Here is a 57242-nt window from a genome sequence, read left to right as displayed (position 1 = left end):
TCTGTTTCCTGCCGGGTACGGGCGAGATCGCGCGGACGGCCGGGATGCTGGCCGACGTCGACGCGGAGGTGCTCCAGCTGCACGGGCGGGCACCGGCGGCGGTGCAGGACGCGGTGCTGCGCGGTACGGAGCCCGGCGGGCGGCGCCGGGTGGTCCTCGCGACCTCGGTGGCGGAGTCCAGTCTGACGGTGCCGGGGGTGCGGATCGTCGTGGACTCGGGGCTCGCGCGTGAGCCGCGCACGGACCACGCGCGGGGGCTGGGCTCCCTCGCGACGGTGACGGTCTCGGAGGCGACGGCGACCCAGCGTCTCGGCCGGGCGGGCCGAGAGGCCTTCGGGTTCGTGTACCGCTGCTGGGCGGAGGCGAGCGACGGGGGCAGGCCCCGCTTCCCGTCCCCTGAGATCAGGGTCGCCGACCTGGCGGACTTCGCGCTGCGGGCCGCCTGCTGGGGCGACCCGACGGCGGAGGGGCTCGCGCTGCTGGACCCGCCGCCCGCCGGGGCGATGACCGCGGCCCGCGCGGTCCTGGGCTCGATCGGGGCGGTGGACGCGGCCGGCCGGGCCACCGCCCGGGGGGTACGGATGTCCCGGCTCGGGCTCCACCCCCGGCTCGGCCGGGCCCTTCTGGACGGTGCGCCGGAGGTGGGGGTGCGGCGGGCGGCGGAGGTGGTGGCGCTGCTCAGTGAGGAGCCGCCGCGCGACTACGGGGACGACCTGGCGGCGGCCTGGCGCGCGGCGCGCCGGGGCACCGACGGGTACGGAGCCCGATGGAAGGCGGAGGCGCGGCGCCTTGAGCGCTCGGCCGCCGGGGCGGCGGGCGGGGACACCTCGGGCGCGGCGGCCGGGGACCCGGGAAGCGCCGGGGCTGCCGGGGAGTCCAAGGCCTCTGCGGCCTCCCCCCCCTCCGGAGTCTCCGCGGCCTCCGGGCAGGGCGGGGCTCTCCGGGTCTCCGGGGCCCCCGTCACCGGTGATGACGCCGTGGCCGGGCTTGTCACGGCCCTGGCGTTTCCCGAGCGGGTGGCGCGGAGCCGGGAGCAGGGGGGATATCTGATGGTGTCGGGGAGCGGGGCCCGGCTCGCCGAGGGGTCCGCGCTGCGGGCCGCCCCGTGGCTGGCGGTGGCGGTGGCGGATCGGACGGCTCGGGACGCCACGGCCCGGGTGCGGCTGGCCGCCGTGGTGGACGAGGAGGTGGCGCGGCGGGCGGCCGGGCATCTGCGGTCCACCGGCGAGGAGGTCCACTGGGAGGACGGGGACGTCGTGGCGCGTTCGGTGGACCGGCTCGGAGCGGTCGAGCTGACGGTCCGGCCGCTCGGGGCGAAGGCGGAGCCGGCGCTCGTGCGGGAGGCGCTGCTCGACGGGTTGCGGCGCGAGGGGCTCGGGCTGCTGCGGTGGAGCCGGGAAGCCGGGGAGCTGCGCGAGCGGCTCGCCTTCCTGCACCGGGAGGTGGGGGAACCCTGGCCGGACGTGGCGGACGGGCCCCTGGTCGACCGGGCCGGGGAGTGGCTGGAGCCCGAGCTGTCCCGGGCCGCGCGCCGCGCCGATCTGGGGCGGATCGACGCCGGTGACGCCCTGCGGCGGCTGCTGCCGTGGGCGTCGGGCGAGGCGGGCCGGCTGGGGGAGCTGGCGCCGGAGCGGATCGAGGTGCCGAGCGGTTCGCGGATCCGGGTGGAGTACGGGGGTGAGCGGCCGGTGCTCGCGGTGAAGCTCCAGGAGATGTTCGGGCTGGCCGAGACGCCTCGGGTGGCGGGGGTCCCGGTGCTCGTGCATCTCCTCTCCCCCGCCGGGCGGCCGGCGGCCGTCACCGCCGATCTGGCGTCGTTCTGGCGGGACGGCTACCGCTCCGTGCGCGCGGAGTTGAGGGGGCGGTACCCGAAGCACCCGTGGCCGGAGGACCCGTCCGCGGCGGAGCCGACCCGGTTCACCAGCGCGCGGCTCAGACGGGAAGGGTGAGCGGGGCCGCGGCGGGTCCGGGTGCCGGGCGGCGGGAGCGGGCCTCCAGCCAGAGGGCGAGGGCGAGCAGGAGCAGCGCGAGGACGGTGAAGCTCCAGGGGAGGTAGGAGACGAGCATGAGGACCATGAGGCGGTTGGAGGAGACCATCTCGCCGATGCTCTCGACGTAGTCCTCGCGCATCTTCAGGTGCCCCTCGAAGACGGTGAGGGTGTCCCGGCCCATCAGCGCCTTGGCGTTGCGGAGCTCCTCCTTGTGGATCTCCTCGCCGTTGACGGGGGCGCCGGTGACCGGCTCGACCCAGAACATCCGCTTGGTCGTGTACCAGCGGGTGAGACCGGAGTCGGCGAGGAGCTTCGGGGTGATCCCCTTGACCGGCATGGTCTTGGGCATGGGGACCTTGGTCCAGGGGATGGTCTGCTCGAAGTAGTAGACCTCGGTGCCCCGGAAGGTGCGGGTGCCCTTGTAGTGGATGGGGGCGGAAGTACGAGTCTGGGCGTCGAAGTACTGGTAGTCGCGCTTCTCGGTGAGGAAGGGCCACTTGAACTCGATGCCCTCGCGCCGGACCGGGTCGCCGTCGACGGACTCGCCGGTGGCGTGGACGGGGTCCTGGGTGTGGGCGTCGAAGATGTACCGCTCGGGGACCTTGGAGACCATCGTGCCGTCGGGGCCCGTGACGTAGGCGAGGGCGTCCCAGACGACGACGTCGCGGCCGGCGTCGCGTTCGATGCGCCGCGACTCCTCCACGTTGCCCTTGAGGGTCTGGATGATCGTGATCTTGTCGACCTTCTCCGCCCGGAGCGTCGAGTAGTTGAGGAGGGTCGCGGGCTTCGCCTCCAGGACGGTCTCCTGGTACTGGTTCGGCGGGATCTTCGCCAGGCGGGGGAAGGCGTACCAGCGCAGGGTCGGGGCCATCGCGGCGCAGAAGACGGCGAGGGCGAGGAGGACGAGGCTGGCTCGGCGGCGCACGGCGGCCCTCTACTTCTTGGGGCCGGGGTCGGCGGTGAGCAGGGGCTTGGGCGAGGTGGGGCCGTCGGGCGGCAGATCGACCACGGAGACGAGGAGGACGAAGAGGAGGACTGGGGCGAGTCCGATGGCGGCGGCGACGAGGGCACGCATGGTCGGCCTCCCGGGATGCGATCTGATAGGTCGTCAGGGCGGGGGCACCGTAGCAACGCGACCGCGAGATGAGAACACGTTGCACCGCCGCACCGCCGGGAGGGGGAAGCGCGAAGCGCCGCTCCTCCGCCCGGTGTGGACGGAGGAGCGGCGCGGGGGGGGCGCGAAGGGAAGCGCCCCGGGGTGCGGGCGGGTCAGGCCGAGGGCGAGGGGGAGGTCTCGGGCGTGCCGGTGGCGGAGGGCGCCGGATCCGGGGTCGGCGTCGGATCGGGCGCGGTGACCGTCAGCGTGATCTCCGTGCTGCCGCCACCGGGCGCGGTCAGACGCAGCACGTACGTGCCGGCCTTGTCGCCCGCGAAGAGCTCCGGCAGCGAGATCAGGCCGTTGGCGTCGGCCTTCAGGACGAGCGTCCGGACGCTCTCGCCCGCCGCGTCCTTCTTGAAGTACGGCCCCTCGGCGCCCTGTTCGGTGGCCGTCGCGGAGGCGACGACCACGGCGGTGACGAGGACGCCGGGGGCGAGGGCCCCCTTGTCGGTGGCCTTCACCTGCACCTGCTGGGCGAAGGCGGTGCCGGCGGTGGCCGACAGGGGGTCACCGGCGACGCGGGCGAGGGTGTCCGCCCGCCGCTCGGTGACGGTCGCGGCGAACTCGGTCCCGCTCAGGGTGCTGCCGACGACGGTGGCCCTGACCGTGAAGGAGCCGGTCTTCTCGCCCGCCCGCAGCGCGGGGGCGGCGGCGAGACCGGCCGAACCGGTGGTGACGGTGGCGGTCGTCGCGCCGCCGGCGAAGCGGGTGCCGGTGGTGCCCGTGATCTCGAAGCGGATGCTCACCCCGGTGACCGACGTCCCCGTGGCGTCGAGCGCGGCGACCGTCGGGGACTTGGCGAAGGCGCTCTCGGTCGGCGCGGTCAGCTGCCCGGTGGCGACGGGCGCGAGCTTCGTGACCCGGGCGGCGGGCGGCACGGTGGGCGGCTTCGTCGGCGGGGTGACCGGCGGCTTGGGCGGAGTGGTCGGCTTCGTCGGCGGGGTGACCTCCCCGCCCGGCGGCGTCGGCGTGGGCTTCGGGGTGCCCGTCTCGGACGGCTTCGGAGCGGGCGGCGTCGGGGAGGGGAGGAGCGGCGGGGTGGGACGGTTGCCCTGGCCGCGGTTGTCGCTGCGGTCGACCGGCAGCACGCCCGTGCCGTCCGGGACCTGGTGGGTGCCGCGCTTGTAGTACTCGAACCAGGAGAGGACCGTGTTCAGGTACTCCCTCGACCGGTTGTAGCTGAGGATCGCCCGGTCGAGGTCCGCCGTGAGCGCGAGGTTCCGGTCGTTGGCGCAGAGATAGAGACCGGCGGCCTGCGCGGCGTCGTAGATGTTGTTCGGGTCCTTCTTCCCGTCGCTGTTCGCGTCCTGGCCCCAGGTGGCCCAGGTCGACGGGATGAACTGCATCGGGCCTACGGCGCGGTCGTGGGTGGCGTCGCCGTCGAAGGCGCCGCGGTCGGTGTCGGAGATGTTGGCGAATCCGACGCCGTTGAGGACCGGGCCGAGGATCGGCGAGAGGGTCGTGCCGTTGGCGTCGACCCGTCCTCCGCGCGCCTGCCCGGACTCGACCTTGCCGATGCCGGCGAGCAGTTGCCAGGGCAGGTTGCAGCCGGGGGCGGTCGAGCGGATCGACTGTTCGGCGCGCTTGTAGGCGGAGAGCACGGACGCGGGTATGCCGGCTTCGGCGGGGCCGGTGATCACCGGCAGGTTGATGCTCGCCCCGGGCTTGTTCGGCGTGTTCAGCGGCGGCAGGTCGGTGTAGTACGGCGAGTCACCCGTCGCGGAACCGTCACCGGACGGCGAGGCGGTGTCCCCGGCGCCGATGGCACGGTCCCCACCGGCGTTGTCCGCCGGCGGCGAGGTCATCTCCGGCGCCTGCGAGGCGGCGAGCGCGGCGACCGCCGCCGCCACCACCGCGCCGCTGGTGGCCCCCTTGCGCAGCCTGCGGCTCAAGTGCGCTGACATGTCCGTGTCCCTTCCCCCTCGACGGAGGTCCCGCGCTCCCCGCGCGAGACCTCCGGCGACCCTATGCCAACTCCCGTCCACCGGGCACCGGCGCCTGACCGCCTTTCACGCTTTCGTCACCTCTCGGCCGCTTCCGGACCGGGGGTGGTCGCCTACGGGCGGAGCCCGGCCGGCTCCGGCCGGGACGCGGTCCGCCCTGCCTCCCGGCCCCGTTCCTCCCGAGCCGCCAGACCGCCCTGCCTCCCGGCCCCGCTCCCGCCCGAGCCGCCCGGCCCTCCCGAGCCGCCCTGCCCCACCCCTCCCGCGCCGCCCGGCCAACCCTGCCTCCCCGCTCCCTCCCCGCCTTCCTGCCCCCTCCCCGCCTCCCCGCCTCCCCGCCTCCCGGCCTCTTCTCGCCACCCCGGCCCGTACTCGGCCACCCCCGAACCGGCGTGGACGGGAACCGGGCGGAGGCTCCGGGCTCTCTTGCACTGCGGCCGACCACGGACGTCGGCCGTCACCACCGGATCCTGGGGGAACTCCCGTTGCCGTTCACGCTGAGCCATGCCGCTGCCGTGCTGCCCGGGCTGCGCAGGGACGGGACCGCGCGCGGGCCGCTCGTCGCGTCCGCTCTCGTCGCGGGCTCCTTCGCGCCCGACATGACCTACTTCGCCGCCACGGCGTTCCCCGGGGCGATGGTCCTCGGTGACGTCACCCACTCCCCCCTCGGGATCGTCACGGCCGACGTCCTGATCACCGTCGCGCTCGTGGCCCTCTGGCTGACCGTGCGCGAGCCGCTCGTGGCGCTGCTGCCCACCCGGTGGCGCGGCCGGGTGTACGGGCTCGTCCGGGGCAGCGCCTGGCGCGACCGTCACCCGGCCGTGCTCGCCGGGTGGTTCGGCGTCTCCGCGGTCATCGGTGCGACGACCCATGTCGTGTGGGACTCCTTCACCCACCTCGACCGCTGGGGCACCCGGGCGATCCCGTTCCTCGGGGATGTCGTGGCCGGCTTCCCGGTCTATCTCTACGCGCAGTACGGGGGTTCTGCGCTGGCCCTCGGACTCCTGGCGTGGTGCGTCACACGGGCGCTGCGCTCGGCCGGTCCCGGGGTGGAGCTGCCGGCCCACGTGACGGTCCCGGGCCGGCGCGGCCGACTCCTCGCGGCCGGGCTGATCGGCGGCTGCGCCCTCGCCGGAGTCGTCCACCGGGTGCTGCGCTGGGCCTCGTACTGGGGGTGGGGCCGGATCGAGACGCCCCTGGACGTCATTCCGACGGCGTGCTTCGGGGCCGGTGCGGGGCTCGCCGTCGGGCTCGTGCTGTACGGGGCGGGGGCGCGGCTGTGGGGAGCGTCGTCCCCTCCGGCTCCTGAGGCTCCGGCCACCCCTCCCACGGCGGCGGAGGAGGACCGGGCAACTCGGGCGGAGCGCTCCCGTCAGGGATCTCGCTGATCCGCTCCGGCGCGGTGAGGCCACGGGCGCGCGCCCGCGGTGACGCCCCCGGCGCGCGCGGCTGTTCCGCCGGGGCGGAACGACCGCCCGCCACGGGGGCGTCGGCGGGTGGTGTCAGTGTGCCGCCGAGTCCCAGTTCGGGCCCACGCCCACCGAGACGTCGAGCGGGGCACGCAGCTCGGCCGCGGCGGACATCTGCTCGCGGACGAGGGCCTCGACCCGCTCGCGCTCGCCGGGGGCGAGTTCGAGGACGATTTCGTCGTGGACCTGGAGGAGCATCCGGGAGGCGAGGCCCGCCTCGGTCAGCGCCCGGTCGACGCCCAGCATGGCGACCTTCACGATGTCGGCGGCCGTGCCCTGGATGGGCGCGTTGAGCGCCATCCGCTCGGCGGCCTCGCGGCGCTGGCGGTTGTCGCTGTTGAGGTCGGGCAGGTAGCGGCGGCGGCCCAGCATCGTCTCGGTGTACCCGGTGGCGCGCGCCTCGTCGACGACCCGGCGCAGGTAGTCCCGCACCCCGCCGAAGCGCTCGAAGTAGGTGTCCATCAGGCCGCGGGCCTCGCCTGGGTCGATGTTCAGCTGCTGCGAGAGGCCGAAGGCGGAGAGCCCGTAGGCCAGGCCGTACGACATGGCCTTGATCTTGCGGCGCATCTCGGCGTCGACGGCGGACCGCTCGACGCCGAAGACCTGGGAGGCGACGGTGGTGTGGAGGTCCTCGCCGGAGGCGAAGGCCTCGATGAGGCCCGCGTCCTCGGAGAGGTGGGCCATGACGCGCAGCTCGATCTGGCTGTAGTCGGCGGTCATGAGGGCGTCGAAGCCCTCGCCGACGACGAAGCCGTGCCGGATGGCCCGGCCCTCGTCCGTCCGCACCGGAACGTTCTGCAGGTTCGGGTCGGTGGAGGAGAGACGTCCGGTGGCGGCGACGGTCTGGCTGAAGGTGGTGTGGATCCGGCCGTCGGCGGCGACGGTCTTGATCAGCCCTTCGACGGTGGAGCGCAGCCGGGCCTGCTCGCGGTGGCGGAGCATGAGGACGGGCAGCTCGTGCTCGGTCTGGCCGGCCAGCCAGGCGAGCGCGTCGGCGTCGGTGGTGTAGCCGGTCTTGGTCTTCTTGGTCTTCGGCAGGTTCAGCTCGCCGAAGAAGACCTCCTGGAGCTGCTTGGGAGAGCCGAGGTTGAACTCGTGGCCGACGGAGGCGTGTGCCTCCTTCACGGCCTGCTGCACGGCCCCGGCGAACTGCTGCTCCATCGCCTCCAGGTGGTCGCGGTCGGCGGCGATGCCGTGTCGCTCCAGCCGGGCGAGGAGGGCGGAGGTGGGCAGCTCGACGTCGTGGAGGAGTTCGCGGGCGCCGACCTCGGCGAGTCGCTCGTCGAAGGCGGCCCCGAGGTCGAGGACGGCCCGCGCCTGGGTCATGAGGGCCTCGGCCTCGGCGGTGTCGTCGGCGCCGAAGGCGAGCTGCCCGTCGGCGGCGGCCGCCGGGGCCAGCTCGCGGTGGAGGTACTCGACGGAGAGCGCGTCGAGCGCGAACGAACGGCGGCCTGGCTTGACCAGGTAGGCGGCGAGCGCGGTGTCCATGGTGACGCCCGCGATGCTCCAGCCGTGCTCGGGGAAGACCCGCATGGCGCCCTTGGCGTTGTGCAGGACCTTGGGGCGGGCGGGGTCGGAGATCCAGGCGGCCCAGGCCCGCTCGTCGGCCTCGTCGAGCGTGCTGGGCTCGAACCAGGCGGCGGCGCCGCCGGCGGCGGCGAGCGCGATCTCGCTCACGTTCCCCGTGCCGAGGGCCCAGCTGTCGACGGTGGCGACGCCGAGGGGTTCGGTGCCGTGCTCGGCGAGCCAGGGGGCCAGCTCGCCGGCGCCGAGGACGGTGCCGTCGAGCTCGACACCCGCGGCGGGCGCCGGGGCGGCCTCCTCCGTGGCACCCGGGTCCACGGCGAGGAGTCGCTCGCGCAGCGAGGGGTTGCGGATCTCCAGGGTGTCCAGGACGAGGGCCACGGCCCCGCGGTCGTACGGCTCGCGGGCGAGGTCCGTGACGCCCTTCGGCAGCTCGACGTCCTTGGACATCTCGGTGAGGCGGCGGTTGAGCTTGACGGCTTCCAGGTGGTCCCGGAAGTTCTGCCCTGCCTTGCCCTTGACCTCGTCGGCGCGCTCGACGAGCTCGGCGAAGGAGCCGAACTGGTTGATCCACTTGGCGGCGGTCTTCTCGCCGACGCCGGGGATGCCGGGCAGGTTGTCCGACGGGTCGCCGCGCAGCGCCGCGAAGTCCGGGTACTGCGACGGCGTGAGGCCGTACTTCTCCTGGACCTTCTCCGGAGTGAAGTGGGTGACCTCCGAGACGCCCTTGGTCGGGTAGATCACCGTGGTGCGGTCGGAGACCAGCTGGAAGGAGTCCCGGTCGCCGGTGAAGATCCGGACGTCGAAGCCCTCGGCCTCGGCCTGGACGGTCAGGGTCGCGATGACGTCGTCGGCCTCGAAACCGTCGACGGCGAAACGCGGCACGTTCATCGCGTCGAGGAGCTCGCCGATCAGCTCGACCTGCCCCTTGAACTCGTCGGGGGTCTTCGAACGGTTCGCCTTGTACTCCGGGAACTCCTCGGACCGCCAGGTCTTGCGGGAGACGTCGAACGCGACCGCGAAGTGCGTGGGCGCCTCGTCGCGGAGCGTGTTCGCCAGCATCGAGGCGAACCCGTAGATCGCGTTCGTCGGCTGCCCCGTCGCGGTCGTGAAGTTCTCCGCGGGCAGCGCGAAGAACGCCCGGTACGCGAGCGAGTGCCCGTCCATGAGGAGCAGGCGGGGGCGGGTGTCTGCGGGGTTCTTCGATGCTGTCTCGGCCACACCACGATCCTGCCACGGCCCACCGACAATCCCGCCCACACCTGCGGGGTGCCGGTCTGTCCGTGCCCCGTGACAGGATCGGAGACGTACGCCGCAGGATGATCGCTCAAGGGAGAGCGCGATGGTCAGCAAGCCGCCGGTCGGCGACCCGGTTCAGGACGCGCCGCAGGTCACACCGCCACAGCACGCCGCGGCGGGGCTGCCCGCCATCGGACACACCCTGCGGATCGCGCGGGAACAGATGGGCCTGCGCCGCACCGCGCGGACCCTGCTCAAGGTCAACCAGAAGGACGGCTTCGACTGCCCCGGCTGCGCCTGGCCCGAGGAGGCCGAGCGCCATGTCGCGGAGTTCTGCGAGAACGGCGCGAAGGCGGTCGCCGAGGAGGCGACGCTGCGCCGGGTGACCCCGGAGTTCTTCGCCGCGCACCCGTTGGCGGACCTGGCGGCCCGCAGCGGCTACTGGCTGGGGCAGCAGGGCCGGATCACCCAGCCGATGCTCCTGGAGAAGGGGAGCGCGCCCGAGGGCCAGGAGCGGTACGAGCCGGTGACCTGGGAGCGGGCCTTCGCGATCCTCGCGGAGGAGCTGCGGGCCCTGGACTCCCCCGACGAGGCGCTCTTCTACACCTCGGGGCGGACGAGCAACGAGGCGGCGTTCCTGCTCCAGCTGTTCGCGCGCGAGTTCGGCACGAACAACCTGCCGGACTGCTCCAACATGTGCCACGAGTCCTCGGGTTCGGCGCTGACGGAGACCATCGGCATCGGCAAGGGCAGCGTCTCCCTGGAGGACCTCCACCAGGCCGACCTGATCGTGGTGGCCGGCCAGAACCCGGGCACGAACCACCCCCGCATGCTCTCCGCGCTGGAGAAGGCCAAGGCGGCCGGCGCGAAGATCATCTCGGTGAATCCGCTGCCCGAGGCCGGCCTGGAGAGGTTCAGGAACCCGCAGACCCCACAGGGCATGCTCCGGGGCGCCGCGCTCACCGACCTCTTCCTCCAGATCAGGATCGGCGGCGACCAGGCCCTCTTCCGGCTGCTCAACAAACTGGTCCTGGAGACGGCGGGCGCGGTCGACGAGGAGTTCGTACGGGAACACACCCACGGGTACGAGGAGTTCGTGGCGGCGGCCCGGCAGGCCGACTGGGACGAGACGCTCGCCGCGACCGGGCTCGACCGCGCCGAGATCGAGCGGGCCCTGGAGATGGTGCTCGCCTCGGAGCGGACCGTCGTCTGCTGGGCGATGGGACTGACCCAGCACAAGCACTCCGTGCCGACGATCCGCGAGGTGGTCAACTTCCTTCTGCTTCGCGGCAACATCGGCCGGCCGGGCGCCGGGGTGTGCCCGGTGCGCGGCCATTCGAACGTGCAGGGCGACCGCACGATGGGGATCTTCGAGCGGCCCGCGCCCGCCTTCCTCGACGCCCTGGACAAGGAGTTCGGGATCGTCTCGCCGCGCCACCACGGCTACGACGTGGTCCGTTCCATCCAGGCGCTGCGCGACGGCGAGGCGAAGGTGTTCTTCGCGATGGGCGGCAACTTCGTGGGGGCGACCCCCGACACGGAGGTGACGGAGACGGCGATGCGCCGGGCCCGGCTGACCGTCCACGTCTCGACGAAGCTGAACCGCTCGCACGCCGTCACGGGCGCCCGCGCGCTCATCCTCCCCACCCTCGGCCGCACCGACAAGGACGTGCAGAGGAGCGGCAAGCAGTTCGTGACCGTCGAGGACTCGATGAGTCTGGTGCACGCCTCGCGCGGCAACCTGCCCCCCGCGAGCCCGCACCTGCTCTCCGAGCCGGCGATCGTGGCACGCATGGCCCGCGCCGTACTCGGCGACGGCTCGGCCACCCCGTGGGAGCGGTTCGAGGAGGACTACGCCACGATCCGCGACCGCATCGCGCGCGTGGTGCCCGGTTTCGAGGACTTCAACGCGCGACTCGCGGCCGACCCCGGCGGCTTCCGGTTGCCGCACGGCCCGCGCGACGAGCGCCGCTTCCCCACCAGGACCGGCAAGGCGAACTTCACCGCGGCGCCCGTCGAGTACCCCAGGGTCCCGGAGGGCCGGCTGCTGCTCCAGACCCTGCGCTCGCACGACCAGTACAACACCACGATCTACGGCCTGGACGACCGCTACCGGGGCATCAAGGGCGGCCGCCGGGTCGTCCTCGTCCACCCCGAGGACGCGGCGGCGCTCGGTCTCGCCGACGGGGCGTACACGGATCTGGTGAGCGAGTGGACGGACGGCAGCGAGCGGCGGGCGCCCGGCTTCCGGGTGGTCCACTACCCGACCTCCCGGGGGTGCGCGGCCGCCTACTACCCGGAGACGAACGTCCTGGTGCCGCTGGAGTCCACGGCGGACGTCAGCAACACCCCCGCGAGCAAGTCCGTGATCGTCCGTCTGGAACAATCGCACTCCGCCTAAGCGTTTGCTCAGGCGGTCCAGAGAGTGATGAGCGCGGTCGGCGCGCGATCCGCGCACCGACCGGCGCACTGATCGGCGCACACGATCAGCAGCAGCCGTACGAAGACGAACGGAGCCGGGCCATGGGTGAACAGCAGCACGTGAAGTTCCCGCAGGAGGTCATCGACGAGTACGCGGCGCTGGGTGTGGATCTCCCGGCACTCTTCTCGGCCGGACACCTGGGGAACCGGATGGGCGTCCAGATCCTCGAGGCCTCCGCCGAGCGGGTCGTCGGCACGATGCCGGTGGAGGGCAACACCCAGCCGTACGGCCTGCTGCACGGCGGCGCCTCCGCGGTGCTCGCCGAGACACTGGGCTCCATCGGCTCGATGCTGCACGGCGGGGTCTCCCGGATCGCCGTGGGCGTCGACCTGAACTGCACCCACCACCGCGGGGTGCGCAGCGGCCTGGTGACCGGCGTGGCCACCCCGGTGCACCGCGGACGGTCGACCGCCACGTACGAGATCGTGATCACCGACGAGCAGGACAAGCGGGTCTGCTCGGCGCGGCTGACCTGTCTGCTGCGCGAGGTGACCGCCAAGGACGCCTCGAACGTCCCCGGCGCGGGTACGGACCCCGGGGCGACCCAGGGCGCCTGACCAGCGAGGAACCAGGGAGGGGGCGACACCTGTCGGTGTCGCCCCCTCCGGCGTTCCCCCACCGCCCCGCACCGCCGCTTTCGTCACGCTGTGTCACATGCACAAGGGGAGTCGGAGGCCGAAGCGGAGGGGCCGGTTCGTCCGCTCAGGTTTCTGCCGTTGTCCGATATCCGGAGAGTCCACTGAGCGGACCGTCAGTACCAAGAATCGCTCAAGCCCCTTAGCGGAACTGCGCGTTCTCACTATGTGAACACCGCATTACCGACCCCTATGCCCCGGTTTTCCCATCCGACGCGCACACTCTTCCCCCCTCGCGATAACAAGACAGTCACATCCTGACCTCGGCGCTCCCCGACCCTCCCCACCTGCGCTTAGAGTCACCGCCAGTCACCGCGCCGCCGGGCGCGTTCTACTGCACGGCCCTGTACCACCTCCAGTACGGCCCGGCGTTCAAAAACGGCACCCCTCGCTCAGCAGCTTCACGGCACCGCCTCATCCGAGGGGGCCGCGCCAGGGAAAGGACCCTTCGTGCGAAACCGTTCGTTGCTCATACTCACCACCGCTGTCACCGCGGGAGCGCTCACCCTCACCGCCTGTGGTTCGCGCGACGACAAGGGCGGCGCCGCCGAGAACGGTGACGGCGGCAACGTCACCGTGACCATCGGACTCGACGCGCCCCTCACGGGTGAGCTGTCCGCCCTCGGCCTCGGCATCAAGAACTCCGCCGACCTCGCGGTCAAGACGGCCAACGAGAAGGCCTACGTCAAGGGCGTGACCTTCAAGCTGGAGTCCCTGGACGACCAGGCGCAGCCCTCCGCCGGCCAGCAGAACGCGACCAAGTTCGTCGCCGACAAGGCCGTCCTCGGCGTCGTCGGCCCGCTGAACTCCTCCGTCGCCGAGTCGATGCAGAAGGTCTTCGACGACGCGAAGCTGGTGCAGGTCTCCCCGGCCAACACCAACCCGGCGCTGAGCCAGGGCATCAACTGGAGCACCGGCGAGAAGAAGCGCACCTACAAGTCGTACTTCCGCACGGCCACCACGGACGCCATCCAGGGCCCGTTCGCCGCGCAGTACGTCTTCAACGAGGCCAAGAAGACCAAGGCCTTCATCATCGACGACAAGAAGACCTACGGCGCCGGCCTCGCGGGCACCTTCAAGGGCGAGTTCGAGAAGCTCGGCGGCAAGGTCCTCGGCACCGAGCACATCAACCCCGAGACCAAGGACTTCTCCGCGGTCGCGACCAAGGTGAAGAGCTCCGGCGCCGACGTCGTCTACTACGGTGGCGAGTACCCCGCCGCCGGCCCGCTGGCCAAGCAGATCAAGGAAGCCGGCGCGAAGGTCGTCGTCGTCGGTGGCGACGCGATCTACAGCCCCGAGTACGTGAAGCTCGGCGGCGCGGCCGCGACCAACGGCGACATCGCCACCTCCGTCGGCGCCCCGATCGAGTCCCTCGCCTCCGCCAAGGACTTCCTGGCCAACTACAAGGCCAAGGGCTACAAGGAGGCCTACGAGGCCTACGGCGGCTACGCGTACGACTCCACCTGGGCGATCATCGAGGCCGTCAAGAAGGCCGTCGACGGCAACAGCGGCAAGCTCCCCACCGACGCCCGCGCCAAGGTCGTCGAGGCCATGCAGGGTGTCTCCTTCGAGGGCGTGACCGGCAAGGTCTCCTTCGACGAGTTCGGTGACACCACCAACAAGCAGCTGACGGTCTACAAGGTCGAGGGCGGCGCGTTCAAGCCGGTCAAGTCCGACACCTTCGGCGGCTGATCAACCCCGCACCACTCAGCACCACCTTCACCGCGCGGGGGGCCGCACCTGGCTCCCCGCGCGGTGTCACATCCGTCGAAAGTCTCGGAGGACAATGCGGTGAACGAACTGCCGCAGCAGCTGGTCAACGGCCTGCTACTGGGATCCATGTACGGGCTCGTCGCCGTCGGCTACACGATGGTCTACGGCATCGTCCAGCTCATCAACTTCGCCCATGGCGAGATCTTCATGACCGGCGGCTTCGGGGCGCTCACGGTCTGGCTCATCCTGCCCGGCGGCACCAGCATGTGGGTCGCGCTGCCCGTCATGATCATCGGTGCCGTGATCGTCGCGACCACCATAGCCGTCGGAGCGGAACGATTCGCCTACCGACCGCTACGCGGTGGTCCACGCCTCGCCCCCCTCATCACGGCCATCGGTCTCTCGCTCGCCCTGCAGTACGCGGTGTGGGTGTGGTACCCCGAGGCGAAGTCCGCCCGAACCTTCCCGCAGATCCCCGGCGGCCCCATCGAACTCGGCCCGGTCACCATCCAGACCGGCGACGTCTTCCTCCTGATCGCCGCCCCGATCTGCATGGCCGTCCTCGCCTTCTTCGTCATGCGCACCCGCGTCGGCCGCGGCATGCAGGCCACGGCGCAGGACCCGGACACCGCGAAGCTCATGGGCGTGAACACGGACCGCATCATCGTGATCGCGTTCGCCCTCGGCGCCGCGATGGCCGCCGTCGGCGCCGTCGCCTACGGCCTCAAGTACGGCGTCGTCGACTACAAGATGGGCTTCCTCCTCGGACTCAAGGCCTTCACGGCCGCCGTCCTCGGCGGTATCGGCAACATCTACGGAGCCATGATCGGCGGAGTCGTCCTCGGTATCGCCGAGACCATGGCGACGGCGTACATCAGCCACATCCCCGGTATGGAGCAGCTCGGCGGCCAGTCCTGGGCCGACGTCTGGGCCTTCGTACTCCTCATCGTCGTACTCCTCGCCCGGCCACAAGGCCTCCTGGGCGAGCGCGTCGCGGACAGGGCGTGAGCACCATGACCACCATTTCCGAGAACCCCCAGGCGGCCACGGCCTCCGAGCCCACCGCGGCCACCGGCCTCATCGGCTTCGTGCCGGCGAAGGCCGCCCGCGCCCTCACCCTGGGCGGCGCGGTCCTCACCGTCGCCGGCTGCTTCCTCTCCTGGACCTGGACATCCACGTTCCCCGGGGACCTCACGTACTACGGCTCCCCCGCCGGACTCCAGCTCCAGGTCCTGGTCCTGGGCCTCCTCACCACCCTCTTCGCCCTCTCCTCGTACGGCGTCAAGGGCACCCGCTGGCTCACCCCGGCCGGCGCCGACGCGGCCCTCAAGTTCGCCGCGCTCGCCGCCTTCGCCACCACCTGGTACACCGTCGCCGCGATCAGCGTCTCGCTCGGCGGACCGGTCAACCTGGAGCCGGGCGGCGCGATCGTCGCCTTCGCCACCCTGATCACCCTCCTCGGCGCCCTCGCCCTCCCCTTCGAGCGGCCCAAGGTCCACCCCGTGGACCCCGAGGACACCGGCTGGGACCAGTTCAAGCACCGCGCCGGCAACGGCTGGACCGCCTTCAAGGGCGCCTTCGCCACCACCGGCCCCGCCCGCAAGCTGCCCCCGCTGCACTCCTCCGTCGAGATCCTGATCATCACGGGCATCCTCGCCGTGGCACTCGGCGTCTTCACCTACGGCGTCGGCACCGAGTACGACGAGCTGTTCCTCGGCTTCCTGATCACCGCCGCCCTCGGCTTCGCCGCGGTCAACAAGTCGGGCCTCACCCAGCAGGCCACCCAGCTCACCAAGAAGCACCAGAACCTCACCATCGCGGGCGCGTTCACCGCGGCGGCGCTCTTCCCCTTCACCCAGACCGACGACCAGTACGCGACGCTCGGCGTCTACATCCTGATCTTCGCCACGGTCGCCCTGGGCCTCAACATCGTCGTCGGCCTCGCCGGTCTCCTCGACCTCGGCTACGTCGCCTTCCTCGGCGTCGGCGCCTACGCGGCCGCCCTCGTCTCGGGCGCCCCGACCTCGCCGTTCGGCGTGCACTTCCCCTTCTGGGCCGCCATCCTGGTCGGCGCCGGAGCCTCCCTGGTCTTCGGTGTCCTCATCGGCGCCCCGACCCTGCGACTGCGCGGCGACTACCTCGCCATCGTGACGCTCGGCTTCGGTGAGATCTTCCGCATCGCCGTCATGAACACCGACGGCACCTCCGGCCCCGACATCACCAACGGGTCCAACGGCATCGCGTCCATCCCGAACCTCAACATCTTCGGGTTCGACTTCGGCGCCGAGCACTCGATCGCCGGATTCACCATCGGCCGCTTCGCGAACTACTTCTTCCTGATGCTGCTGATCATGGCGGTCGTCGTGCTGGTCTTCCGGCGCAGCGGCGACTCCCGCATCGGCCGCGCCTGGGTCGCCATCCGCGAGGACGAGACCGCCGCGCTCGCCATGGGCATCAACGGCTTCCGGGTCAAGCTCATCGCCTTCGCGCTCGGCGCCTCGCTCGCCGGCCTCGCCGGCACCGTGCAGGCCCACGTCACCTACACCGTGACCCCGGAGCAGTACCTCTTCGCCGGTCCGATCCCGCCCAACTCCGCCTTCCTGCTCGCGGCCGTCGTCCTCGGCGGCATGGGCACGATGAGCGGTCCGCTGGTCGGCGCCTCTCTGCTCTTCCTCATCCCCAACAAGCTCCAGTTCATGGGCGAGTACCAGCTCTTCGCCTTCGGCGTCGCGCTGATCCTGCTCATGCGCTTCCGCCCGGAGGGCATGATCGCCAACCGGCGCAACCAGCTGGAGTTCCACGAGAAGGACGAGACGCCCGCCACGCTCGCCAAGGCAGGTGCCTGAACCATGACGACCACCACGAAGACCGCCGACGCCACCACCGCGCCGGCCGCCGGCGAGACGGTACTCGACGCCCGCGGGGTCACCATGCGCTTCGGCGGCCTCACCGCCGTCCGCGACGTGAACCTCACCGTCAACAGCGGCGAGATCGTCGGCCTCATCGGCCCCAACGGCGCCGGCAAGACCACCTTCTTCAACTGCCTCACCGGCCTCTACGTCCCCACCGAGGGCGAAGTCCGGTACAAGGGCACGGTCCTGCCGCCCACGTCCTACAAGGTCACCGACGCCGGCATCGCCCGCACCTTCCAGAACATCCGCCTCTTCCACAACATGACCGTCCTGGAGAACGTCCTCGTCGGACGCCACACCCGGATGAAGCAGGGCCTCTGGTCCGCGCTGCTCCGCCTCCCCGCCTTCAAGAAGGCCGAGGCGGAAGCGTCGAACCGGGCGATGGAACTCCTGGAGTTCATCGGCCTCCAGGACAAGGCGCAGCACCTCGCCAAGAACCTCCCGTACGGCGAGCAGCGCAAGCTGGAGATCGCCCGCGCCCTGGCGAGCGACCCCGGCCTGATCCTGCTCGACGAGCCCACCGCCGGCATGAACCCGCAGGAGACGCGGGCGGCCGAGGAACTCATCTTCGCCATCCGGGACATGGGCATCGCCGTCCTCGTCATCGAGCACGACATGCGGTTCATCTTCAACCTCTGCGACCGGGTCGCCGTGCTCGTCCAGGGCCAGAAGCTGATCGAGGGCGACAGCCACACCGTCCAGAGCGACGAGCGGGTCATCGCCGCCTACCTGGGCGAGCCGGTCCAGGCGGACGCCCCGGCGGACGAGGCCCCCGCGAAGGACGCGCCCACGAAGGACGCGCCCACCGAGGAGACCGCCGCCGCGGAGGAGCCGACCGAGGACGCGTCCGACGACGCCCCCTCCGCGGACGCCGCCTCCGACGACGCCTCCTCCGACGACGCCCCGGAGACCCCCGAGGCCGCGGCCGACAAGGCCCCGACCGCCCCCAAGGCCTCGGAGGACACCCCGCACGACCCTGCTTCGGGCAAGGAGAACGACGCATGACCGCACTGCTCGAAGTCGAGGACCTGCGCGTCGCCTACGGGAAGATCGAGGCCGTCAAGGGCATCTCCTTCTCCGTCGACGCCGGTGAGGTCGTCACCCTCATCGGCACCAACGGCGCCGGCAAGACCACCACCCTGCGGACCCTCTCCGGGCTCCTCAAGCCGGTCGGCGGCCAGATCAAGTTCGAGGGCAAGTCCCTCCGCAAGATCCCCGCGCACAAGATCGTCTCGCTGGGTCTGGCCCACTCCCCCGAGGGCCGGCACATCTTCCCCCGCATGACGATCGAGGAGAACCTCCTCCTCGGCGCCTTCCTCCGGAAGGACACCGCGGGCATCGCCAAGGACGTCCAGCGCGCCTACGACCTCTTCCCGATCCTGGGCGAGCGTCGCAAGCAGGCCGCCGGCACGCTCTCCGGTGGTGAGCAGCAGATGCTCGCCATGGGCCGGGCCCTGATGTCCCAGCCCAAGCTCCTCATGCTCGACGAGCCCTCCATGGGTCTCTCCCCGATCATGATGCAGAAGATCATGGCGACGATCGCCGAGCTGAAGGCCCAGGGCACCACCATCCTGCTCGTCGAGCAGAACGCCCAGGCCGCGCTCGCCCTCGCGGACCACGGCCACGTCATGGAGATCGGCAAGGTCGTCCTCTCGGGCACCGGCCAGAACCTGCTCCACGACGAGTCCGTCCGCAAGGCGTACCTCGGCGAGGACTGACCCGCCCCACGACGGAAGGCCCGCCCCCACAGTCTGTGGGGGCGGGCCTTCCTCGTACGTGCGGGCCGTGGGCTACTCCTTGCCCTTGGCCGCCTTCTTCTCCTCGGCGTCCTCGATGACGGCCTCGGCGACCTGCTGCATCGACATGCGGCGGTCCATCGAGGTCTTCTGGATCCACCGGAACGCGGCCGGCTCCGACAGCCCGTACTGCGTCTGCAGGATCGACTTCGCGCGGTCCACCAGCTTGCGGGTCTCCAGACGCTGGGAGAGGTCCGCGATCTCCTGCTCCAGGGCGCGCATCTCGGCGAAGCGGGAGACGGCCATCTCGATCGCCGGCACGACGTCGCTCTTGCTGAACGGCTTCACCAGGTACGCCATGGCACCGGCGTCCCGGGCCCGCTCGACCAGCTCGCGCTGGGAGAAGGCGGTCAGCATGAGGACCGGGGCGATGGACTCCCCGGCGATCTTCTCGGCGGCCGAGATGCCGTCGAGGACGGGCATCTTCACGTCGAGGATGACGAGGTCGGGACGGTGCTCGCGGGCGAGCTCGACGGCCTTGGCACCGTCACCGGCCTCGCCGACGACCGTGTAGCCCTCTTCCTCCAGCATCTCTTTGAGGTCGAGACGGATGAGTGCCTCGTCCTCGGCGATGACGACGCGGGTCGTCAGCGGCGGGACGTGCGACGCGTCGGCGTCGTCGGCGGGCTGGGGCGACTCGGGGGCGGTCACGGGGGCTCCTCGTTGCGGGGCAAGCACTGCTCCCCTGAGCCTACCTAGCTCCTGTAAGGTAGTGCTGCGCAGGGGCTGTAGCGCCCTAGCTTTCCAAGGCCCCAGTACTCCAACTGGTCAGAGAGGCCGCTCTCAAACAGCGGACAGTGTGGGTTCGAATCCCACCTGGGGCACTTTTCCTTCGATTCCAAGGTCGAGGCGCTCGGAGTGATCGTCACCCGCACGCGTGAACCTTGCGGGTTCGTGTACAGTCACTGAGCCGAATCAGGCACGCTCGACCGCGCGTACGACACTGGAACGCGCCACCAGGCACTCACCCTTCTCGACGACGGACGCAGCCTCAACTCGGTCAGCGAACGGACCGGCATCTCCCGAGCCGCGTTACGCGCCTGGCGGACGCGACTTGAACCCCTCAGTCGCGTGGGCGGGCAGTCCTTGCCCTGCCGGAGGTGCCGTTCGACCCCGGGCCTGCCGGACGACGTCGCCGCGTACGCCTATCTGCTCGGCCTCTACCTGGGCGACGGCTGCATCAGTGATCACCCCCGGGGCGGTCACTGTCTCCGCATCGCGTGCGCGGACGCCTGGCCCGGATTGATCGAGGCGTGTCGCGCGGCGATCCTGGCCGTCCGCCCCGAAGGAAGTGCCTGCACACTGCAGAGACAGGGGTACGTCATGGTCACGAGCTGCGGTCGACACTGGAAGTGTCTCCTCCCGCAGCACGGGCCCGGTAAGAAGCACGAGCGGACCATCGCCCTCGAACCGTGGCAGCAGGAGGTCGTCGACATCCACCCGTGGTCGTTCATCCGAGGGTTGATCCATTCCGACGGATCGCGCATCGTCAACTGGACCGAGAAGGTGATCGGCGGACGAACCAAGCGGTACGAGTACACCCGCTACTTCTTCACCAACTCGTCCGCCGACATCATCGGGCTCTTCACCGACGCCCTCGACCGCGTGGGCGTCGACTGGAAGGCCGCGAACCAATCGCGCACCGCGCAGAACATCTCCGTCGCCCGCAAAGCCTCCGTCGCGCTCATGGACCTTCACGTGGGGCCCAAGTCCTGAGCCCCCGGCCCCTCGACCCGGCTACGTCAGCGACTCCCCGATGTGGTGGACCCGCACCAGGTTCGTCGAGCCAGCGACGCCCGGCGGGGAGCCGGCCGTGATGACCACGATGTCGCCCGGCCGGCAGCGGCCGATCCTCAGCAGCTCCTCGTCGACCTGCGCCACCATCGCGTCCGTCGAGTCGACGTGCGGGCCGAGGAAGGTCTCGACGCCCCAGGTGAGGTTGAGCTGGGAGCGGGTCGCCGGGTCCGGGGTGAAGGCCAGCAGCGGGATCGGCGAGCGGTAGCGGGAGAGGCGCTTGACGGTGTCGCCGGACTGGGTGAAGGCGACGAGGAACTTCGCGCCGAGGAAGTCGCCCATCTCGGCGGCCGCGCGGGCGACGGCGCCGCCCTGGGTGCGGGGCTTGTTGCGGTCGGTCAGGGGCGGCAGGCCCTTGGCGAGGACGTCCTCCTCCGCGGCTTCGACGATCCGGCTCATGGTGCGGACGGTCTCGACGGGGTAGCGGCCGACACTGGTCTCGCCGGAGAGCATGACGGCGTCGGTGCCGTCGATGACGGCGTTGGCGACGTCGGAGGCCTCGGCGCGGGTGGGCCGGGAGTTGTCGATCATCGAGTCGAGCATCTGGGTGGCGACGATGACCGGCTTGGCGTTGCGCTTGGCGAGTTTGACGGCGCGCTTCTGGACGATCGGTACCTGTTCCAGGGGCATTTCGACGCCGAGGTCGCCGCGGGCGACCATGATGCCGTCGAAGGCGGCGACGATCTCCTCGATGTTCTCGACGGCCTGGGGCTTCTCGATCTTGGCGATGACGGGGAGGCGGCGGCCTTCCTCGTCCATGATGCGGTGGACGTCCTCGATGTCGCGTGCGCTGCGCACGAAGGAGAGGGCGATGACGTCGGCGCCGATGCGGAGCGCCCAGCGGAGGTCGTCGATGTCCTTCTCGGAGAGGGCGGGGACGGAGACGGCGACGCCGGGGAGGTTGAGTCCCTTGTGGTCGGAGACCATGCCGCCCTCGATGACGAGGGTCTTCACGCGGGGTCCGTCGACGGAGACGACTTCGAGGGTGACGCGGCCGTCGTCGACGAGGATGCGCTCTCCGGTGGTGACGTCGGTGGCGAGTCCGGAGTAGGTCGTGCCGCAGCCGTGGCGGTCGCCTTCCATCGGTTCGACGGTGATGGTGAACTCGTCGCCGCGTTCAAGGAGTACGGGGCCTTCACGGAAGCGGCCGAGGCGGATCTTCGGGCCTTGAAGGTCGGCGAGGACGCCGATGCTGCGGCCGGTCTCGTCGGAGGCTTTCCGGACGCGCTGGTAGCGCTCCTCGTGCTCGGTGTACGAGCCGTGGCTGAGGTTGAAGCGGGCCACGTCCATTCCGGCCTCGATCAATGCCTTGATCTGGTCGTATGTTTCGGTGGCGGGCCCCAGGGTACAAACGATTTTCGCTCGGCGCATGGGTCGACCCTAGGGCTTACCCATCAGTAGCGAGTTGGCGGGACATGACTACTCAACAACCTTTCCGTGAAAGGCTGTTGACAAGTCTTGAATCTGTGCACCGGGGCGCTCCGATGAGCGATTTCCGTGCCCCGGTGCCCTTCGTCTCAGAGTGCGGGCGGCCGCATCGTGAAGCGTGCGACGACCTCGGCCGTGACGGTCTGCCGCTGTGGTTCGAGGTCGAGGCCGGGGGCCGCGCCGCCCTCCTCCGCCGCGAAGGCGACCGGCACCGGGCCGTACGCACGGGGGCCCGGCGTCATGGCGTCCTCGGCGCCGGCGTCCGACAGTTCGAGGAGTGAGGCGAGGGTGGTGCCGAGCGCTTCGGCGTACGCCCGCGCCCGCTGGACCGCCTCCGTCACCGCGAGCCGTCGTGCCTCCGCGTACGCCGGGGAGTCCGCCCGCAGGGTCCACCAGGGGCCGTCGACGCTCGTCATCTCCAGGTCGGCGAGGAGCGCGACCAGTTCGCCGAGGACGGTGAAGTCGGTCAGCTCGGCCTTCACCTGGACCCGGCCCCGATAGCTCCGCACCCGCTCCCCGCGGCCGCGCCGGCCGAGGTCGGGGGCGATCGACAGGCTGCCCGTCTCCACCTTCTCGACCGCCGTCCCCTGCGCCTTGACCAGGTCGAGCACCCGGGTGTTGCGCCGGGTCAGGTCGGCGAGCGTCGCCGCGCGGTCCGTGCCGCGGGCGGAGACCGTGACCCATACCCGGGCCAGCTCGGGGTCGACCTCCAGTCGCCCCTCGCCCCGGACTGTCACCCGGGGCGCGTCGGGGGTCGCGTGTTCCTGCGTCACGTCCTGGTTCCTCCCTGTTCGGCGACGAACGTCCCACGAACACTTTCCCACTCCGTAACCCGGAAGGGCTGTTGCCGACGTGGCCGCTGAGCCAGAATCTACGCGCGTTGTGCGTCCCGACCGAGCCTGGACCAGGCCTGGAACGGGCCTGAGGCGACGTCACCGAACCAAGGAGAGACACATGCCGCTGAACCGCCGGACGTTCCTGGAGAGCTCTGTCGCCGTCGGGGCCGGAGCCGCCCTCACCGCCGGGGTCGCCGCCCCCGCCGAGGCCCACGGACCCGGCCACGGACACCGTCCGAAGCCGGTCAGGCGGTACTCCTTCACCGTGATGGGCACCACCGACCTGCATGGCAACGTCTTCAACTGGGACTACTTCACGGACAAGGAGTTCGACGACAAGGCCCACAACGACGTCGGTCTCGCCAAGATCTCCACACTGGTCGACCAGGTCCGCGAGGAGAAGGGCCGCCGCAACACCCTGCTCATCGACGCCGGTGACACCATCCAGGGCACCCAGCTGTCGTACTACTACGCCAAGGTCGACCCGATCACGGCCCGCCGGGGCCCCGTGCACCCGATGGCCCAGGCCATGAACGCCATCGGCTACGACGCCGCCGCGCTCGGCAACCACGAGTTCAACTACGGCATCCCGGTGCTGCGGAAGTTCGAGGAGCAGTGCGACTTCCCGCTGCTCGGCGCCAACGCGCTCGACGCGAAGACCCTGCGGCCGGCCTTCGCCCCGTACAGCATGCACCGGCTGCGCACCCCGCACGGCAAGGACGTGAAGGTGGCGGTGCTGGGCCTGACGAACCCGGGCATCGCCATCTGGGACAAGGCGAACGTCAGCGGGAAGATGGTGTTCCCGGGCCTGGAGGAGCAGGCCGCGAAGTGGGTGCCGAAGCTGCGGTCGATGGGCGCGGACGTGGTCGTCGTCTCGGCGCACTCGGGTTCCAGCGGCACCTCCTCGTACGGTGACCAGCTGCCCCACATCGAGAACGCGGCCGGGCTCGTCGCCGAGCAGGTGCCGGGCATCGACGCCATCCTGGTGGGCCACGCGCACACGGAGATCCCCGAGTACCGGGTGAGGAACAAGGAGACGGGCAAGGACGTCGTCCTGTCCGAGCCGCTGAAGTGGGGCCAGCGGCTCACTCTCTTCGACTTCGACCTGGTGTGGGAGAAGGGTCGTTGGACCGTCGAGAAGGTCGCCGCGCGGGTCCTCAACTCGAACACGGTGGCGGAGGACCGGAAGATCACCCGGCTGCTCGGGGACGAGCACGAGAAGGTCGTCGCGTACGTCAACCAGATCATCGGCACCTCGACCGTCGCGATGACCACGGCCGACGCGCCGTGGAAGGACGAACCGATCATCGACCTGATCAACGTGGTCCAGGCCGAGACGGTGAAGGCGGCCCTCGCGGGTGGGGCGTACGCGGCTCTGCCGGTGTTGTCGCAGGCCTCCTGCTTCTCCCGTACGGCCCGCATTCCGGCGGGTCAGGTCTCCATCAAGGACGCCGCCGGCCTGTACCCCTTCGAGAACACCCTGGAGGCGCGGCTGCTCACGGGTGCCCAGCTCAAGGACTACCTGGAGTTCTCGGCCCGGTACTACGCGCGGACGCCGGCGGGCGTGCCGGTCGACACGGCGAAGCTGACCAACGCGGACGGGACGCCGGACTACAACTACGACGCCGTGTCGGGGCTCACGTACGACATCGACATCGCGCGGCCGGTGGGTTCCCGGATCGTGAACCTGTCCTTCGAGGGGAAGCCGCTCGACCCGGCGGCGAGGTTCGTCCTCGCGGTCAACAACTACCGGGCGAGCGGCGGTGGCGCGTTCCCGCACGTGGCGGGGGCGCAGCAGGTGTGGGCGAACTCGGACGAGATCCGTAACACCATCATCCAGTGGGTGCGGGCGAAGGGGACGGTCGACCCGGGTCTGTTCGCGTCGGTGGACTGGAAGCTGACCCGGGACGGCGTGCCGGTCTTCTAGGCGGTCAGACGATCTGTGTGAGAGGCGTCAGCTTCTGGCCCTGGGCCGGGATGCTCGGCGCCTCTCGTGTCTCCAGGCCGAAGCTGGTGAAGGCGGTGCGGCGTGGGAGCGGGTAGGGCTCCTTGCCGGTGACGGAGTTGAGGATGGTGGCGCTCCGCCAGGCCGCGAGACCGAGGTCGGGGGCGCCGACTCCGTGGGTGTGCCGTTCGGCGTTCTGTACGTGGACGGCGCCGGTGACGGAGGGGTCGAGGACCAGTCGGTACCGTTCGTCGACGCGGGCCCGGCCGGTGGAGTCGTGGCGCAGGTACGGGTCGAGGCCGGCGAGCATCCGGTCGACGGGGCGTTCCCGGTAGCCGGTCGCGAGGACGACGGCGTCGGTGGTGAGGCGGGAGCGGGTGCCTTGCTGGAGGTGTTCCAGGTGGAGTTCGACCTGGGTGGTGGCGACGCGGCCGGCGGTGCGGACGCGGACGCCGGGGGTGAGGACGGCGTCGGGCCAGCCGCCGTGGAGGGTGCGGCGGTAGAGCTCGTCGTGGATGGCGGCGATGGTGTCGGCGTCGATGCCCTTGTGCAGTTGCCATTGGCGGGGCATGAGTTCGCCGCGTACCGACTCGGGCAGGGCGTGGAAGTAGCGGGTGTAGTCGGGGGTGAAGTGTTCCAGGCCCAGCTTGGAGTACTCCATGGGGGCGAAGGCCTCGGTGCGGGCGAGCCAGGTGATCCGTTCGGTTCCGGCGGGGCGGGCCTTGAGCAGGTCGAGGAAGACCTCGGCGCCGGACTGTCCGGAGCCGATGACGGTGACGTGCCCGGCGGCGAGGAGCGTGTCGCGGTGGGCGAGGTAGTCGGCCGAGTGGAAGACGGGGACGCCGGGGGCGTCGGCGAGCGGTTTGAGGGGTTCGGGGACGTACGGCTCGGTGCCGACGCCGAGGACGACGTTGCGGGTGTAGGCGCGGCCGAGGGCCTCGGCGCCGCCGTCCGGGTCGATCTGGGTGAAGTCGACTTCGAACAGGCGGCGTTCGGGGTTCCAGCGGACCGAGTCGACCTGGTGGCCGAAGTTCAGGCCGGGGAGTCGCTCGCTGACCCAGCGGCAGTAGGCGTCGTATTCGGCGCGCTGGATGTGGAACTTCTCGGCGAAGTAGAAGGGGAAGAGGCGTTCGCGGCTCTTCAGGTAGTTGAGGAAGGTCCAGGGGCTGGCGGGGTCGGCGAGGGTCACCAGGTCGGCGAGGAAGGGGACCTGGAGGGTGGCGCCCTCGATGAGGAGACCGGGGTGCCAGTGGAAGGCCGGTTTCTGCTCGTAGAAGGTGGTGGAGAGGCCGCCGGGGACGCCGTGTGCGAGGGCGGCGAGGGAGAGGTTGAAGGGGCCGATGCCGATGCCCACCAGGTCGTGGGGCCGGTCGATCTCGTCCTTGGGGGTGCTGCCGGTCATCGGTGCGCGCTGCCTTCCACGAGGGTGATGAGCTGGGCCAGGTCGCCGGGGGTGGCGTGGGGGTTGAGCAGGGTGGCCTTGAGCCAGAGGCGGCCGTCGGCCTGGGCGCGGCCGAGGACGGCGCGGCCCTCGGCGAGGAGGGTGCGGCGGATCGTGGCGACGGTCTCGTCGTCGGCGCCGCTCGGCCGGAAGAGGACGGTGGTGAGGGTGGGCCGGGCGCGGAGTTCGAGGGTGGGGGTCTTCTCCACGAGGTCGGCCAGGTCCTGGGCCCGGTCCAGGCAGGCGTCGACGAGGGCGCCGAGGCCGGTTCGGCCGAGGGCGCGGAGGGTGACGGCGGTCTTGAGGACGTCGGGGCGGCGGGTGGTGCGCAGGGAGCGACCGAGGAGGTCGGGGAGGCCGGCGTCGGTGTCGTCGTCGGCGTTGAGGTAGTCGGCGGTGTGGCCGAGGGCGGTGAGGTCGGTGGCGTCGCGTACGGCGAGGAGTCCGGCGGCGGCGGGTTGCCAGCCGAGTTTGTGCAGGTCGACGGTGACGGTGCGGGCGCGGTGGAGGCCGTCGAGGAGGTGGCGGTGGGTGCGGCTGAAGAGGAGGGGGCCTCCGTAGGCGGCGTCGACGTGGAGGCCGGCGCCCCGGGCCGCGCACGCGTCGGCGAGCTCCGGCAGGGGGTCGATCAGACCCTCGTCGGTGGTTCCGGCGGTGGCGGCGACGAGGACGGGGCCGGTGAGGGCGGTGAGTGCCTCGTGGAGGGCGGCCGGGTCGATCGTTCCCCGGGGGGTGGGGACGACGACGGGTTCGGGGAGGCCGAGGAGCCAGGCGGCGCGGCGGAAGGAGTGGTGGGCGTTCGCGCCGACGACGGTACGCACCGGGCCGAGGCGTTCCCTCGCGAGCAGCAGGGCGAGTTGGTTGGACTCGGTGCCGCCGGTGGTGACGAGGGCGTCGGGGTCGGTCGCGTCCGGGTGGACCTCGGCGGCGAGCGCGGCGGTCACCAGGGCTTCCAGGGCGGAGGCGGCGGGGGCCTGGTCCCAGGAGTCCATGGACGGGTTCAGTGCGGAGGCGGCCAGGTCGGCGGCGGCGGCGAGGGCGAGCGGTGGGGTGTGGAGGTGGGCCGCGCAGAGGGGGTGGGCGGGGTCGGCGGCGCCGGCGGCGAGGGCGTGGACGAGGGTGGAGAGGGCCTCGTGGGGGCCGGTGCCGGTCTCGGGGAGTACGGCTCCGAGGGCCGCCGCCCTGACTGCGACGGCCTGCGGGCCGCCGGGCGGGAGAGGGCCGCCGCGCTCCTCCGCGCCGGTGCGGAGGGCGTCGAGGACGGTGTCCAGGAGGGGGCGGAGGGCGTCGGCGCCGGGGGTGCCTCCGGCGAGGGGTGGGGGTGCGGCACGCATGGGCGACAGGGTGGCGGGCGTGGGCGGGGCGTGTCCGGTGAGTCGGTGGTTGTGACCCGAACGGGGGACGTGCGGTGGGGTTTGGGGTGCGGGTCGGGGTCTTGCGTCCTGGGGAGCGGCCCTCCCCCGCCCCCCGTGTGGGCAATCGTCCCGCTGGGGCGGGACGGGTGGGCACACGGGACGGCGGGCTCGGCGGCGCCTCCGCCCCTGGGGCCTGGACCGGCACCAGACGTGCGCCGAACCACGGGGTGCGGGTCAGGGCGCGGAAGCCTTAGCCCGGCAAGGGGCGCCGTTCCGTTGTGCCCACCCGTTCCGCCCCAGCGGAACGAATGCCCACAACGGGGGGGGGTGCGGCCCAGCGGGGTGGGCGCCAGCCCAGGGGGGATCAGGTGTTGTGGGGTTTCAGGGCTCGGCGGAGGTCGTCCAGTTGGTCGACGAGCTTGCGGCGGAGGGCCGGGATCATGGTGGCCGACGCCAGGTGGTGTTCCCCGAGCGCCAGGGACTCGGCGTCGACCGCGTACGACGGGAAGGCGTAGCGGCCGGCCGCCTCCGCCATCGCGGGGCCCCGGCGGTCGGCCAGGGCGATGGCCGCCTCGTAGAAGCGGGGCACGTACTGCCGTACGAGTTCCGCCTGCTCCGGCTGCCAGAAGCCCTGGGCGGTGGCGGTGAAGAGGTAGTTGGAGAGGGCGTCCGTGTCGAAGAGGGCGGACCAGGCCGCCGCCTTGGCCTCCTCCGAGGGGAGGGCGGCGCGGCAGCGTGCGGCGCCCTCCTGTCCGGTGGCGCTGGGGTCGCGGCGCAGTTCGGCGGCGATGGTGGGCTCGTCGGTGGCGCCGAGGACGGCGAGGCGGGCCAGGATGCGCCAGCGCAGTTCGGGGTCGAGTTCGGGGCCGCCGTGGACGGTGCCCTCGTCGAGCCAGGAGGCGATCTGGTCGGGGGTGGTGGCGCTGTCGATGAGGGCGCGGACGGCGGTGAGGCGCAGTCCGGGGGCGGAGCCGTCCTCGGTGCGGCGGAGGAGGGCGCGGGCGATCTCGCGGAGGGTGGCGAGGGCGGCGGGGCGGGCGTCCTCGGTGACGTACCGGTCGGCGATCTGGGTGCGGGCGAAGCCGAGGACGCCTTGGACGAGGGCGAGTTCGGTCTCGGCGGTGAGGTGGGCGAGGGCGACTTCGAGGTATTCGGCGGGGGCGAGGTCGCCGTCGCGGACCATGTCGCGCAGCGCGTTCCAGATGACGGCGCGGGTGAGGGGGTCGGGGATGCGGGAGAGGCCGCGCAGGGCGGATTCCATGGACGTGTCGTCGAAGCGGAGTTTGGTGTAGGTGAGGTCCTCGTCGTTGAGGACGACGAGGGCGGGGCGGGGGCCGGTGAGTTCGGCGGGTTCGGTCTGCGGGACGTCGAGTTCGCGCCGCTCGCGCAGGACGAGGTCGCCGGAGGGGTCGCGGTCGTAGAGGCCGGCGGCGATGCGGTGGGGGCGGCTGCCGTCGCGGGTGACGGTGAGCTGCCAGCGGGGGCCGCCGCCGGTGAGGACGGGGGTGAGGGTGTCGACGCCGGTGGTGCGGAGCCACTGGTCGGCCCAGGCGTGGACGTCGCGGTCGGTGGCGGCGGCGAGGTTGTCGATGAAGTCGGCGAGGGTGGCGTTGCCGAACTTGTGGCGCTTGAAGTGGATGTTGATGCCGGCGAGGAAGTCCTTCTCGCCGAGCCAGGTGACGAGCTGGCGGAGGGCGGAGGCGCCCTTGGCGTAGGAGATGCCGTCGAAGTTGAGGAGTGCGGAGGCGGTGTCGGGGACGGACTCGGGGTCGGGGGCGACGGGGTGGGTGGAGGGCCGCTGGTCGGCCTCGTATCCCCAGGCCTTCCGGGTGACGCCGAAGTCGACCCAGGTGTCGGGGAAGAGGTCGGCGCAGGCCTCGTTGACGGTCTGGTAGCCCATGTACTCGGCGAAGGACTCGTTCAGCCAGATGTCGTCCCACCAGCGCAGGGTGACGAGGTCGCCGAACCACATGTGGGCCATCTCGTGGGCGATGACCATGGCGCGGGTCTGGCGTTCGGTGACGGTGACGGCGGAGCGGAAGACGAACTCGTCGCGGAAGGTGACGAGGCCGGGGTTCTCCATGGCGCCGGCGTTGAACTCGGGGACGAAGGCCTGGTCGTAGGAGTCGAAGGGGTAGGGCTCCTCGAACTTCTCGTGGAAGCGGTCGTAGCAGGCCTTGGTGACGGCGAGGATCTCGTCGGCGTCGTCGTCGAGGTGGGCGGCGAGGGAGCGGCGGCAGTGGATGCCGAAGGGGAGCCCGGCGTGCTCGGTGCGGATCGAGTGCCAGGGGCCGGCGGCGACGCATACGAAGTAGGTGGAGAGCGGCGGGGTGGGGGCGGCCTTCCAGCGTCCGTCGGGCTGCTGTTCGGTGATGCCGTTGGCGAGGACGGTCCAGCCCTCGGGGGCGTCGACGGAGACCTCGAAGACGGTCTTGAGGTCGGGCTGGTCGAAGGCGGGGAAGACGCGCTGGACGTCTTCCATGAAGAGCTGGGTGTAGACGTACGACTCGCCGTCGCTCGGGTCGGTGAACCGGTGCATGCCCTCGCCGGTACGGGAGTACCGCATGGTCGTACTGATGCTCAGGACGTGCTCGCCCTCGGTGAGGCTCAGGGGGAGGCGGTTCCCGTCGAGCGTCGTGACGTCGAGGGGCCGGTCGTCCAGATGGGCGGAGTGCAGGGTTTCGGGCTTCAGCTCGACGAAGGTGTCCCCGGCGGCGCGGGCGGTGAACCGGATGAGGCTCCGGGAGTGGAAGAGGTCGTCGCCGGCGGTGAGGTCGAGGTCGACCTGGTGGTGCTGGACATCGAGGAGCTGGGCACGGGTCTGCGCTTCGTCGCGCGTCAGTACGGACATGGCCCTATGCTGCCCGATGCCTTCGGCGCGGGGCAGGGGTGGTGGGGGCAAGTCGTACGGGGCCGTGCCTGGGGCGTCAGGCGAGGCCGGAGCCGTTGAGGTGGGCGAAGGCGGCGGTGATGCGGGGACGGTCGTAGCCGGCGGGGCCCGCGGCGCCGCTGGAGAGCAGGGTGTGGAGCAGGATGCGGGCCTTGGCGGGGTCGAGGGGGCCGGCCGGGATCAGTCCGTGGTGGAGCAGGTCGTGTTCGGAGCCGGGGCCGCGGTAGGTGTCGGAGAGGGTCGTGCCGCCGCCGGTGCGGGAGGCCAGGACGACGGGGATGCGGCGGGCGATCCCGGCCAGGGGTTCGACGAGCCGGGCGGGGGCGTGGCCGGCGCCGAAGGCGGCGACGACGAGGCCCTGGAAGCGGTGGTCGACGGCGTCGAGGAGTTCGCCGCGGTCGCCGAGGGAGAGCGTCACGAGGGCCACCCTGACCTCGGGGTCGAGCTTCAGCGGGTGGACGGCGCACGGGACGGCGGGGCGGAGCAGGATACGGGGTTCGCCCTCGACGACGCTGCCGAGCGGTCCGGCGCCGGGTGAGGCGAAGGTGGCGACGGAGGTGGTGTGGGTCTTGCGGGCGAACCGGGCGGCGTGGATCTCGTCGGCGAGGACGACGAGGACGCCGAGGTTCCGGCAGGCGGGGTCGGCGGCGACGGCGAGGGCGGCGGCCAGGTTGGCGGGGCCGTCGGCGCCCGGCAGGTCGGGGCGGCGCATGGCGCCGGTGACGGCGATCGGCTGCTCGGTGGTGCAGAGCAGGTCGAGGAGGAAGGCGGTCTCCTCCAGGGTGTCGGTGCCCTGGACGACGACCACGCCGGAGCCGGCGGCGACGGTGGCGCGGACCTCGGCGGCGAGCGCGGCGAGGTCCTCGTGGGTGAGGGTGGAGCTGGGGACGCGGCGGAAGTCGTTCAGGACGACGTCGTGGCCGCCGCCGAGTTCGGCGAGGACCTCCTGGCCGCTCATGCGGGCCGCGTCGCCGCCTCGGGCGGAGATGGTCCCTCCGAGGGTGAAGACCGTGACGCGGGCCATCAGCGTGCTCCGTCCGCGATCGTCTCGTGGTGGCGGATGACTTCGGCGATGATGAAGTTCAGGAGTTTCTCCGCGAAGGCCGGGTCCAGTTTCGCGCTCCCGGCGAGTTCCCGCAGCCGGGCGATCTGGCGGGACTCGCGGGCGGGGTCGGCGGGCGGAAGCTGGTGCCGGGCCTTGAGGACGCCGACCTGCTGGGTGCACTTGAAGCGCTCGGCGAGCATGTGCACGACCGCCGCGTCGATGTTGTCGATGCTTTCGCGCAGCCGGGTCAGTTCGGCCCGTACGGACTCGTCGACCTGGGCGGGGGCGTCGGCCGGCTGGGCCTGGGTGGAGTCACTCATGATCTGCGAGCTTAGACGGATCCCGGGAGGATCGTGGGCGGGTGTTCGGGATCCGGAACGCGGTTGCTCCAGCCGCCGTGCACGGACCGTCCCTGCTGTTCGCGGAAGCGGATGGGGGCGGTGCCGACCCGGCGGGTGAAGAGCCGGGAGAAGTAGGCCGGGTCGTCGTAGCCGACGCGGCGGGCGACGGCGGCGACGGGCAGTTCGGTGGCGGCGAGGAGTTCCTTGGCCCGGCCGAGGCGGACGGTGAGCAGGTAGTCCTTGGGGCTGCATCCGGCGGCGCGGCGGACGGTGGTGCGCAGTTCGGCGGCGGTCATGCCGTGCCGGGCGGCGTGTTCGGCGACGGAGAGGGGCTGGAAGGCGTCGCGGGCGAGGGCGGCGAGGACGGGGTCGCCGTCGGCGTTGGTGTCGGCGCGGGCGCGGCGCAGGGCGACGAGCAGTTCGTGGACGGCGGCGCCGGTCTCGACTTCCAGGAGGGGGTTTCCGGCGCGGGCGGCGCGGGCGATGCGGCTGATGGCGGCGCGTGCGGGGGCGGCGTCGGCGAGGGGGACGACGGGCCGGTCGGGCTCGATGTAGCCGAGTTCGGTGTAGGTGGTGGTGGCGGGGCCGGAGAAGTCGACGAAGGCCTCGTCCCAGCCGGTGCCGGGGTCGGCGCCGTAGTGGTGGGGGGTGCCGGGGGTGAGCCAGAGCAGGGCGGGTGCGGTGACGGTGGTGCGGCGGCCGTCGGCGGCCCGGTACCAGCCGCTGCCGGCGGAGACGACGACGGCGACGTGGTGGTCGAGGGTGCGGGGGCCGACGGTGGGGAGGGTGCCGTGCTGGAGTCCGACGCCGAGGCAGACGAGGCCGAGGCGGTGGTGGACCGGGCTGGGCGTGAAGTACCGCATCCAGGTGTGGTACATGCCGGGTGGGCCTCCTTCGTCCCCGTCCGTGTTCCGCCGGGCGGGCCTAGGGCCTGTCTGACAATTGGCGTCGGATCAGGCCGGGTCGTTCGGTGCGTGCGTGCCGGGCGGCCCGGACCCGGCGGCAATTGCCAGACAGGCCCTAACGTCCAAACTGCGACGATCTTTGTCCATGGACCGGTTCACCGCCAGAGGGCGAGGGTGAGGCCATGAGCACGTTCGCTGTGGGTGACGAGGACTTTCTGCTCGACGGGCGGCCGGTGCGGCTGCTCTCGGGGGCGCTGCACTACTTCCGGGTGCACGAGGCGCAGTGGGAGCACCGGCTCGGGATGCTGCGCGCGATGGGCCTGAACTGTGTGGAGACGTACGTCCCCTGGAACCTGTACGCGCCGGAGCCGGGCCGGTACGGGGACGTGGAGGCGCTGGGCCGTTTCCTGGACGCGGTGGCGCGGGCGGGGATGTGGGCGATCGTGCGCCCGGGGCCGTACATCTGCGCCGAGTGGGAGAACGGCGGTCTGCCGCACTGGCTGACCGGTCCGCTGGGGCGGCGGGTGCGGACTCTGGACCCGGAGTTCCTGGCGCCGGTGGAGGCCTGGTTCCGGCGGCTGCTGCCGCAGGTGGTGGAGCGGCAGGTGGACCGGGGCGGTCCGGTGGTCCTGGTGCAGGTGGAGAACGAGTACGGGAGTTACGGCAGCGATCTGGCCTATCTGGAGCGGGTGGCGGAGCTGCTGCGGGAGTGCGGGGTGAGCGTTCCGCTGTTCACCTCGGACGGTCCCGAGGACCACATGCTGACGGGTGGGTCGGTGCCGGGGGTGCTGGCGACGGCGAACTTCGGTTCGGGGGCGCGGGAGGGCTTCGCGACGCTACGGCGCCATCAGCCGTCGGGGCCGCTGATGTGCATGGAGTTCTGGTGCGGCTGGTTCGACCACTGGGGCACGGAGCACGCGGTGCGGGGCGCGGTGGACGCGGCGGCGGCGTTGCGGGAGATCCTGGAGTGTGGGGCCTCGGTCAATGTGTACATGGCGCACGGGGGGACGAACTTCGCGGGCTGGGCGGGGGCGAACCGGGCGGGTGAGCTGCACGACGGGCCGCTGCGGGCGACGGTGACCTCGTACGACTACGACGCGCCGGTCGACGAGGCGGGGCGGGCGACGGAGAAGTTCTGGGCGTTCCGTGAGGTGCTCGCGGATTACGCGGTGGGGGCGTTGCCGGAGCCTCCGGCGCCGCCGGCGCGGCTCGCGGTCCCGGTGCGGGGCGTGGTGGACGGCTGGGCTTCGCTGGACGCGGTCCTGGAGGTGCTCGGCGGCGAGGAGTCGGTGACGCCGGTGCCGCCGACCTTCGAGGAGCTGGGTGTGGACCGGGGCCTGGTGCGTCACCGGGTGGCGGTGCCGGGTCCCCGGCAGCCGTATCCGCTGGGGGTGACGGGGCTGCGGGACCGGGCGGTGGTGTACGTCGACGGGCGCCCCGCGGGGGTCCTCGACACGGCGGACGGTGAGGACGTGACGCTCGCCGGGCCGGTGCCGGGTCCCGCGGTGGTGGATCTGTGGGTGGAGTCGCTCGGTCGGGTCAACTACGGGCCGCGGCTCGGGGAGCCGAAGGGGATCACGGGCGGGGTCCGGCACGAACGGCAGTATCTGCACGGGTTCCGGTCGCGGGGGCTGCGGCTGGACGCGTTCGAGGCGGCGGCCGTGGACAAGGTGCGGTTCGCGTCGGCGGCGGAGCGGAGCGGGCCGGGTCTCTACCGGGGGACGCTGGACGTGACCGGGGCGGGGGACGCGGTGCTGCGGGTGCCGGGGGCCACCCGGGGCTTCGTGTGGGTGAACGGTTTCTGCCTGGGCCGGTACTGGACGGCCGGTCCGCAGGACGCGCTGTTCGTCCCGGGCCCGGTGCTCCGGGAGGGCGCGAACGAGGTGTGGGTGCTGGAGCTGGAGGGTGACGCGGGGGCGGGCGTCGCGCTCGACGTCCTGCGGGAACGCCACTGAGACGAGGGCGCTGATCGAGGGTTGGGGCGGGGCTGGGCCGGGGGCCCGGAGGCGAGGGCCCTGGGGCCGGGGCGCGGGGCCGAGAGTGTCCGCACACGGGTGGTGCCCCGGAGCCGAGGCCGCTCCGGGGCACCTGTACGCGGAGTCCGTTACAGCGTGGCCGCGGCGGACTTGATGGCGGCGGCGAAGGTCGAGACCTCTGTGTAGACGCCGGGGTAGTTGGGCCGGGCGCAGCCCTGGCCCCAGCTCACGATGCCGACCTGGACCCAGGCTCCGGCGTTGTCCTTGCGGAACATCGGGCCGCCGGAGTCGCCCTGGCAGGTGTCGACGCCGCCCTGGGTGTAGCCGGCGCAGATCTCCTCGCTCGGGACGAGGTCGCTGCCGTACGAGGACTGGCAGGAGGCGTCCGAGACGAACGGCACGTTGGCCTTGAGCTGGTAACGCTGCTGCGCCCCGCCCTCACGGGCGGCGCCCCAGCCGGCCACCGTGAAGGTGCCGCTGTTGTACGCGGTGGTCTCGGCGAGCTTGAGGTTGGGCAGCGAGGTGATGGGGCTGGCGAGCTTGATCAGCGCCCAGTCCTTGCCCTTGCCGTTGTAGCCGGGGGCCTGGAGGACCTTGGTGGACCTGACCTTGATGGCGCTGCTGCTCTGGAGGTCCACGACTCCGGCGGTGGCGGTGATGCTGGTGTTGTTGCCGGAGCCGCTCACACAGTGGGCCGCGGTGAGCACGACCTGCGGGGTGATCAGCGAGCCGCCACAGCCCATGGAGAGCCTGACCATCCAGGGGAACTCGCCCTGGGCGGCGCGGGTACCGCCGACGACGGGGGCGGGGGCCGCGGCGGCGTTGGTGGTGGGCTGGAGGCTGACGGCCGCCAGGACGACGGCACCGGCGGCGGCGAACTTCTGGAGTGCGCGGACCATTCTGTTCTGCTTCACGTGTCTGCCTTCTCTCATGGGGGGCTGCCTCGACGGCCATGACATGCGCCCGTCAAGTCATGTCCGAATTATGGACAGCGCCCAACTGCCGCCACAAGGAAGCCTTTTCGGCCAGAGACGGTGGCAAGACCGTACAGTGGGAACAAGGGGGAATCCGGCATGCCGAACCGTCAGGAGGGCGACCGTGTCGCCCACGGCCTTCCGCACCGCGCCACCGTCGGGGCCTCGCTCACGGCGCTCTACCGACGCCTCTCCCCCGACGGAGTGCACCGGTACCCGGTGAGCGTCCCGTCCTCCGACGTGGCCCTCGCCGACGACGAGGACCTGCACCTCGGCACCCAGCGGGTGGCCCGTGCCCTGGTCCGGCACCTGAGGCTGCCCGAGGCGCGCATGGTGGTGAGTTTCCGGCCGATGGAGTACGCGGCGGCCGTCGAGCTCGCGGCGGGACCCGAGTACTTCGTGGAGCTCAACGACCGGTTCCGGACGCGCCGCCGGGACATCGGCGCGGCCCTCGCCCACGAGATCACCCACGTCCTGCTGCACCGGCTCGGCCTCGGCTTCCCCGGCACCGCCGAGAACGAGATCCTCACCGACGTCGTCACCACGTACCTGGGGGCGGGCTGGCTGCTGCTCGACGCCTACCGGCAGGACGGCGTGGAGAGCCAGAAGCTGGGCTACCTGACCCCGGAGGAGTTCGGCTACGTCCTCGCCAAGCGGGCCGAGGTCTTCGGCGAGGACCCGTCACCGTGGTTCACCAGCGACGTGGCGTACGAGGCGTGGGTGCGGGGCCGGACCGAGGCCGGGCGGGAGCGGACGCCGCCGCCGCTCGCCGGGGCGGGCTGGGCCGAGCGACGGCGGTACGGCTGGGAGCGGCGCCGGGGCAGGGCGGGCGAGGGCGCCCCGTACGCCTTCGAGGGCGGGGCGCCCGCGACCGGTGTGTCGTTCCCCTGCCCGGTCTGCCGGCAGCGCCTGCGGGTGCCGGCGGGACGGGCGCTGCGAGCCCGGTGCGGGGTGTGCCGCACGGTCCTGGAGTGCGCGGGCTAGGTCGCGTCCGGACAGCGGGGCCGACGCGCGCCAGGTCGCGGGCGGACAGCGGGGCCGTCCGCCCGCGGGCCGGGCGGGACGTTCCCGAGGCGACTCAGGACGCTTCCCCGGGCGTGTCCACCACCAGGCTCTTGTGGAAGTGGACGTCCTCGGCGCCGCCCGGGATGCCGAGCATCCGGCCGGTCTCCACGTATCCGTGCCGACGGTAGAAGTCCGGGGCCTGGAAGGTGAACGACGAGACATTGGCACGGTCGCAGCCGCGGCGCCTGGCCTCGTCCTCCGCCGCGCGCAGGAGCCGGCTCCCCCAGCCGTCCTGCCGGCTGTCCTCCCGGACCCACAGCATGTCGATGCCGAAGAGGCCGCTCCAGGTCCAGCCGGTGAGCCCGCCGATGAGCTCGCCGTTCGCGTCGACGGCCTTCACGGAGAGCTCGCCCTGGTCCTCGGGGGTCGTCCCGGTGGCCGCGAAGTTGAACGCGTCGAGCCCCTGGTCCAGGAGCTTCGTGAGCGCGGCGTCGCCGTGGCCGACGCTCAGCGCCGCACCGTCGTGATCATGGGTCATGCGGCCTGATTCTGGCACAGGCGTACGAGCGGACGGCCGGACGGCGACGGTCGGCGCCGTGCTTCGCGGGCCGGGGCGGGAATCTGATTTGCGCCAGGGACGGACGGCGGGTCAGGGTCGGCGCATGAGCACGTTGTTCGACGCCATCCGGGACGGGGACGAGGACGGGGTCGTACGCGCCCTGCGGAACGGGGCCGGCCCCGAGGACCGGGAGGACGAGGAGACCGCGCTGTACCGGGCGGCCGTCGGCGACGAGGCCGGAATCGTACGGGTGTTGCTGGCCGCCGGGGCGGATCCGGGCCGGGGCAGCGGCGAGGACGGCGGCGACCTGCCGCTCTGCGGGGCGGCCGTCGGCGGACACACCGACGTGGCGCGAGCGCTGCTGGCGGCGGGCGCGGCGGCGGACCAGGAGGAGGCGTACGGCTTCACCGCCCTCGCGTGGGCGCTGCGGCTCGGGCACGCCGACACCTCCCGAGTTCTGCTGGAGCACGGGGCCGACCCCGACCGGCGCGGACCCGACGGGTTCCTCCCGCTCGTGGCCGCCGCCCGGCGCGGCTCCACCGGATGCGTCCGGGCGCTCCTCGACCACGGGGCGACGGCCCGGGAGGCGGCGCTGCGGGAGGCGCGGCGCTGGATCGGCGCCGACATCGCGGCCGAGCTGCGGCGCGGGCTCGTCGCGGGGAACGAGGGCGGGCAGACGTACGAGGCCGTGATCCGCCGGGTCCGGGAGGACGGCGGGGTGACGGTCGTCGTGGAGCTGCTGCGGGAGGACGGCGCTCCCGGGCGCGGCGACGAACGCCAGACGGGACACGCGGCCATCGCCACGCTCCTGGAGGCGGCGCTGGGGCTGCGTACCTCGCACGAGGAGCTGGCGGCGCGGGCCCTGCGCTGCGGCGACCCGGAACTCGACGACTGGACGACGGCGGTGGCCGAACTGGCCGGCCGGGCCGACGAGGAGACCTTCGTGGCGGCGGCCGCGTGGTGCGCGTACCGCGATCCGCTGCGCCGGGCGCTCGGCGCGCGGGTGCTCGGCGCCCTGCCGGGCTTCGCGGCGAGCGCGGTGCCGGTGCTGCGGCGGGTCGCGGCGGAGGTGGTGGGTCCGGCGCGGGAGCCGGTGCTCTCGGTGGTGTCGGCGCTCGGGGAGTGCGGGGACCCGGCCGCCGTGCCCGAACTCCTCGCGGCGGCCGGGCACGCCGACGCGGCGGTGCGGCGGGCGGTCGCGGGGGCCCTGGCCGGGATCGTGCCGGCCGGGCACGTGGAGGCGCTCGGGGTGCTGCTGGCGCTGAGCCGGGACGGTGACGCGCGAGTACGGGACTGGGCGACGCTCGCGCTCGCCGAGCTGCCCGACGACACCCCGCTCGTCCGGGAGGGGCTCGCCGAGCGGGTGGGCGACACCGATCCGGAGACGGCGGCGGAGGCGGCGCGCGGCCTCGCGATCCGTCAGGACCCGCGCGCCGTCGAGGCGCTGGCGTCGGTCCTCGCGGACGGGGACCCGGACGGCGCGGCGCGGGAGACGGCGCTCGCCGCCCTGGAGTACGTCCACGACCCCCGGGTCAGGACCCGGCTCGAATGGACGTCCCCGCGCCGCGCCTGAGAGGTCGGGGGCGGCCGGTGGGGTGGGGCCGGCCGGCCGCCGGGGCGACTGTCAGCAGTCGTGGTCGATCAGGTCGAAGGACGCGTAGTGGTCGGCGGTGTAGTAGTCCTCCTGGGCCGCGTCGCCGGTGACGATGCGGCGGGCGCCGCGCGTGGAGGAGCCGGGGGTCTTGACCGTGTACTCGTGGTAGTAGCCGAGCGACCGGCCGGGCAGGATCCGTTCCCGGTTCTGGAAGACGGTGCCGTCCTGGCTGTACGGGAAGGGGCCGCCGGCGTCGATCAGGCGCAGGGTGGTGTGCGCCTGGCTGGGCAGGTCGGAGTAGCAGATGTCGCCGACGGCCGCGGTCGCCGCGACCGAGGTCACGACGGCGGCGGGTGCGGGGGCGGGTGCGGCGGTGGCGGGCGCGCCGAGGAGGAGGGACGAGAGGAGGGCGGTGGCGACACCGCCGGCGAGGGTGAATCGAGGGGGGATTCGCATGGCTGAGATTGTGGACGCGCGTAGATCCCGCCCGGAACCCCAACGGCCCTGTATTCGCCGGACGTTAACCCCTTGCCCGCGAAGGTGCGGATCTCGTGTGCATGGGTCCGCCGGGGCCTTTTCGGACCCCGGCGGACATGCCTCCCGTACGGGTCTCGTGCGGGTCGCGTACGTGGGCGGCCCCAGATCTCGCGCTCGGAGGTGCCCAGGTCGCGCACCCTTGGCCGACTCGGGTCGCGCACCCTCCTGGCGCGCCCGGGCCGCCGCCCTCGGGCGGGCTCAGGCCCCGTACACCGGTCGCGGTGGTTCCGACTCCGACAGGAGGCGGCGGGCCGTCTCCCCCGCCTCCGCCGGGGTGCGGCGTGTGCCCTTGTCCTCCGTCGGGCCGGGCCGCCAGCCCTCCATGACGGTGAGGCGGCCCCCCTCGGCCTCGAAGATCCTGCCGGTCACGCCCTCCGACGCGGCCGAGCCCAGCCACACCACGAGCGGTGACACGTCCTCGGGCAGTGCGTCCAGGCCGTCGAAGACCTGCTCGGTCATCCGGGTCCTGGCCGCCGGGGCGATCGCGTTGACCTGGACCCCGTACCGGGCGAGTTCCGCCGCCGCGACCAGGGTGAGGCCGACGATCGCGGCCTTCGCCGCCGCGTAGTTGGCCTGTCCGACGCTGCCGAGGAGCCCGGCGCCCGAGGTGGTGTGGACGACCCTGGCGACCGGCGCCCGTCCGGCCTTCGCCTCGGCCCGCCAGTGCGCGGCGGCGTGGCGCAGGGGCAGGAAGTGGCCTTTGCCGTGGACCCGCATGACGGCGTCCCAGTCGTTCTCGTCGAGGTTCACGAGCATCCGGTCACGGAGGAAGCCCGCGTTGCTGACGAGGGTGTCGAGCCGTCCCCAGGTGTCGAGGGCGGCCGCGACCAGGGAGGCGGCGCCCTCGGTGGTCGCGATGTCGCCGCCGTGGGCGAGGGCCTCACCGCCCGCGGCGCTGATCTCCTCGACGACCGCCGCCGCCGGGCTGTCGGGGCCGGGGCGGCCGTCGAGGCCGACCCCGAGGTCGTTGACGACGACCCGGGCGCCCTCGGCGGCGAAGGCGAGCGCGTGCGCCCGGCCCAGTCCGCGTCCCGCTCCGGTGACGATGACGACACGGCCCTCGCAGATTCCCATCCCGGTCTCCCCTCAGCTCTGTCGGTTGGCGGTGGCGGCGTCCAGGAAGGCGGGGCGCTCCCCGCCGCCGTGGACGAGGAGCGAGGCACCCGAGACGTAGGCCGCCCGGTCGGAGGCGAGGAAGACGGCCGCCTCGCCGATCTCGTCCGGGGCGGCGAGCCGGCCCAGCGGTACGGTCCGGCCGACGGCGGCGACTCCCGCGTCGTCGCCGTAGTGCAGGCCGGACAGTTCGGTCCTGACCATGCCGGGGACGAGGGTGTTGACCCGTACCTCGGGGGCCCATTCGACGGCCATGGAGCGGGCGAGGTTCTCCAGGCCCGCCTTGGCCGCGCCGTAGGCGGCGGTGCCCGGGGAGGGCCGGGTGCCGCTGACGCTGCCGATCATGACGATCGTGCCGCGCGAGGCCCGCAGGAGCGGGCGGGCGGCGAGGCTGACGGCGAGCGGGGCGGTGAGGTTCAGCTCGACCACGCGCGCGTGCCGTTCGGCCTCGCCCTCCCCCAGGAGGCGGTACGGCGTGCCGCCCGCGTTGTTGACGAGGGTGTCGAGCCGTCCGTACCGCTCGGCGAAGGCGGTGAGGAACTCCTGCACGGCGGTGGGCTCCCGCAGGTCGAGCGGGTGGAAGTCGGCGGTGCGGCCCGCCGCCCCGACCGGTGTGTCCGGGGGTCTGCGGGCGCAGACGGCGACCCGGGCGCCGGCCCGCAGGAAGGCGCGGGCGATGCCCGCGCCGACTCCTCGGGTTCCACCGGTGACGAGCACGACCCTCCCGTCCAGCTCCATCGGCTGCTACCTTCCCCTCCAAGAGGTACCTAACAAACGTTTGGTGGAAAGGTAGCTGATCCGCTCATGGGTGTCTGCACCTCGCGCCCCACTCCGGGCGTGGCCCTGGTCACCGTCGACTTCCCACCCGTCAACGCCCTGCCCGTCAAAGGCTGGTACGCGCTCGCCGACGCCGTCCGCGCCGCCGGCCGGGACCCCGGGGTCCGGTGCGTCGTCCTCACCGCCGAGGGCCGCGGCTTCAACGCGGGCGTCGACATCAAGGAGTTGCAGCGCGACCCCGGGCACGCCTCCCTGATCGGGGCCAACAGCGGCTGCGCGGAGGCCTTCGCCGCCGTGTACGAGTGCGAGGTGCCGGTCGTCGCGGCGGTCGCCGGCCACTGTCTGGGCGGCGGCGTCGGGCTCGTCGGCAACGCCGACGCGATCGTCGCCGCCGAGGACGCCGTCTTCGGCCTCCCCGAGCTGGACCGGGGCGCGCTCGGCGCGGCGACCCACCTCGCCCGGCTCGTCCCCCAGCATCTGATGCGGGCCCTCTACTACACCGCGCGGACCGCGACCGCCGCCGAACTCCAGGCGCACGGCTCGGTGTGGAGGGTGGTCCCGCGCCCGGAGCTGCTCGACGCGGCCCTCGCGCTGGCCGGGGAGATCGCCGCCAAGGACGGCGGCCTCCTGCGCCTCGCCAAGGCCGCGCTCAACGGCATCGACCCCGTGGACGTACGGCGCAGCTACCGCTTCGAGCAGGGCTTCACCTTCGAGGCCAATCTGAGCGGGGTCGCCGACCGGGTCCGCGACACCTTCGGGAAGGAGAACTCCGCGTGAGCGACAAGACCATGACGCCCGAGGAGGTCGTCGGACGGCTCCGTTCCGGGATGACGGTCGGGATCGGCGGCTGGGGGTCGCGGCGCAAGCCGATGGCCCTGGTGAGGGCGGTGCTCCGCTCCGGGATCACCGATCTCACGGTGATCTCCTACGGCGGCCCGGACGTCGGCCTGCTCGCCGCCGCCGGCCGGATCCGGCGACTCGTCGCCCCCTTCGCGACCCTGGACTCCATCCCCCTCGAACCCCACTTCCGGGCGGCCCGCGAACGCGGCGCCTTCGAGCTCACCGAGCTCGACGAGGCGATGTTCATGTGGGGCCTGCACGCCGCCGCCAACCGGCTGCCCTTCCTGCCGGTACGGGCCGGGCTCGGCTCCGACGTGATGCGGGTCAACCCGGGCCTGCGGACCGTCACCTCCCCGTACGAGGACGGCGAGGAGTTCGTGGCCGTGCCCGCGCTGCGCATGGACGCCGCCCTCGTCCACCTCAACCGCGCCGACCGGCTCGGCAACGGCCAGTACCTCGGCCCCGACCCCTACTTCGACGACCTGTTCTGCGAGGCCGCCGACACGGCGTACGTCTCCTGCGAGCGGATCGTCGACCGCTTCGGGCCGGACACCGTGCCCCAGACCCTCCTCGTCAGCCGCCACAGCGTCACCGGAGTCGTCGAGACCCCGAACGGCGCCCACTTCACCTCCTGCGTCCCCGACCGCGACCGCGACGAGCCGTTCCAGAGGCTCTACGCCACCACCCCCTGGACCGAGTTCGCCGAGCGCTTCCTGTCCGGCAAGAGCGAGGGCGACTACCAGACCGCCGTGCGGGCCTGGCACGACGAGCGCGAGGAGCAGCGGACGTGACGACGGAAGCGGCCGGCCGCGCCGAGTACTGCGTGATCGCCTGCGCCGAGGCCTGGCGCGACAACGGGGAGGTGCTCGCCAGCCCCATGGGCCTGATCCCCTCCTTCGGAGCCCGCCTCGCCAAACGCACCTTCTCCCCCGACCTGCTCCTCACCGACGGCGAGGCGCTGCTCGTCGGCCTCGACGGAGAGCCCGAGGGCTGGCTGCCGTACCGCAGACACCTCGCCATGGTCACCGGCGGGAAGCGGCACGTGATGATGGGCGCCAGTCAGATCGACCGGTACGGCAACCAGAACATCTCCTGCATCGGCGACTGGCGGCGGCCCTCCCGCCAGCTCCTCGGCGTACGCGGAGCCCCCGTCAACACCCTCAACAACCCCGTCAGTTACTGGATCCCCAAGCATTCGCCCCGGGTCTTCGTCGAGCGGGTCGACATGATCAGCGGAGTCGGTTACGACCACGCCGTCGGGCCGTACCACCGCCTCCCCCGAGTCGTCACCGACCTCGCCGTCCTCGACTTCGAGACGCCCGGCCGCACGATGCGGATCGCCTCCCTCCACCCGGGCGTCACCGTCGACGAGGTCCGCGCGGCCACCGGCTTCGACCTCGCGGCGGCCGACGACGGCGACGTGCCGTACACCCGCGAGCCCACCGCCGAGGAGCTGCGGCTGATCCGCGAGGTCATCGACCCCCGGCGGCTGCGGGACCGCGAGGTCGCGCCCCGATGAGGACCGCGCTCACCGAGCTGACGGGGGTCCGCCACCCGATCGTGCAGACCGGCATGGGCTGGGTCGCCGGGCCCCGGCTCGTCTCCGCCACCGCGAACGCGGGCGCGCTCGGCGTCCTCGCCTCCGCGACCATGACCGTGGACGAGCTGCGCGCCGCCGTCCGCGAGGTGCGGTCCCGCACCGACCGGCCCTTCGGGGTGAACCTGCGCGCCGACGCGGGGGACGCCCGTGAACGGGTCCGGATCATCGTCGACGAGGGGGTACGGGTCGCCTCCTTCGCCCTCGCGCCCTCCCGCGACCTGATCGCCGAGCTCAAGGACGCCGGGGTCGTCGTCATCCCCTCCGTCGGAGCCCGGCGGCACGCCGAGAAGGTCGCCGCCTGGGGCGCGGACGCCGTGCTCGTCCAGGGCGGGGAGGGCGGCGGCCACACCGGCGAGGTCGCGACGAGCGTCCTGCTGCCGCAGGTGGTGGACGCCGTGGACGTCCCGGTGATCGCGGCGGGCGGCTTCCACGACGGACGGGGCCTGGTCGCCGCGCTCGCCCACGGGGCGGCGGGCATCGCGATGGGCACCCGCTTCCTGCTGACCTCCGACTCGACCGTGCCGGACGCGGTCAAGGCCCGCTATCTGGCCGCCACCGTCAAGGACGTCACCGTCACCACCGCCGTCGACGGGCTGCCCCACCGGATGCTCCGCACGGAGCTCGTGGCGTCCCTGGAGAACGCCGGGCGGGTACGGTCCCTGGCGCGGGCCCTGCACCGCGCGGCCGGTTTCCGCGGGCTCTCCGGGCTCTCCTGGTCGGCGATGGTCCGCGACGGCCTCGCGATGCGCCACGGCAGGGACCTGTCCTGGAGCCAGGTCCTCCTCGCCGCGAACACCCCGATGCTGCTGCGGGCCTCCATGGTCGAGGGCCGCACCGACCTGGGCGTGATGGCCGCGGGTCAGGTCGCGGGGGTGATCGAGGACCTTCCCAGCTGCGAGGAGCTGGTCAGCCGGATCATGACGGAGGCCTCGCGGGTCCTGCGGACGCTTCCGCGCCCCGACGAGTGACCCGCCGCCGGCCGGTCCGGTCCCGGTCCCCCGGCCCGTCACCGACAACGGTCTGTTCGGGCGGCTGCTCACCGCGATCGACTCGAGGGACCCGGCCCTGATCACTCCGCTCCAGGAGGTGCGGGAGGAGTACCTCCACACCGCCCTGGAGCAGCTGCGCTCCTCGTACGGGAGCGTGTTCCGTTACGTGTCGGTCGGCCTCGGCCTGGAGCTCCGCGAGCTGCCGGCGCTCCGCGCGCGGCTGGTGCCCGCGGCCTGACGCCCGGCCCGACCGGCACCGGCTCCGGCGGAGGCACCGCGTCCGCCGCCCGTGCCGGAGCCCGCTCCCCGGCCACCGCCGGACGCGCGGCCCGTGCCGCCGGCGGCACCGGCGGTGCGGCCCGCGGAGCCCGACGTACGGCCCGAGGAGCCCGCGGCGCGGCCCGAGGCCGTGCCCGTGGCTCCGGAACGGCCCGAGCCCGTGCCCGTGCCGGCCGTGCCTCCGGCCGGGGCGGGACGGCGGCGCCGGCCCGCGGAGCGGCCACCGCCGGCGGCGGAGCCGGCCGGCTTGCGCGGCTGCGTCGGCTGCGGGGTCTCGATGACGATCGGGACGCCGGAGGGCTCCCGCGCGCCGGTCAGCTCGGCCAGCTCGTCGTCGCTGGACTTGATCTGCGCCGTGCGGGGGCTGATGCCCGCGTTCGTCATCAGACGGCCCATGTCGCGCTTCTGCTCGGGCAGGACCAGGGTGAAGACGCTGCCGGACTCACCGGCACGGGCGGTCCGGCCGCCGCGGTGCAGGTAGTCCTTGTGGTCCATCGGCGGGTCGACGTTCACGACCATGTCGAGGTCGTCGACGTGGATGCCGCGCGCCGCCACGTTCGTCGCGACGAGGGCGGTGACCTGACCGCTCTTGAACTGGTCGAGGGTCCGGTTCCGCTGCGGCTGCGAGCGGCCGCCGTGCAGCCCGGAGGCCCGTACGCCGTTGGCGAGGAGCCGCTTGACCAGCCGGTCCACGGACCGCTTGGTGTCCAGGAAGAGGATCGTCCGGCCGTCGCGGGCGGCGATCCGCAGCGTGACGGCCTTCTTGTCGGTCTCGTCGGCCACGTACAGGACGTGGTGCTCCATGGTGGTGACCGCGCCGGCCGACGGGTCGACGGAGTGCACGACCGGGTCGTCGAGGAACATCTTGACCAGGCGGTCGATGTTCCGGTCGAGGGTGGCCGAGAACAGCAGGCGCTGCCCGTCCGGCTCGACCTGCTTCAGCACCTTCGTGACCTGGGGCAGGAAGCCCATGTCGGCCATCTGGTCGGCCTCGTCGAGGACGGTGACGGCGACCTGGTCGAGACGGCAGTCGCCCCGGTCGATGAGGTCGTGGAGACGGCCGGGCGTGGCGATGAGGATCTCGGCGCCGCGCCGCAGCGCGGAGGACTGCCGGCTGATCGACATGCCGCCGACGACGGTGGTGATGCGGAGCCGCAGCGCGGAGGCGTACGGGGTGAGCGCGTCGGTCACCTGCTGCGCGAGCTCGCGCGTGGGCACCAGGACCAGCGCGAGCGGCGCGCCCGGCTCGGCGCGGCGGCCCGCGGTGCGGGCGAGGATCGCGAGCCCGAAGGCGAGGGTCTTGCCGGAGCCGGTACGCCCCCGGCCGAGCACGTCACGGCCGGCCAGCGAGTTCGGCAGGGTCGCGGCCTGGATCGGGAACGGCTCCGTGACGCCCTGCTCACCCAGGGTCCGCAGCAGGCCCTCGGGCATGTCGAGGTCGGCGAAGGCGGCCACCGCGGGCAGCGCGGGCGTCAGCGTCTCCGGCGGCGTGAACTCGCTCGGCGGCGGGGGCGCGGTGGGACGGCGGCCGCCGCGGGAGTTCTTCGGCTGCGACGTGGACTTCGCCTGGGCGGTGCGGGGGCTGCGCTTGTGAGGGCGTTCGGAGCGGGTCATGCGTGCCTTTCTGGCCGGTGCTCGCGGCACAGCCAGGGCCCGCACCTGCACGGTGCGGGCCCGGCTGCTCTACCCGGAACACGCGATACGGGCCCGGGATGTCTACCGGAACGCGCGGAACGAGCCCCGGATGTCTCTACCGGAACAATAGTGCGCCTCGGGACCTTCCCGCCCCGCCCGACCGATGGCCGGACGGATCGCACCAGCCCACGGCGGTGCGACGTGGGCGACCTCACAGCGCCCGGACGCTCGTCCGCTGGCCGCTCACAGCCGTTCGATGATCGTCACGTTCGCCTGGCCGCCGCCCTCGCACATGGTCCCCTCCCCCACCGGCCGCCCTCGCACCGCTCGGCCCCAGGGGCCTCCCGGGCTTCGGACGCCCGCGCCTGACTCCGGCAGGACGGTCCCGGCATCCCGCCACGGGTGCCTCACAGCCGTTCGATGATCGTCACGTTCGCCTGGCCGCCGCCCTCGCACATGGTCTGGAGGCCGTAGCGGCCTCCCGTGCGTTCCAGTTCGTGGAGGAGCGTCGTCATCAGTTTCGCGCCGGTCGCGCCGAGCGGGTGGCCGAGGGCGATCGCGCCGCCGTTGACGTTGACGCGGGCGGGGTCGGCGCCGGTCTCCTTCAGCCAGGCCAGGACGACGGGGGCGAAGGCCTCGTTGATCTCGACGAGGTCGATGGCGTCGATGGTCAGGCCGGTCTTCTTGAGCGCGTGGGCGGTCGCGGGTATCGGCGCGGAGAGCATCCGGATCGGGTCCTCCCCGCGTGCGGAGAGGTGGTGGATCCGGGCCCGGGGGGTCAGCCCGTGTTCCCGTACGGCCCGCTCGCTCGCCAGGAGCAGCGCCGCCGCCCCGTCGGAGACCTGGGAGGAACAGGCGGCGGTGATGGTGCCGCCCTCGACGACGGGCCGGAGCCCGGCCATCTTCGCCGCGCTGGTGTCGCGGCGCGGGCCCTCGTCGACGGCGACCTCTCCGTACGCCACGGTCTCCCGTGCGAAACGGCCCTCGTCGATCGCGCGGAGCGCCCGCTCGTGCGAGCGGAGGGCGAACTCCTCCTGGTCGCGTCGGGTGATCCGCCACTTCGCGGCGATCAGCTCGGCGCCGTGGAACTGGTTGACCGGCGCGTCGCCGTACCGGGCGCGCCAGCCCTCGCTGCCGTGGAAGGGGCCGCCGGTGAGGCCGAGGGGTTCGGCGGCCTGCCGGGAGGCGAAGGCGATGGGGATCATCGACATGTTCTGCACGCCGCCGGCGACGACGAGGTCCTGGGTGCCGGACATGACGGCCTGGGCGGCGAAGTGCACGGCCTGCTGGGAGGAGCCGCACTGGCGGTCGACGGTCACCCCGGGGACCTCCTCGGGGAGGCCCGCGGCCAGCCATGCCGTACGGGCGATGTCGCCGGCCTGCGGTCCGACGGTGTCGAGGCAGCCGAGGACCACGTCGTCGACGGCGGCCGGGTCGATCCCGGAGCGGGCGACGAGGGCCTTGAGGGCGTGGGCGCCGAGGTCCGCCGGGTGGACGGCCGAGAGGCCGCCCCCTCGGCGTCCCACGGGGGTGCGGACCGCTTCGACGATGTAGGCCTCGGGCATGGCGGGCTCCTCCGGGTGTCTTCCTGGCGTCTACGTGCGTACGGCGATCCCGTCCAGGACCATGGACAGGTACTGGCGGGCGATCTCCTCGGGGCTGTGCAGGCCGCCCGGGCGGTACCAGGACGCGGCGACCCAGACGGTGTCGCGGACGAACCGGTAGGTGAGGCGGACGTCGAGGTCGGCGCGGAAGGCCCCGGCGGCGACCCCGCGCTCCAGGGTGCCGAGCCAGGCCTTCTCGAACTTGCGCTGCGAGTCGGTCAGGTAGTGGAAGCGGGGCTGGTCGGTGAGGTGGCGGGACTCCCTCTGGTAGATGGCGACGGCGGCGCGGTGCCGGTCGATCTCGCGGAAGGACTCGGTGACGAGGGCCTCGATGGTCTCGCGGGGGCCGAGACCGGCGTCGAGGACGGCGTCGTACCCCTCCCACAGCTCGCCGAGGAAGGTGGAGAGGATCTCGTCGAGCATCGACTCCTTGGAGTCGAAGTGGTAGTAGAGGCTGCCGGCGAGCATCCCGGCGGCGTCCGCGATCTTGCGGACGGTGGTGGCGTCGTACCCCTGGGCGGCGAACACCTCGGCGGCCGTGTCGAGGAGTTCGCGGCGGCGCTCGGGTCCGCCGCTCACCTGGGTCTTCTTCTTGCTGGGAGTGTTCGGCACGCGTCCATTCTGGGCCTACGGGTGCTGGCTGCTGACGGAGACCGTCTCGCCGGTCATGTAGGAGGAGTAGTCGCCGGCGAGGAAGACGATGACGTTGGCGATCTCCCAGGGCTCGGCGTACCGGCCGAAGGCCTCGCGGGCGGTGAGCTCGTCCAGGAGTTCGGTGGTGGTGACCTTGGCCAGGTGGGGGTGCATGGCGAGGGACGGGGAGACGGCGTTGACGCGGACGCCGTACGCGGCGGCCTCGACGGCCGCGCAGCGGGTGAGGGCCATGACGCCGGCCTTGGCGGCGGCGTAGTGGGCCTGTCCGGTCTGGGCGCGCCAGCCGACGACGGAGGCGTTGTTGACGACGACGCCGCCGGTGCCGGAGTCGCGGAAGCGGCGGAGGGCGGCGCGGGTGCAGCGGAAGGTGCCGCCGAGGGTGACGTCGAGGACGCGGTTCCACTGCTCGTCGGTCATGTCGGCGAGGTCGGCGGTACCGCCGAGGCCGGCATTGTTGACGATGACGTCGAGGCGTCCGTGGAGCCGTACGGCGGTGTCGTACAAGGCCTGGACCTGGCTCTCGTCGGTGACGTCGCACGGCTGGGAGGCGACGGATCCGGCGCCGAACTCGGCGGCGAGCGCGGTCTCGGTCTCCTCGAGGCGCCGGGTGTGGGCGTCGCTGACGAGCACGCGGGCGCCTTCCTCCAGGAAGCGGCGGGCGGTGGCGCCGCCGATCCCGGCGCCGGCGGCGGCGGTGACGACGGCGGTCCGTCCGGCGAGGAGGCCGTGGCCCTGCACGTAGGGGGGCGGCGGGGTACGGGTCACGGGCGCGGCTCCTTGGGGAGGCCGAGCACCCGCTCGGCGATGATGTTCCGCTGGATCTCGCTGGAACCGGCGTAGACGGTGTCGGCGCGGGAGAAGAGGAACAGGCGCTGCCAGTCGTCGAGTTCGTAGGGGGCGGAGGTGGCGAGGGTGGCGGTGGGGCCGCACACCTCCAGGGCGAGTTCGCCGAGATCGCGGTGCCAGTGGGACCAGGAGAGCTTGGCGGCGGAGGGGTCGGTGCCGCGCAGGGCTCCGGCGCGCAGGGCTTCGAGGCCGGCCCAGGCGCGGGTGAGGCGGTCGCGGATGTGGGGGTCGGCGGCGGCGCCGTTGTGGCGGGCGAGGGCGACGAGGGCGTCGAGTTCGCGGCGGAAGCCGACCTGCTGGCCGAGGGTGGAGACGCCGCGTTCGTAGCCGAGGGTGGCCATGGCGATCCGCCAGCCGTCGCCGGGCGCGCCGACGACGTTCGCCGCGTCGGTGCGGGCCCCGTCGAAGAAGACCTCGTTGAACTCGCTGGTGCCGGTGAGCTGGACGATGGGCCGGATCTCGACGCCGGGCCGGTCGAGGGGGACGAGGAGGTAGGAGAGTCCGGCGTGGCGCCGTGCGCCCGGCTCCGTCCTGGCGAGGACGAAGCACCACTGGGCCTCGTGGGCGAGGGAGGTCCAGATCTTCTGTCCGGTCACCACCCACGCGTCGCCGTCCCGTACGGCGCGGGTGCGGACGGCGGCGAGGTCGGAGCCGGCGCCGGGTTCGCTGTAGCCCTGGCACCAGAGTTCCCGGACGGCGCGGATCGGGGGGAGGAAGCGGGCCTTCTGTTCCTCGGTGCCGTGGTCGATGAGGGTGGGGCCGAGGAGTTGCTCGCCGATGTGGTTGACGCGGGCGGGCGCGCCGGCGAGGGCGTACTCCTCGTGGAAGGCGATCTGCTCCTCGATGCTCGCGCCGCGTCCGCCGTGCTCCTCCGGCCAGCCGACGCAGGTCCAGCCGTGGGCGGCCAGGTGCCGTTCCCAGGCGAGGCGTTCGGCGAAGGCCTCGTGCTCGCGGCCGGGTCCGCCGCGTCCTCTGAGGGCGGCGAAGGAGCCGCTGAGGTGGGTCTTCAGCCAGCCCCGTATCTCCGCCCGGAACTCCTCGACGCTGCTCATGGCCGTACGTTAACCTACCAAACACTTGTTAGGGAACGGGTGAGGGCGGGGTGACCGATGGATCTCTCGTACACACGGGCCGAGGAGGCCTTCCGGGCGGAGGCCCGGGAGTGGCTGCGGGCGCACGTCCCCACCACGCCCCCGCCCTCCCTCGAAACGGCGGAGGGCTTCGCCGCCCACCGCGCCTGGGAGGCCGAACTGGCCGCCGCCCGGTGGTCGGTGGTCTCCTGGCCCGAGGAGTACGGCGGCCGGGGCGTCGACCTCGCCCGGTGGCTGGTCTTCGAGGAGGAGTACTGGGCGGCGGGGGCGCCCGGCCGGGTCTCGCAGAACGGCGTCCAGCTCCTCGCCCCCACTCTCTTCGACCACGGCACGGAGGAGCAGCGGGCCCGGGTGCTGCCGTCGATGGCGACCGGCGGGACGATCTGGGCGCAGGCGTGGTCGGAGCCCGAGGCGGGCTCCGACCTGGCGTCCCTCACCTCCCGCGCGGTCCGTACGGACGGCGGCTGGCTGCTCTCCGGGCAGAAGACCTGGTCCTCCCGGGCCGCCTTCGCCGACCGGGCCTTCGGCATCTTCCGCAGCGACCCGGACGCGGACCGGCCCCACCGGGGCCTCACCTATCTCATGTTCGACCTGCGGGCGCCGGGGGTGACGGTCCGTCCCATCGGCCGGCTCGACGGGAAGCCGGCCTTCGCGGAGCTCTTCCTCGACGAGGTGTTCGTCCCCGACGAGGACGTCATCGGGGAGCCCGGCCAGGGCTGGCGCATCGCGATGTCCACCACCGGCAACGAGCGCGGTCTGATGCTCCGCTCCCCCGGCCGCTTCCTCGCCGCCGCCGACCGGCTCGTCCGGCTCTGGCGCGCCGGGGACGCCCCGGCCGGTCCGGCGCTGCGGGACCGGGTGGCGGACGCGGTGATCGGGGCGCGGGCGTACCAGCTGTTCACGGCGGGCGCGGCGGCACGGCTCGCGGCGGGGGCGCCGTCGGGGGCCGAGTCCAGTCTCAACAAGGTCTTCTGGTCGGAGTACGACCTGGCGCTGCACGAGACGGCGCTCGACCTCCTGGGCCCGGCGGGCGAGTGGGCGGACGGCGCCTGGGCCGAGGGGTACGTCTTCGCGCTCGCGGGCCCCCTCTACGCGGGCACGAACGAGATCCAGCGCGACATCATCGCCGAGCGGCTGCTCGGCCTCCCGAAGGGGCGCCGCTGATGAGCTTCCTGCCGACCGGGGAACAGCGGGCCTTCGCCCGCTCCCTGGACGCGATGCTGACCGCCTCGGACACTGCGGCCGCGGCCCGGGCCTGGGCGGGCGGCGACCCCGGGCCGGGGCGGGCGCTGTGGGCGCGGTTGGCGGAGGCGGGCGTGTTCGCGCTCGCGGTACCGGAGGCGTACGAGGGGCTCGGACCGCTCCCCGTGGAACTCGCCCACGCCTTCGTGGAGCTGGGCCGGCACGTGGTTCCGGGTCCTGTGGTGGAGACGGTGGCGACGGCGGCGCTCCTGGGCGAGCTGGCGCGGCTCGGCGAACCGGGCCCGGCGAAACGCCTGCTGCCGGGCCTGGCCTCGGGCGAACGGACGGCGACGCTGGCGATGGCGGACGCGGGGGCGGAGACCGGGACGGCCTTCCCGGCGGGGCGGGCTTCCGGAGCGGACCGGGACCGTCCGGTGACGGCCTTCCCGGCGGGGTCGGCTTCCGGAGCGGACCGGGAGCGTCCTCCGGGCCGACGTGGCGGCCCGTACGCCCTCGACGCCGATCGGGCCGACGCCGTGCTCGTCGTACGGGGCGGGGAGCTGTGGCGGGCGCCCGGCCACGGACCGGTCCGGGTGTCCGCGGACCCCGCGCGGCGGCTCGCGCGCCCCGCGCCCGGCGGGGAGCTGCTCGCCGAGGGCCCGGCCGTGGCCGCCGCGGCCGGGGAGGCCCTGCGCTGGGCACGGCTGGCGACGGCGGCGCAGTCACTGGGCGTGGGCCTCGCGCTGCTCGACCGGACGGTCGGGTACGCCCGGCAGCGCACCCAGTTCGGCACCCCGATCGGCGCGTTCCAGGCGGTCAAGCACCGGCTGGCCGACACGCTGCTCGCCCTGGAGTTCGCGAGGCCGCTGCTCTTCGGGGCGGCGGTGACGCTGGCGGACGGGGACCTCGCGGCGGCCAAGGTGACGACCGGCGAGGCGGGATACGCGGCGGCCCGCACCGCGCTCCAGATCCACGGCGCGGTCGGCTACACGCAGGAGCTGGACCTCTCCCTGTGGCTGCGCAAGGCGCGCCCCCTGCGGGACGCCTGGGGCGACCCGGCCATCTGCCGGGCGGATGTCCTCGGCGCGTACGCGTGAGCCCCGGGGCGCGCTCATGACTCCTGGCACGGTGGGCTGTCGTCGTTGCCGCGCCGGAGGGTCCGGGCCGGGCGGCCGGGAGACCAGGTGCGGACGACGAGGTCGTCGCCGTCCACCCAGGTCCGGACGACCTCGGTCGGCTCCACCCGGAAGAGGTGGAACGGCTGGGGCTCGCCCACCGCCGCCACGTAACGGGCCACGGTCTCGGGGTCGGTGATCTCGACCGCCCGTCCGGAGACGCGGACGTCGCCGCCGCCCATGTCGGTGCCGGGGCCCGGGTTGGCGAGGAGCGCGAGCCGGGGGTCGCGGCGCAGGTCGAGGGCCTTGCGGGAGTTCGGCATCATGCCGAGCCACAGCTCGCCGAAGCGGAAGCCCGCCTCGATGCCGCTGAGGCGGGGCGAGCCGTCCCTCCGCACGGTGGCGAGGGCGTGGTGGGTGTGCTGCCCGAAGCGCTCGCGGACGGTCGCGGCGAACTCGGGTTCGGCGGCCTCGAAGGCCGACCAGGCGGTTCCGGTGTCTCCCATGCGTCCAGGAAACACCGGATACCCGACATCCACTGTCCGGATTGCTCCGTCCGTTCCCGCCCGTTCCCGGGCCGGCGCGAGGGGCGCTCGGAGCGGGCGGGAGGCGGCCGCCGTCAGGCCGTGGCGGCGCGCTCCGCCTTGCTGCGCTCGACGCAGAACTCGTTGCCCTCCGGGTCCCGCAGGGTCGCCCAGCCGGAGCCGTCCGGGTTGCGGCGGTCGTCGAACAGGGTGGCGCCGAGGCCGAGCAGCCGCTCGACCTCCTCGTCACGGGTGCGGTCCTGCGGCTGGAGGTCGAGGTGGACGCGGTTCTTCACCGACTTCACATCGGCGACCCGGACGAAGAGGAGGTCGACACCGGGAGCCGCGACGAGCGCCTCCGGGTCACCGGGAAAGTCGTCGTCGGCCAGCTTGGAGTCGAGGGCCTTCGCCCAGAAGGTGGCCAGCGCGTAGGCGTCGGCGCAGTCGATGGTCACGTGTCGCACAAGAGAACTCATCCGGGCATGATCTCGGTCGGCAGCGGCCCTGGCCAACGATTTCCCGCGCCCACGGCCCGGCCCGCCTCCGAGCGGGGGTCACGGGCGGACGATGCCCTGCCCCCGCGCCGGGACGCACCGCGGCGCCCACCCAGTCGTCCGGTCGGGGACATTCGGGGGGCGCCGCGCTCAGTTCCGCACGTCGTTGTACGGGACGTTCTGGGGGGCCGGTCAGACCATCAGGGAACGGTCCGTCGGGCGGATCGGGGCCGGCAGGGAGCTGGCTCCGGTCAGGAAGCGGTCCACGCCGCGGGCCGCGGAGCGGCCTTCGGCGATGGCCCAGACGATGAGCGACTGGCCACGGCCGGCGTCTCCGGCGACGTACACGCCATCGACGTTGGTGGCGAAGTCCGCGTCTCGGGCGATGTTACCCCGCGCGTCGAGGTCCAGACCAAACTGGCCGACGAGACCGTTCTCCACGTCGGTGCCGGTGAAGCCCATCGCGAGCGTGACCAGCTGGGCGGGGATCCTGCGCTCCGTGCCCGGCTTCTGGGTCAGCTTGCCCTCGACGAACTCGACCTCGACGAGGTGGAGGAACTGGACGTTGCCGTCCTCGTCGCCCTCGAAGTGGGTGGTGGAGACGGAGTAGACCCGCTCGCCGCCCTCCTCGTGCGCGGAGGTGACCTTGTACAGCATGGGGAAGGTCGGCCAGGGCTGGCTCGCGTTCCGGTCCTCGCCCGGTCGCGGCATGATCTCCAGCTGGGTGACCGAGGCGGCGCCCTGGCGGTGGGCGGTGCCGACGCAGTCGGCGCCGGTGTCGCCGCCGCCGATGACGACGACGTGCTTGCCCTCGGCGGTGATCGGCGGGGTCACGAAGTCGCCTTCGACGACCTTGTTGGCGAGCGGCAGGTACTCCATCGCCTGGTGGATGCCGGCCAGCTCGCGGCCCGGGGCGGGCAGGTCGCGGGCGGTGGTGGCACCGGCGGCGATGACGACGGCGTCATACCGCTTGCGCAGGTCGGTGGCCGTGATGTCGCGGCCGATCTCCACGCCCGTGCGGAACTTGGTGCCCTCCGCGCGCATCTGCTCGATGCGGCGGTTGATGTGCCGCTTCTCCATCTTGAACTCGGGGATGCCGTACCGGAGGAGACCACCGATGCGGTCCGCGCGCTCGAAGACGGCGACGGTGTGGCCGGCCCGGGTCAGCTGCTGGGCGGCGGCGAGTCCGGCCGGACCGGAGCCGATGACGGCGACGGTCTTGCCGGAGAGGCGCTCGGGCGCCTGCGGCTTGACGTCGCCTCCGTCCCAGGCCTTGTCGATGATGGAGACTTCGACGTTCTTGATGGTGACGGCAGGCTGGTTGATGCCGAGCACGCACGCGGACTCGCACGGCGCCGGGCAGAGGCGGCCGGTGAACTCCGGGAAGTTGTTGGTGGCGTGCAGGCGCTCCTGCGCCGCCGACCAGTCCTCGCGGTAGGCGTAGTCGTTCCACTCGGGGATCAGGTTCCCGAGGGGACAGCCGTTGTGGCAGAACGGGATGCCGCAGTCCATGCAGCGGCCGGCCTGCTTGCTGATGATCGGCAGCAGGGAGCCGGGAACGTAGACCTCGTTCCAGTCCCTGACGCGCTCTCCCACCGGCCGGGTCTCGGCGACTTCGCGCCCGGTGGTCAGGAAGCCCTTGGGGTCAGCCATGGGTCGCCGCCTCCATCATCTTCTCGGTGGTCTCGGTCTCGGAGAGACCGGCGAGCTCAGCGGCGTCCTTGGCGGCGAGCACTGCCTTGTACGTGGTGGGGATGATCTTGCTGAACCGGTCCGCGTTGGCGGTCCAGTCGGCGAGGAGCTTCTCGGCGACCGTGGAGCCGGTCTCCTCGTGGTGGCGGCGCACGACGTCGTGCAGCCAGGCCTTGTCGGTGTCCGACAGGGCTTCGACCGCCCCCAGGTTGCCGGAGTTGACGTTGTCCCGGTCGAGGTCGACGACGTAGGCGACGCCGCCGGACATGCCGGCCGCGAAGTTGCGTCCGGTCTCGCCGAGGACGACCGCCGTACCGCCGGTCATGTACTCGCAGCCGTGGTCGCCCACGCCTTCGGAGACGACCAGCGCGCCGGAGTTGCGGACGCAGAAGCGCTCGCCGGTGCGGCCGCGGAGGAACAGTTCGCCGCCGGTCGCGCCGTACCCGATGGTGTTGCCCGCGATGGTCGAGTACTCGGCGAGGTGGTCGGCGCCCCGGTCGGGGCGGACGATCACACGGCCGCCGGAGAGGCCCTTGCCGACGTAGTCGTTGGCGTCGCCCTCCAGGCGGAGGGTGACACCGCTCGGCAGGAAGGCGCCGAAGGACTGGCCGGCGGAGCCGGTGAAGGTGATGTCGATGGTGTCGGCCGGGAGGCCGGCGCCGCCGAACCTCTTCGTCACCTGGTGGCCGAGCATGGTGCCGACCGTGCGGTTGATGTTGCGGATGGCGACCTGGGCGCGGACCGGCTGGGCCTCCTCGGCGGAGGGGGCGTTCAGGGCCTCGGCGGCGAGCTGGATCAGCTCGTTGTCGAGGGCCTTCTCCAGGCCGTGGTCCTGCTCGATCAGGGCGTGGCGGACCGCGCCCTCGGGCAGCTCCGGCACGTAGAAGAGCGGCTCCAGGTCGAGACCCTGCGCCTTCCAGTGGGTGACGGCGCGGCTGGTGTCGAGCAGCTCGGCGTGGCCGACGGCCTCTTCGATGGTGCGGAAGCCCAGCTCCGCGAGGATCTCCCGGACCTCCTCGGCGATGAACTCGAAGAAGTTGACGACGAACTCGGGCTTGCCGGAGAAGCGGTCGCGCAGGACCGGGTTCTGGGTGGCGATGCCGACCGGGCAGGTGTCCAGGTGGCAGACGCGCATCATGACGCAGCCGGAGACGACGAGCGGCGCGGTCGCGAAACCGAACTCCTCGGCGCCGAGCAGCGCGGCGATGACGACGTCGCGGCCGGTCTTGAGCTGGCCGTCGGTCTGGACGACGATCCGGTCGCGCAATCCGTTGAGCAGCAGCGTCTGCTGGGTCTCGGCGAGGCCGAGCTCCCAGGGT

At 72.7% G+C, this 57242-nt stretch carries 47 protein-coding genes, 1 tRNA gene and 1 pseudogene (2 of these 49 cut by a window edge); 22 read left to right on the top strand and 27 right to left on the bottom strand.

What is annotated here, in order from left to right; genetic code table 11:
• Positions 1-1949: the 3' portion of an ATP-dependent RNA helicase gene (locus ACRRSS_RS08925; RefSeq protein ID WP_435970684.1), read on the top strand. Its footprint begins 718 nt before the window's first position; 1949 of the gene's 2667 nt are visible here — the last part of the coding sequence; its start codon lies off the left edge, out of view; the stop codon is at positions 1947-1949.
• Here ACRRSS_RS08925 and ACRRSS_RS08920 read toward each other — a convergent pair.
• The 3 genes from ACRRSS_RS08920 to ACRRSS_RS08910 all read right to left on the bottom strand — a co-directional run bounded on the left by ACRRSS_RS08920 (position 1933) and on the right by ACRRSS_RS08910 (position 5054).
• Positions 1933-2916 carry a DUF3068 domain-containing protein gene (locus ACRRSS_RS08920; protein WP_435970683.1) on the bottom strand — a complete coding sequence of 328 codons (984 nt, stop codon included), beginning with the start codon at positions 2914-2916 and terminating at the stop codon, positions 1933-1935. The genes ACRRSS_RS08925 and ACRRSS_RS08920 overlap by 17 nt on opposite strands.
• Before the next feature lie 9 nt (positions 2917-2925).
• Entirely contained in the window at positions 2926-3066 is a 141-nt protein-coding gene (locus tag ACRRSS_RS08915; RefSeq protein WP_106975990.1) for an SPW_0924 family protein, read from the bottom strand.
• Positions 3067-3260: 194 nt separating this feature from the next.
• The gene (locus ACRRSS_RS08910; protein ID WP_435970682.1) at positions 3261-5054 is read right to left on the bottom strand and encodes a lytic transglycosylase domain-containing protein; all 1794 of its coding nucleotides are present in this window, start codon (positions 5052-5054) and stop codon (positions 3261-3263) included.
• A gap of 524 nt (positions 5055-5578) precedes the next feature.
• On the opposite strand from ACRRSS_RS08910, the gene ACRRSS_RS08905 reads away from it, so the two are divergent.
• Positions 5579-6481, top strand: coding sequence for a DUF4184 family protein (locus tag ACRRSS_RS08905; protein WP_435970681.1), 903 nt, complete (start codon positions 5579-5581; stop codon positions 6479-6481).
• A gap of 114 nt (positions 6482-6595) precedes the next feature.
• On the opposite strand, the gene polA is transcribed toward ACRRSS_RS08905, so the two are convergent.
• The gene (gene polA, locus ACRRSS_RS08900; RefSeq protein ID WP_435970680.1) at positions 6596-9307 is read right to left on the bottom strand and encodes a DNA polymerase I; all 2712 of its coding nucleotides are present in this window, start codon (positions 9305-9307) and stop codon (positions 6596-6598) included.
• A gap of 121 nt (positions 9308-9428) precedes the next feature.
• Here polA and ACRRSS_RS08895 point away from each other — a divergent pair, with 121 nt between their 5' ends.
• The 7 genes from ACRRSS_RS08895 (at position 9429) to ACRRSS_RS08865 (ending at position 18785) form a co-directional block, all read left to right on the top strand.
• Positions 9429-11726 (top strand): FdhF/YdeP family oxidoreductase, encoded by a 2298-nt coding sequence (locus ACRRSS_RS08895; protein ID WP_435970679.1) that lies wholly within the window; start codon positions 9429-9431, stop codon positions 11724-11726.
• Positions 11727-11848: 122 nt separating this feature from the next.
• Positions 11849-12364: a PaaI family thioesterase gene (locus ACRRSS_RS08890; protein WP_435970678.1), complete on the top strand. Its 516-nt coding sequence runs from the start codon at positions 11849-11851 to the stop codon at positions 12362-12364.
• Positions 12365-12892: 528 nt separating this feature from the next.
• On the top strand, positions 12893-14134 hold the full coding sequence (locus ACRRSS_RS08885) for a branched-chain amino acid ABC transporter substrate-binding protein (RefSeq protein ID WP_435970677.1): 1242 nt from the start codon (positions 12893-12895) through the stop codon (positions 14132-14134).
• 99 nt (positions 14135-14233) lie between these two features.
• Entirely contained in the window at positions 14234-15163 is a 930-nt protein-coding gene (locus tag ACRRSS_RS08880; protein WP_209494229.1) for a branched-chain amino acid ABC transporter permease, read from the top strand.
• Entirely contained in the window at positions 15160-17001 is a 1842-nt protein-coding gene (locus ACRRSS_RS08875) for a branched-chain amino acid ABC transporter permease (protein ID WP_435970676.1), read from the top strand. The genes ACRRSS_RS08880 and ACRRSS_RS08875 overlap by 4 nt, the downstream gene beginning before the upstream one ends.
• Before the next feature lie 3 nt (positions 17002-17004).
• Entirely contained in the window at positions 17005-18072 is a 1068-nt protein-coding gene (locus tag ACRRSS_RS08870; RefSeq protein WP_435970675.1) for an ABC transporter ATP-binding protein, read from the top strand.
• A complete protein-coding gene (locus tag ACRRSS_RS08865; protein WP_024757294.1) occupies positions 18069-18785 on the top strand; it encodes an ABC transporter ATP-binding protein in 717 nt (238 codons plus the stop codon). Before ACRRSS_RS08870 ends, ACRRSS_RS08865 begins: the two co-directional genes overlap by 4 nt.
• 72 nt (positions 18786-18857) lie before the next feature.
• On the opposite strand, the gene ACRRSS_RS08860 is transcribed toward ACRRSS_RS08865, so the two are convergent.
• A complete protein-coding gene (locus ACRRSS_RS08860) occupies positions 18858-19514 on the bottom strand; it encodes an ANTAR domain-containing response regulator (RefSeq protein ID WP_435970674.1) in 657 nt (218 codons plus the stop codon).
• A gap of 98 nt (positions 19515-19612) precedes the next feature.
• On the opposite strand from ACRRSS_RS08860, the gene ACRRSS_RS08855 reads away from it, so the two are divergent.
• Positions 19613-19687: transfer RNA gene (locus ACRRSS_RS08855), tRNA-Leu, on the top strand.
• Positions 19688-19949: 262 nt separating this feature from the next.
• Complete coding sequence (locus tag ACRRSS_RS08850) at positions 19950-20579, top strand: hypothetical protein (protein WP_435970673.1); 630 nt, start codon at positions 19950-19952, stop codon at positions 20577-20579.
• A 21-nt stretch (positions 20580-20600) separates the two neighbouring features.
• Here the strand turns inward: ACRRSS_RS08850 and pyk are convergent, their stop codons facing one another.
• Together pyk and ACRRSS_RS08840 are read right to left on the bottom strand one after the other, a co-directional pair.
• Positions 20601-22028, bottom strand: coding sequence for a pyruvate kinase (gene pyk, locus ACRRSS_RS08845; RefSeq protein WP_435970672.1), 1428 nt, complete (start codon positions 22026-22028; stop codon positions 20601-20603).
• Between the two features lie 146 nt (positions 22029-22174).
• Positions 22175-22858 (bottom strand): SIMPL domain-containing protein, encoded by a 684-nt coding sequence (locus ACRRSS_RS08840; protein ID WP_435970671.1) that lies wholly within the window; start codon positions 22856-22858, stop codon positions 22175-22177.
• Between the two features lie 181 nt (positions 22859-23039).
• Between ACRRSS_RS08840 and ACRRSS_RS08835 the strand changes: the two genes are divergently transcribed.
• Complete coding sequence (locus ACRRSS_RS08835; protein WP_435970670.1) at positions 23040-24848, top strand: 5'-nucleotidase C-terminal domain-containing protein; 1809 nt, start codon at positions 23040-23042, stop codon at positions 24846-24848.
• A gap of 4 nt (positions 24849-24852) precedes the next feature.
• Here ACRRSS_RS08835 and ACRRSS_RS08830 read toward each other — a convergent pair whose 3' ends face one another.
• The 6 genes from ACRRSS_RS08830 to ACRRSS_RS08805 all read right to left on the bottom strand — a co-directional run bounded on the left by ACRRSS_RS08830 (position 24853) and on the right by ACRRSS_RS08805 (position 32816).
• Positions 24853-26268 (bottom strand): lysine N(6)-hydroxylase/L-ornithine N(5)-oxygenase family protein, encoded by a 1416-nt coding sequence (locus ACRRSS_RS08830; protein ID WP_435970669.1) that lies wholly within the window; start codon positions 26266-26268, stop codon positions 24853-24855.
• The gene (locus ACRRSS_RS08825) at positions 26265-27641 is read right to left on the bottom strand and encodes a pyridoxal phosphate-dependent decarboxylase family protein (protein ID WP_435970668.1); all 1377 of its coding nucleotides are present in this window, start codon (positions 27639-27641) and stop codon (positions 26265-26267) included. Before ACRRSS_RS08825 ends, ACRRSS_RS08830 begins: the two co-directional genes overlap by 4 nt.
• A 385-nt stretch (positions 27642-28026) precedes the next feature.
• Positions 28027-30513: an aminopeptidase N gene (gene pepN, locus ACRRSS_RS08820; protein WP_435970667.1), complete on the bottom strand. Its 2487-nt coding sequence runs from the start codon at positions 30511-30513 to the stop codon at positions 28027-28029.
• Positions 30514-30589: 76 nt separating this feature from the next.
• Positions 30590-31576, bottom strand: a complete 987-nt coding sequence (locus ACRRSS_RS08815) for an asparaginase (protein ID WP_435970666.1) — start codon at positions 31574-31576, stop codon at positions 30590-30592.
• On the bottom strand, positions 31576-31917 hold the full coding sequence (locus ACRRSS_RS08810) for a chorismate mutase (RefSeq protein ID WP_435970665.1): 342 nt from the start codon (positions 31915-31917) through the stop codon (positions 31576-31578). The genes ACRRSS_RS08815 and ACRRSS_RS08810 overlap by 1 nt, the downstream gene beginning before the upstream one ends.
• 11 nt (positions 31918-31928) lie before the next feature.
• Complete coding sequence (locus ACRRSS_RS08805; protein ID WP_435970664.1) at positions 31929-32816, bottom strand: helix-turn-helix domain-containing protein; 888 nt, start codon at positions 32814-32816, stop codon at positions 31929-31931.
• A gap of 209 nt (positions 32817-33025) precedes the next feature.
• Between ACRRSS_RS08805 and ACRRSS_RS08800 the strand changes: the two genes are divergently transcribed.
• Entirely contained in the window at positions 33026-34798 is a 1773-nt protein-coding gene (locus ACRRSS_RS08800; protein WP_435970663.1) for a glycoside hydrolase family 35 protein, read from the top strand.
• A gap of 149 nt (positions 34799-34947) precedes the next feature.
• Here ACRRSS_RS08800 and ACRRSS_RS08795 read toward each other — a convergent pair whose 3' ends face one another.
• Positions 34948-35718, bottom strand: coding sequence for a S1 family peptidase (locus ACRRSS_RS08795; protein ID WP_435975281.1), 771 nt, complete (start codon positions 35716-35718; stop codon positions 34948-34950).
• Between the two features lie 174 nt (positions 35719-35892).
• Here ACRRSS_RS08795 and ACRRSS_RS08790 point away from each other — a divergent pair, with 174 nt between their 5' ends.
• On the top strand, positions 35893-36777 hold the full coding sequence (locus ACRRSS_RS08790) for a hypothetical protein (protein ID WP_435970662.1): 885 nt from the start codon (positions 35893-35895) through the stop codon (positions 36775-36777).
• Positions 36778-36871: 94 nt separating this feature from the next.
• On the opposite strand, the gene ACRRSS_RS08785 is transcribed toward ACRRSS_RS08790, so the two are convergent.
• The gene (locus ACRRSS_RS08785; protein ID WP_435970661.1) at positions 36872-37336 is read right to left on the bottom strand and encodes a GNAT family N-acetyltransferase; all 465 of its coding nucleotides are present in this window, start codon (positions 37334-37336) and stop codon (positions 36872-36874) included.
• A gap of 124 nt (positions 37337-37460) precedes the next feature.
• Between ACRRSS_RS08785 and ACRRSS_RS08780 the strand changes: the two genes are divergently transcribed.
• Positions 37461-38930: an ankyrin repeat domain-containing protein gene (locus ACRRSS_RS08780; RefSeq protein WP_435970660.1), complete on the top strand. Its 1470-nt coding sequence runs from the start codon at positions 37461-37463 to the stop codon at positions 38928-38930.
• Positions 38931-38981: 51 nt separating this feature from the next.
• Here the strand turns inward: ACRRSS_RS08780 and ACRRSS_RS08775 are convergent, their stop codons facing one another.
• From ACRRSS_RS08775 to ACRRSS_RS08765, 3 genes are all read right to left on the bottom strand, one after another.
• Complete coding sequence (locus ACRRSS_RS08775) at positions 38982-39407, bottom strand: ribonuclease domain-containing protein (protein ID WP_435970659.1); 426 nt, start codon at positions 39405-39407, stop codon at positions 38982-38984.
• 279 nt (positions 39408-39686) lie between these two features.
• On the bottom strand, positions 39687-40562 hold the full coding sequence (locus ACRRSS_RS08770) for an SDR family oxidoreductase (protein ID WP_435970658.1): 876 nt from the start codon (positions 40560-40562) through the stop codon (positions 39687-39689).
• A gap of 12 nt (positions 40563-40574) precedes the next feature.
• Complete coding sequence (locus tag ACRRSS_RS08765; RefSeq protein ID WP_435970657.1) at positions 40575-41339, bottom strand: SDR family oxidoreductase; 765 nt, start codon at positions 41337-41339, stop codon at positions 40575-40577.
• 66 nt (positions 41340-41405) lie between these two features.
• Between ACRRSS_RS08765 and ACRRSS_RS08760 the strand changes: the two genes are divergently transcribed.
• The 5 genes and pseudogenes from ACRRSS_RS08760 to ACRRSS_RS08740 all read left to right on the top strand — a co-directional run.
• Entirely contained in the window at positions 41406-42155 is a 750-nt protein-coding gene (locus ACRRSS_RS08760) for an enoyl-CoA hydratase family protein (RefSeq protein ID WP_435970656.1), read from the top strand.
• Complete coding sequence (locus tag ACRRSS_RS08755; protein WP_435970655.1) at positions 42152-43009, top strand: CoA transferase subunit A; 858 nt, start codon at positions 42152-42154, stop codon at positions 43007-43009. Before ACRRSS_RS08760 ends, ACRRSS_RS08755 begins: the two co-directional genes overlap by 4 nt.
• Positions 43006-43737: a CoA-transferase subunit beta gene (locus ACRRSS_RS08750; RefSeq protein WP_435970654.1), complete on the top strand. Its 732-nt coding sequence runs from the start codon at positions 43006-43008 to the stop codon at positions 43735-43737. Before ACRRSS_RS08755 ends, ACRRSS_RS08750 begins: the two co-directional genes overlap by 4 nt.
• Positions 43734-44786 (top strand): NAD(P)H-dependent flavin oxidoreductase, encoded by a 1053-nt coding sequence (locus ACRRSS_RS08745; RefSeq protein WP_435970653.1) that lies wholly within the window; start codon positions 43734-43736, stop codon positions 44784-44786. The genes ACRRSS_RS08750 and ACRRSS_RS08745 overlap by 4 nt, the downstream gene beginning before the upstream one ends.
• Before the next feature lie 118 nt (positions 44787-44904).
• Positions 44905-44973 (top strand): annotated as a pseudogene (locus ACRRSS_RS08740) (hypothetical protein); the annotation flags it as partial.
• Here the strand turns inward: ACRRSS_RS08740 and ACRRSS_RS08735 are convergent.
• The 5 genes from ACRRSS_RS08735 to ACRRSS_RS08715 form a co-directional block, all read right to left on the bottom strand.
• Complete coding sequence (locus ACRRSS_RS08735; RefSeq protein WP_435970652.1) at positions 44970-46700, bottom strand: DEAD/DEAH box helicase; 1731 nt, start codon at positions 46698-46700, stop codon at positions 44970-44972. The pseudogene ACRRSS_RS08740 and the gene ACRRSS_RS08735 sit on opposite strands and share 4 nt — an antisense overlap.
• 428 nt (positions 46701-47128) lie before the next feature.
• The gene (locus tag ACRRSS_RS08730) at positions 47129-48286 is read right to left on the bottom strand and encodes an acetyl-CoA C-acetyltransferase (protein WP_435970651.1); all 1158 of its coding nucleotides are present in this window, start codon (positions 48284-48286) and stop codon (positions 47129-47131) included.
• A gap of 30 nt (positions 48287-48316) precedes the next feature.
• Positions 48317-48937, bottom strand: coding sequence for a TetR/AcrR family transcriptional regulator (locus ACRRSS_RS08725; RefSeq protein WP_435970650.1), 621 nt, complete (start codon positions 48935-48937; stop codon positions 48317-48319).
• A gap of 15 nt (positions 48938-48952) precedes the next feature.
• Complete coding sequence (locus ACRRSS_RS08720; RefSeq protein ID WP_435970649.1) at positions 48953-49744, bottom strand: SDR family oxidoreductase; 792 nt, start codon at positions 49742-49744, stop codon at positions 48953-48955.
• The gene (locus ACRRSS_RS08715) at positions 49741-50877 is read right to left on the bottom strand and encodes an acyl-CoA dehydrogenase family protein (RefSeq protein ID WP_435970648.1); all 1137 of its coding nucleotides are present in this window, start codon (positions 50875-50877) and stop codon (positions 49741-49743) included. The genes ACRRSS_RS08720 and ACRRSS_RS08715 overlap by 4 nt, the downstream gene beginning before the upstream one ends.
• Before the next feature lie 57 nt (positions 50878-50934).
• Between ACRRSS_RS08715 and ACRRSS_RS08710 the strand changes: the two genes are divergently transcribed.
• Both ACRRSS_RS08710 and ACRRSS_RS08705 read left to right on the top strand, forming a co-directional pair.
• The gene (locus ACRRSS_RS08710; protein ID WP_435970647.1) at positions 50935-52080 is read left to right on the top strand and encodes an acyl-CoA dehydrogenase family protein; all 1146 of its coding nucleotides are present in this window, start codon (positions 50935-50937) and stop codon (positions 52078-52080) included.
• Entirely contained in the window at positions 52080-53195 is a 1116-nt protein-coding gene (locus ACRRSS_RS08705; RefSeq protein WP_435970646.1) for an acyl-CoA dehydrogenase family protein, read from the top strand. The genes ACRRSS_RS08710 and ACRRSS_RS08705 overlap by 1 nt, the downstream gene beginning before the upstream one ends.
• Positions 53196-53209: 14 nt before the next feature.
• On the opposite strand, the gene ACRRSS_RS08700 is transcribed toward ACRRSS_RS08705, so the two are convergent.
• The 4 genes from ACRRSS_RS08700 to gltB all read right to left on the bottom strand — a co-directional run.
• Positions 53210-53719: a pyridoxamine 5'-phosphate oxidase family protein gene (locus ACRRSS_RS08700; RefSeq protein ID WP_435970645.1), complete on the bottom strand. Its 510-nt coding sequence runs from the start codon at positions 53717-53719 to the stop codon at positions 53210-53212.
• A 113-nt stretch (positions 53720-53832) separates the two neighbouring features.
• The gene (locus tag ACRRSS_RS08695) at positions 53833-54213 is read right to left on the bottom strand and encodes a VOC family protein (protein ID WP_435970644.1); all 381 of its coding nucleotides are present in this window, start codon (positions 54211-54213) and stop codon (positions 53833-53835) included.
• Positions 54214-54423: 210 nt separating this feature from the next.
• Positions 54424-55884, bottom strand: coding sequence for a glutamate synthase subunit beta (locus ACRRSS_RS08690; protein ID WP_435970643.1), 1461 nt, complete (start codon positions 55882-55884; stop codon positions 54424-54426).
• Positions 55877-57242, bottom strand: the end of a protein-coding gene (gltB, locus tag ACRRSS_RS08685; RefSeq protein ID WP_435970642.1) for a glutamate synthase large subunit. Its footprint extends 3221 nt past the window's final position; the window shows 1366 of its 4587 coding nt (coding positions 3222-4587); its start codon lies off the right edge, out of view; its stop codon occupies positions 55877-55879. Before gltB ends, ACRRSS_RS08690 begins: the two co-directional genes overlap by 8 nt.

It is taken from the genome of Streptomyces sp. Qhu_M48, from assembly GCF_051305195.1.
Taxonomy (GTDB): domain Bacteria; phylum Actinomycetota; class Actinomycetes; order Streptomycetales; family Streptomycetaceae; genus Streptomyces.
This window is presented reverse-complemented; position numbering and strand designations above follow the sequence as displayed.

Coding starts and splice junctions, on each gene's coding strand:
- ACRRSS_RS08710 (WP_435970647.1), top strand. CDS start 50,935: ATGGATCTCTCGTACACACGGGCCGAGGAGGCCTTCCGGGCGGAGGCC.
- ACRRSS_RS08735 (WP_435970652.1), bottom strand. CDS start 46,700: ATGACCCGCTCCGAACGCCCTCACAAGCGCAGCCCCCGCACCGCCCAG.
- ACRRSS_RS08765 (WP_435970657.1), bottom strand. CDS start 41,339: ATGGAGCTGGACGGGAGGGTCGTGCTCGTCACCGGTGGAACCCGAGGA.
- ACRRSS_RS08745 (WP_435970653.1), top strand. CDS start 43,734: ATGAGGACCGCGCTCACCGAGCTGACGGGGGTCCGCCACCCGATCGTG.
- ACRRSS_RS08705 (WP_435970646.1), top strand. CDS start 52,080: ATGAGCTTCCTGCCGACCGGGGAACAGCGGGCCTTCGCCCGCTCCCTG.
- ACRRSS_RS08825 (WP_435970668.1), bottom strand. CDS start 27,641: ATGCGTGCCGCACCCCCACCCCTCGCCGGAGGCACCCCCGGCGCCGAC.
- ACRRSS_RS08915 (WP_106975990.1), bottom strand. CDS start 3,066: ATGCGTGCCCTCGTCGCCGCCGCCATCGGACTCGCCCCAGTCCTCCTC.
- ACRRSS_RS08890 (WP_435970678.1), top strand. CDS start 11,849: ATGGGTGAACAGCAGCACGTGAAGTTCCCGCAGGAGGTCATCGACGAG.
- ACRRSS_RS08815 (WP_435970666.1), bottom strand. CDS start 31,576: ATGGCCCGCGTCACGGTCTTCACCCTCGGAGGGACCATCTCCGCCCGA.
- ACRRSS_RS08800 (WP_435970663.1), top strand. CDS start 33,026: ATGAGCACGTTCGCTGTGGGTGACGAGGACTTTCTGCTCGACGGGCGG.
- ACRRSS_RS08810 (WP_435970665.1), bottom strand. CDS start 31,917: ATGAGTGACTCCACCCAGGCCCAGCCGGCCGACGCCCCCGCCCAGGTC.
- ACRRSS_RS08805 (WP_435970664.1), bottom strand. CDS start 32,816: ATGTACCACACCTGGATGCGGTACTTCACGCCCAGCCCGGTCCACCAC.
- ACRRSS_RS08780 (WP_435970660.1), top strand. CDS start 37,461: ATGAGCACGTTGTTCGACGCCATCCGGGACGGGGACGAGGACGGGGTC.
- ACRRSS_RS08795 (WP_435975281.1), bottom strand. CDS start 35,718: ATGGTCCGCGCACTCCAGAAGTTCGCCGCCGCCGGTGCCGTCGTCCTG.
- ACRRSS_RS08835 (WP_435970670.1), top strand. CDS start 23,040: ATGCCGCTGAACCGCCGGACGTTCCTGGAGAGCTCTGTCGCCGTCGGG.
- ACRRSS_RS08730 (WP_435970651.1), bottom strand. CDS start 48,286: ATGCCCGAGGCCTACATCGTCGAAGCGGTCCGCACCCCCGTGGGACGC.
- pyk (WP_435970672.1), bottom strand. CDS start 22,028: ATGCGCCGAGCGAAAATCGTTTGTACCCTGGGGCCCGCCACCGAAACA.
- ACRRSS_RS08695 (WP_435970644.1), bottom strand. CDS start 54,213: ATGAGTTCTCTTGTGCGACACGTGACCATCGACTGCGCCGACGCCTAC.
- ACRRSS_RS08910 (WP_435970682.1), bottom strand. CDS start 5,054: ATGTCAGCGCACTTGAGCCGCAGGCTGCGCAAGGGGGCCACCAGCGGC.
- ACRRSS_RS08760 (WP_435970656.1), top strand. CDS start 41,406: ATGGGTGTCTGCACCTCGCGCCCCACTCCGGGCGTGGCCCTGGTCACC.
- ACRRSS_RS08865 (WP_024757294.1), top strand. CDS start 18,069: ATGACCGCACTGCTCGAAGTCGAGGACCTGCGCGTCGCCTACGGGAAG.
- ACRRSS_RS08775 (WP_435970659.1), bottom strand. CDS start 39,407: ATGCGAATCCCCCCTCGATTCACCCTCGCCGGCGGTGTCGCCACCGCC.
- ACRRSS_RS08785 (WP_435970661.1), bottom strand. CDS start 37,336: ATGACCCATGATCACGACGGTGCGGCGCTGAGCGTCGGCCACGGCGAC.
- ACRRSS_RS08870 (WP_435970675.1), top strand. CDS start 17,005: ATGACGACCACCACGAAGACCGCCGACGCCACCACCGCGCCGGCCGCC.
- pepN (WP_435970667.1), bottom strand. CDS start 30,513: ATGTCCGTACTGACGCGCGACGAAGCGCAGACCCGTGCCCAGCTCCTC.
- ACRRSS_RS08770 (WP_435970658.1), bottom strand. CDS start 40,562: ATGGGAATCTGCGAGGGCCGTGTCGTCATCGTCACCGGAGCGGGACGC.
- ACRRSS_RS08715 (WP_435970648.1), bottom strand. CDS start 50,877: ATGAGCAGCGTCGAGGAGTTCCGGGCGGAGATACGGGGCTGGCTGAAG.
- ACRRSS_RS08690 (WP_435970643.1), bottom strand. CDS start 55,884: ATGGCTGACCCCAAGGGCTTCCTGACCACCGGGCGCGAAGTCGCCGAG.
- ACRRSS_RS08790 (WP_435970662.1), top strand. CDS start 35,893: ATGCCGAACCGTCAGGAGGGCGACCGTGTCGCCCACGGCCTTCCGCAC.
- ACRRSS_RS08700 (WP_435970645.1), bottom strand. CDS start 53,719: ATGGGAGACACCGGAACCGCCTGGTCGGCCTTCGAGGCCGCCGAACCC.
- ACRRSS_RS08895 (WP_435970679.1), top strand. CDS start 9,429: ATGGTCAGCAAGCCGCCGGTCGGCGACCCGGTTCAGGACGCGCCGCAG.
- ACRRSS_RS08830 (WP_435970669.1), bottom strand. CDS start 26,268: ATGACCGGCAGCACCCCCAAGGACGAGATCGACCGGCCCCACGACCTG.